General features: G+C 32.3%; 38 protein-coding genes. 21 read left to right on the top strand and 17 right to left on the bottom strand.

The annotated features are described in order from the left end of the window. Positions 1-309 precede the first annotated feature (309 nt). The gene (locus P8K68_RS13600) at positions 310-1,761 is read left to right on the top strand and encodes an IS1182 family transposase (RefSeq protein WP_300252041.1); all 1,452 of its coding nucleotides are present in this window, start codon (positions 310-312) and stop codon (positions 1,759-1,761) included. Between the two features lie 205 nt (positions 1,762-1,966). Here P8K68_RS13600 and P8K68_RS13605 read toward each other — a convergent pair whose 3' ends face one another. From P8K68_RS13605 to tsaD, 7 genes are all read right to left on the bottom strand, one after another. Continuing rightward, positions 1,967-3,148 carry a class I SAM-dependent methyltransferase gene (locus P8K68_RS13605; RefSeq protein WP_300252044.1) on the bottom strand — a complete coding sequence of 394 codons (1,182 nt, stop codon included), beginning with the start codon at positions 3,146-3,148 and terminating at the stop codon, positions 1,967-1,969. Positions 3,149-3,156: 8 nt separating this feature from the next. Further along, positions 3,157-4,245, bottom strand: a complete 1,089-nt coding sequence (locus tag P8K68_RS13610) for an AI-2E family transporter (protein ID WP_300252047.1) — start codon at positions 4,243-4,245, stop codon at positions 3,157-3,159. A gap of 101 nt (positions 4,246-4,346) precedes the next feature. Beyond that, a complete protein-coding gene (locus P8K68_RS13615; RefSeq protein ID WP_300252049.1) occupies positions 4,347-4,847 on the bottom strand; it encodes a TrmH family RNA methyltransferase in 501 nt (166 codons plus the stop codon). A gap of 228 nt (positions 4,848-5,075) precedes the next feature. After that, the gene (locus P8K68_RS13620) at positions 5,076-5,717 is read right to left on the bottom strand and encodes a DUF4159 domain-containing protein (RefSeq protein ID WP_300252052.1); all 642 of its coding nucleotides are present in this window, start codon (positions 5,715-5,717) and stop codon (positions 5,076-5,078) included. Positions 5,718-5,724: 7 nt separating this feature from the next. Then, positions 5,725-6,429, bottom strand: coding sequence for a 16S rRNA (uracil(1498)-N(3))-methyltransferase (locus P8K68_RS13625; protein WP_300252055.1), 705 nt, complete (start codon positions 6,427-6,429; stop codon positions 5,725-5,727). Next, a complete protein-coding gene (locus P8K68_RS13630; RefSeq protein ID WP_300252057.1) occupies positions 6,429-7,067 on the bottom strand; it encodes a peptidylprolyl isomerase in 639 nt (212 codons plus the stop codon). Before P8K68_RS13630 ends, P8K68_RS13625 begins: the two co-directional genes overlap by 1 nt. A gap of 123 nt (positions 7,068-7,190) precedes the next feature. Continuing rightward, positions 7,191-8,213, bottom strand: coding sequence for a tRNA (adenosine(37)-N6)-threonylcarbamoyltransferase complex transferase subunit TsaD (tsaD, locus tag P8K68_RS13635; RefSeq protein WP_300252060.1), 1,023 nt, complete (start codon positions 8,211-8,213; stop codon positions 7,191-7,193). 182 nt (positions 8,214-8,395) lie between these two features. Here tsaD and P8K68_RS13640 point away from each other — a divergent pair, with 182 nt between their 5' ends. From P8K68_RS13640 to P8K68_RS13660, 5 genes are all read left to right on the top strand, one after another. Beyond that, positions 8,396-12,766 carry a translocation/assembly module TamB gene (locus tag P8K68_RS13640; protein WP_300252063.1) on the top strand — a complete coding sequence of 1,457 codons (4,371 nt, stop codon included), beginning with the start codon at positions 8,396-8,398 and terminating at the stop codon, positions 12,764-12,766. Between the two features lie 145 nt (positions 12,767-12,911). Beyond that, complete coding sequence (gene pfkA, locus P8K68_RS13645) at positions 12,912-13,898, top strand: 6-phosphofructokinase (protein WP_300252066.1); 987 nt, start codon at positions 12,912-12,914, stop codon at positions 13,896-13,898. Positions 13,899-13,915: 17 nt separating this feature from the next. Further along, on the top strand, positions 13,916-14,920 hold the full coding sequence (gene gap, locus P8K68_RS13650) for a type I glyceraldehyde-3-phosphate dehydrogenase (RefSeq protein ID WP_300252069.1): 1,005 nt from the start codon (positions 13,916-13,918) through the stop codon (positions 14,918-14,920). 205 nt (positions 14,921-15,125) lie between these two features. Beyond that, positions 15,126-15,986, top strand: coding sequence for an N-acetylglucosamine kinase (locus P8K68_RS13655; RefSeq protein WP_300252072.1), 861 nt, complete (start codon positions 15,126-15,128; stop codon positions 15,984-15,986). A 3-nt stretch (positions 15,987-15,989) separates the two neighbouring features. Further along, positions 15,990-17,213 (top strand): ATP-binding cassette domain-containing protein, encoded by a 1,224-nt coding sequence (locus tag P8K68_RS13660; RefSeq protein ID WP_300252075.1) that lies wholly within the window; start codon positions 15,990-15,992, stop codon positions 17,211-17,213. Positions 17,214-17,260: 47 nt separating this feature from the next. Here P8K68_RS13660 and P8K68_RS13665 read toward each other — a convergent pair whose 3' ends face one another. The 3 genes from P8K68_RS13665 to P8K68_RS13675 all read right to left on the bottom strand — a co-directional run bounded on the left by P8K68_RS13665 (position 17,261) and on the right by P8K68_RS13675 (position 24,298). After that, a complete protein-coding gene (locus tag P8K68_RS13665; protein WP_300252078.1) occupies positions 17,261-18,151 on the bottom strand; it encodes a transglutaminase family protein in 891 nt (296 codons plus the stop codon). 2 nt (positions 18,152-18,153) lie between these two features. Next, entirely contained in the window at positions 18,154-20,715 is a 2,562-nt protein-coding gene (locus P8K68_RS13670) for a circularly permuted type 2 ATP-grasp protein (RefSeq protein WP_300252081.1), read from the bottom strand. A 274-nt stretch (positions 20,716-20,989) separates the two neighbouring features. Further along, positions 20,990-24,298, bottom strand: coding sequence for a transglutaminase family protein (locus P8K68_RS13675; RefSeq protein ID WP_300252084.1), 3,309 nt, complete (start codon positions 24,296-24,298; stop codon positions 20,990-20,992). A gap of 348 nt (positions 24,299-24,646) precedes the next feature. Between P8K68_RS13675 and P8K68_RS13680 the strand changes: the two genes are divergently transcribed. Then, on the top strand, positions 24,647-26,029 hold the full coding sequence (locus P8K68_RS13680; protein ID WP_300252087.1) for a response regulator: 1,383 nt from the start codon (positions 24,647-24,649) through the stop codon (positions 26,027-26,029). Positions 26,030-26,071: 42 nt separating this feature from the next. Here the strand turns inward: P8K68_RS13680 and P8K68_RS13685 are convergent, their stop codons facing one another. Both P8K68_RS13685 and P8K68_RS13690 read right to left on the bottom strand, forming a co-directional pair. Continuing rightward, positions 26,072-26,452 carry a RidA family protein gene (locus tag P8K68_RS13685; protein ID WP_300252090.1) on the bottom strand — a complete coding sequence of 127 codons (381 nt, stop codon included), beginning with the start codon at positions 26,450-26,452 and terminating at the stop codon, positions 26,072-26,074. A gap of 130 nt (positions 26,453-26,582) precedes the next feature. Continuing rightward, positions 26,583-29,357 carry a putative LPS assembly protein LptD gene (locus P8K68_RS13690; protein WP_300252093.1) on the bottom strand — a complete coding sequence of 925 codons (2,775 nt, stop codon included), beginning with the start codon at positions 29,355-29,357 and terminating at the stop codon, positions 26,583-26,585. Positions 29,358-29,532: 175 nt separating this feature from the next. Here P8K68_RS13690 and P8K68_RS13695 point away from each other — a divergent pair, with 175 nt between their 5' ends. From P8K68_RS13695 to P8K68_RS13720, 6 genes are all read left to right on the top strand, one after another. After that, positions 29,533-30,633 carry an N-acetylmuramoyl-L-alanine amidase gene (locus P8K68_RS13695; RefSeq protein ID WP_300252096.1) on the top strand — a complete coding sequence of 367 codons (1,101 nt, stop codon included), beginning with the start codon at positions 29,533-29,535 and terminating at the stop codon, positions 30,631-30,633. A gap of 104 nt (positions 30,634-30,737) precedes the next feature. Next, positions 30,738-31,700 (top strand): MlaD family protein, encoded by a 963-nt coding sequence (locus P8K68_RS13700; RefSeq protein ID WP_300252099.1) that lies wholly within the window; start codon positions 30,738-30,740, stop codon positions 31,698-31,700. Between the two features lie 11 nt (positions 31,701-31,711). Next, positions 31,712-33,025, top strand: coding sequence for a (Fe-S)-binding protein (locus P8K68_RS13705; protein WP_300252102.1), 1,314 nt, complete (start codon positions 31,712-31,714; stop codon positions 33,023-33,025). Between the two features lie 157 nt (positions 33,026-33,182). After that, the gene (locus P8K68_RS13710) at positions 33,183-33,974 is read left to right on the top strand and encodes a (Fe-S)-binding protein (RefSeq protein WP_300252105.1); all 792 of its coding nucleotides are present in this window, start codon (positions 33,183-33,185) and stop codon (positions 33,972-33,974) included. Positions 33,975-34,051: 77 nt separating this feature from the next. Then, positions 34,052-34,255: a hypothetical protein gene (locus tag P8K68_RS13715; protein WP_300252108.1), complete on the top strand. Its 204-nt coding sequence runs from the start codon at positions 34,052-34,054 to the stop codon at positions 34,253-34,255. Between the two features lie 50 nt (positions 34,256-34,305). Next, positions 34,306-34,791 carry an ABC transporter ATPase gene (locus P8K68_RS13720; RefSeq protein ID WP_300252111.1) on the top strand — a complete coding sequence of 162 codons (486 nt, stop codon included), beginning with the start codon at positions 34,306-34,308 and terminating at the stop codon, positions 34,789-34,791. Positions 34,792-34,956: 165 nt separating this feature from the next. Here P8K68_RS13720 and P8K68_RS13725 read toward each other — a convergent pair whose 3' ends face one another. Next, positions 34,957-35,727, bottom strand: a complete 771-nt coding sequence (locus tag P8K68_RS13725) for a prohibitin family protein (protein ID WP_300252114.1) — start codon at positions 35,725-35,727, stop codon at positions 34,957-34,959. 581 nt (positions 35,728-36,308) lie between these two features. Between P8K68_RS13725 and P8K68_RS13730 the strand changes: the two genes are divergently transcribed. Together P8K68_RS13730 and bshA are read left to right on the top strand one after the other, a co-directional pair. Further along, a complete protein-coding gene (locus P8K68_RS13730) occupies positions 36,309-39,227 on the top strand; it encodes a glycoside hydrolase family 3 N-terminal domain-containing protein (protein ID WP_300252117.1) in 2,919 nt (972 codons plus the stop codon). A 122-nt stretch (positions 39,228-39,349) separates the two neighbouring features. After that, positions 39,350-40,486, top strand: coding sequence for an N-acetyl-alpha-D-glucosaminyl L-malate synthase BshA (gene bshA / locus P8K68_RS13735; protein ID WP_300252120.1), 1,137 nt, complete (start codon positions 39,350-39,352; stop codon positions 40,484-40,486). Between the two features lie 157 nt (positions 40,487-40,643). On the opposite strand, the gene P8K68_RS13740 is transcribed toward bshA, so the two are convergent. Beyond that, positions 40,644-41,138, bottom strand: coding sequence for a hypothetical protein (locus P8K68_RS13740; protein ID WP_300252123.1), 495 nt, complete (start codon positions 41,136-41,138; stop codon positions 40,644-40,646). Positions 41,139-41,286: 148 nt separating this feature from the next. Between P8K68_RS13740 and P8K68_RS13745 the strand changes: the two genes are divergently transcribed. Continuing rightward, entirely contained in the window at positions 41,287-44,208 is a 2,922-nt protein-coding gene (locus tag P8K68_RS13745; RefSeq protein WP_300252129.1) for an FAD-binding and (Fe-S)-binding domain-containing protein, read from the top strand. Between the two features lie 2 nt (positions 44,209-44,210). On the opposite strand, the gene P8K68_RS13750 is transcribed toward P8K68_RS13745, so the two are convergent. Then, positions 44,211-45,071 carry a UDP-2,3-diacylglucosamine diphosphatase gene (locus P8K68_RS13750; RefSeq protein WP_300252130.1) on the bottom strand — a complete coding sequence of 287 codons (861 nt, stop codon included), beginning with the start codon at positions 45,069-45,071 and terminating at the stop codon, positions 44,211-44,213. Between the two features lie 188 nt (positions 45,072-45,259). On the opposite strand from P8K68_RS13750, the gene aroC reads away from it, so the two are divergent. Further along, on the top strand, positions 45,260-46,321 hold the full coding sequence (gene aroC, locus P8K68_RS13755; protein WP_300252131.1) for a chorismate synthase: 1,062 nt from the start codon (positions 45,260-45,262) through the stop codon (positions 46,319-46,321). 234 nt (positions 46,322-46,555) lie between these two features. Here the strand turns inward: aroC and P8K68_RS13760 are convergent, their stop codons facing one another. Beyond that, positions 46,556-47,440: a lysophospholipid acyltransferase family protein gene (locus tag P8K68_RS13760; RefSeq protein ID WP_300252132.1), complete on the bottom strand. Its 885-nt coding sequence runs from the start codon at positions 47,438-47,440 to the stop codon at positions 46,556-46,558. An 89-nt stretch (positions 47,441-47,529) separates the two neighbouring features. Here P8K68_RS13760 and P8K68_RS13765 point away from each other — a divergent pair, with 89 nt between their 5' ends. The 4 genes from P8K68_RS13765 to cmk all read left to right on the top strand — a co-directional run bounded on the left by P8K68_RS13765 (position 47,530) and on the right by cmk (position 52,856). Next, positions 47,530-48,180, top strand: a complete 651-nt coding sequence (locus tag P8K68_RS13765) for a rhomboid family intramembrane serine protease (RefSeq protein WP_300252134.1) — start codon at positions 47,530-47,532, stop codon at positions 48,178-48,180. A 181-nt stretch (positions 48,181-48,361) separates the two neighbouring features. Beyond that, a complete protein-coding gene (gene lon / locus P8K68_RS13770) occupies positions 48,362-50,812 on the top strand; it encodes an endopeptidase La (RefSeq protein WP_300252136.1) in 2,451 nt (816 codons plus the stop codon). A gap of 175 nt (positions 50,813-50,987) precedes the next feature. Next, positions 50,988-52,007, top strand: a complete 1,020-nt coding sequence (porQ, locus tag P8K68_RS13775) for a type IX secretion system protein PorQ (protein WP_300252138.1) — start codon at positions 50,988-50,990, stop codon at positions 52,005-52,007. 153 nt (positions 52,008-52,160) lie between these two features. After that, the gene (gene cmk / locus P8K68_RS13780) at positions 52,161-52,856 is read left to right on the top strand and encodes a (d)CMP kinase (protein WP_300252141.1); all 696 of its coding nucleotides are present in this window, start codon (positions 52,161-52,163) and stop codon (positions 52,854-52,856) included. A gap of 73 nt (positions 52,857-52,929) precedes the next feature. On the opposite strand, the gene P8K68_RS13785 is transcribed toward cmk, so the two are convergent. After that, a partial coding sequence (locus P8K68_RS13785) for an integrase core domain-containing protein (protein WP_300252144.1) occupies positions 52,930-53,156 on the bottom strand: 227 nt, incomplete at its 5' end.

The raw sequence follows: 53,156 nt of genomic DNA on the forward strand, positions 1-53,156 counted from the left end.
TCTATCTGATCTAAAATGCTGTTTACTATACGAACAGGATGATTCTCTGGTACAAAATCATCATAACTTGGTGGGAGAAGACTTAATTGAGACTGACTATTCGTCTTCCAAACGATGTTGCTTTTCATACCTTTAAGATACGAAAACCAATACTTTTTTTAAAATCTAAAACAATAAAAAAGAGACTGCCTTTTTAGAGGGCACTGAAAAAGTATCTTAGTTAAATACAGATTGAATTAAGAGGAGTAAAACGTAATGTTTTTGCTCCTTTTTTTGTATCTTATTTAGTGATTAAAAGACATCCATTCTATGTTATTACATCAACAACAAATTCAATTAAGCAGCTATTCTGATCTATACGATTTAATTGTACCCAAAGAAAACCTTCTTCGAAAAATCAATGAATTGATTGATTTTACTTTTATCTATGATGAGTTGGTAACTAAGTATAGTTCGACTACTGGTCGTAGTGCAGAAAGTCCTATTCGGATGTTTAAGTATCTGTTATTAAAAACCATTTATAATATATCGGATGTCGATGTTGTTGAGCGTTCACGTTTTGACATGTCATTTAAATATTTTCTAGACATGGTTCCAGAGCAGGATGTCATTAACCCTAGTTCTTTGACCAAATTTAGAAAATTGCGTTTAAAGGATACGGATTTATTAAATCTGCTTATTGGAAAAACGGTTGCAATAGCTATTGAAAAAGGGATTATTCGTTCTAAATCAATTATAGTTGATGCCACACATTCAGGCTCAAGGTCAAACCCCTTTTGTGCAGTTCAAATTTTAAAAGAACGTTCAAAAATACTACGTAAATCGGTTTATAAGGTAGATCCAAGCTGGACATCACGAATGCCAAAGAAGAATGATCAAGATGATTTAGAAAAAGAAATTGCTTATTGCAAAGCGCTCAAAGAACTTATTGAATCAGACCAAACAATGAGTTTAATACCCACTGTTAAAGAAAAATTAAACCTATTAAAGGAAACCGTAGAAGATACTCGAGATAACCTTGTTTTTTCTAAAGACACCGATGCTAAAACGGGTCACAAATCTGCTGATAGTTCATTCTTTGGATACAAAACACATATTGCAATGACCCAAGAGCGAATTGTTACCGCAGCTACAGTTACCTCAGGAGAAAAAGGGGATGGTCTAGAATTGCCAAAATTGCTAGAAATAAGTCAAGAAAATGGAATTGCAGTAGACACCATTATTGGAGATGCTGCTTATTCAGGAAAAAAGAATCTTAAATTAACTAGTGAACAAAATATAAAAATTGTAGCCAGATTAAACCCTATAATTAGTCAAGGGATTAGGAAGTATGAAGACAAATTTGATTTTAATAAAGATGCCGAAATGTTTGTATGCCCTGCAGGACATATGGCTATACGAAAGGCACGTCAAGGCAAAAAAAATATTGGGAAAAACCAAGTTGACACGTATTATTTTGATGTCGAAAAATGTAAAAAATGTCCTTTAAAAGAAGGATGTTATAAGCCTGGAGCAAAAACTAAAAGTTATTCGGTATGTATAAAATCAGATTTACATAAAGAACAAATGGATTTTCAAGAAACAGACTATTACAAAGAAAAGGCTAAACACCGATATAAAATAGAGGCTAAAAATAGTGAGCTAAAAAATGTACATGGTTATGGGCGTGCAAATGCATATGGAATAAAAAGTATGCAAATGCAAGGCGCTATAGCACTATTTACAGTAAATCTCAAGAGAATTTTAAAATTAGAGGACTAAAAAAAGAAGTAAAACTCAAAACAAAAATAAAAAGCACTTCAAGCATCTAAAGACCTCAAAATTAACGTATTGCCATAGAAAAGATAGACCACGAAAACGCAAAAAACGCTTAAATAATTCAATTTTATTTAAGCGTTTTTTATTTATGTATTGAAAAATCGTCGCTTTTTCAGTGCCCTCCCTTTTTAGACAGTCTCTTTTTTGTTTATTCTATTTTTGAAGTTATTAGTATAATTTTGTTATCCTCTACATTAGTTGTAAAAAACATATAAATATTGCCACCATCCTTTATTTTGAATTTCTTTCTTATTTGCTGAACTGTTTCAGGAAAATTTCGAGTAGCAATATTGGCTTTAGTAAAAGCCATTTTTTTAAGCTCTTTTTTATTATAAAGTATTATTTTTTCTATCTTAAAAACGCGTCCAGGAAATTTAATTAAACCTTCTGAAGTGTATAAATGTGAATGTTTATGAAGTTTAAAAACACCTAATTGTTTAGCAACTTGATTAAATGCTCCAGCTTTTAAAATAGATGCGTTAGGCTCATATAAATAGGTGAGTGGTTTAGCATAATTCGATTCTGTATGTTGTTCTTCATTGATTAAAAAATCAAACTTTGCTATATTGTCATTTTTAATATTTACAGTTTCAATATTTATAGAGCCATTATAATCTTTATCTAAAACCCATAATAATTCTTTTACTTCGTTGTTTATTGCAACGATATGTATGGTTTTCACATGACTCAATTCACTAATTCCAAAAGACAAATCTAATAGCGGAGAGGTTTTAATCATGATGTTTTTAGAGTGTTTAAAAAGCATCTCTAAATGTTGAGGAACATTTGGCAAGCAATCCTTTAAAAAGAAAACCTTCCCTTTACTATCGTGCCGTCTTGAAGGGTCAATATATATCCAATCATAAGTTTGAGATGATTTTTTTAAATAGTTAATACCATCCGTTTGAACAGTTACAATATTTTGAACATTTAACTGAATAAAATTATGCCTTACAATTCCTGAGAGCATTTTATTTATTTCGCAGTGTTTAACTGTTTTAAACCGCTTAGAAAAGTAAAAACAATCCACACCAAAACCACCAGTTAAATCAATAATAGAATGCCCTTCTAATAATTCCGATTTATATTTTGCTGTAGTTTCAGATGATGTTTGCTCTATATTCAGTTTGTTTGGATAATAAATTTTTTCATTAGAAAACCATGTAGATAGTTTTGTTTTACTTCTTTTTTTAGCTTCAATTTGCTCAATAAGAGTTTTGGTATCAACTTCTGAAAATGATGTTCCTTTTAGCAATAAGGCACTAATATTAGTATCTAAATTTAAATTTATAAATTCTTGAATTTCAGTATTTAATATGGCTTTATTCAAAATAAAACTTAAAGACCTTTAGTGAGTTTTTTTACAATCTTATTTTCAGATAAGAATGCCTTTAGAATAACTTTTATTGCAGTATAAGCAGGTACAGCTATGATTAAGCCAATAACACCAAACAAAATACCTGTAATTAGAATAACCAAGAAAATTTCAAGAGGATGAGATTTTACACTTTTTGAGAAAATGATAGGCTGACTTCCAAAATTATCAACCAATTGGCCTATTAAAAAAACAATAAAAACCCAGAATGTTTTTGGTATAATAACATCGCTAAAGGAGTTTCCAAGGTTACTTGTCATGGTTAACGTAAGCATTAAAAACGCCCCAACAAGGGGGCCAACGTATGGAATTAAATTTAAAAGTGCACATAAAAAGGCGATAACTATAGCGTTTTCTACACCAATAATAAGTAATCCTATAGTGTAAATTATAAAAAGAATCAGTATTTGAAATATAAGCCCAACAAAGTATCTAGAGAGTAAATCTTTAATTTTTGTAGAAGATGTTTTCCAACGAGATTCTTTATTGTCTGGGATAAATGTTAAGATGCCATTTTCGAATAACTTGCTATCTTTAAGGAAGAAAAAGGAAATAAATAATACCGAGAATAATCCAACACTAAAACTACCTAATCCGCTAATCACGGAGTTTAAAAAATCTGGTATTAATGCGAAATCTATTTTTGAGAGTAAATTAGATTCTTTTAACGATTGCTCAACATCAATTTGGTGTAAGTCAAAGTAAGTAATAATCTCGCTATATAAATCTTCTATGTTGGTTTGTAATTCTTCAATATTTAACAAAGATAAATTTTGTCCTTGTTTTATAACTAAAGGAATGAATAGACCTACTAAGCCAATAAAAATTCCTAATAGGAGTAACATGGCCACAATAACTGCGATTGTGTTTTTAAATTTCAATTTACGTTCTAAGAATAAAACAATAGGTCTGCCAATTAAAGAAATCACAGCAGCAATGGCTATATAGCTTATAACCGATTGAATTTGATACAAAAATAAAAGTAACAAAGCGGTACCGAATATAATACCAACAGCTTTAATAATACCGTTAGAAATTGTGTTTGAATTCATCTAGTAAATATAATATTATTTGTTGTCATTGCGAACACTGTGAGGTAAACTCACAAATCAGAGTTAAATATGGACAGATTGCTTCGTGCCTCGCAATGAGGTTACAAAAGCTGCTTTGTAATTTCATATAATGCAATGTTGGTGGCTTGAACAACATTCATACTGCTATTTTGACCAAACATATTAATATGAATAACTTGGTCTGATGCATTTAAAATATGTTCTGAAACACCAAAATTCTCGTCACCAATAATGAGTGCGATGGGTTTTTCTTTTGAAAAGTGAGTCTGGTGGATGGGTTGACTTGAATCTGTAATTTCTAATGAAATAACCTGGTAGCCTTTAGTTTTTAATAATTCTACAACTTCTGAAGCAGTATTTTTAATTTCATAATTCACAACTTTCTCAGTAGCTCGAGATGTTTTTGCCATTTTCCGACCAAACTGAATATTTTTACCACAAAGGATGAGTTTTTCAATACCAAAAGCATCAGCAATTCTGAATAAACTTCCAATATTTGGAGCGTTGGTAACGTTATCACAAACTAACGTGATTGGAAATATTTTTGACTGAAAATTTGTATTGTAGTGAGTGAGTTGCAAGTGTTGTTATTTGTTTATGCGTTTGTTGTTTAGTTGTTTTGCCGCGAATTCACGACTGTTTTTTTAATAGAATCCAAAAGTATTCCAGTTAGCAAAATCAATACCATCAAAACTTTTAAAAACACTTTAAATAGACCTTTGAATGTGTTTTCCTCTTTTTGGTTTTCTAAAACCATTCAACTAACATAACCACAAAATCTTTCTTAAAAATTCGTGAATTCGTGGTAGCTAGTTTTCAAAAGCAAATTTAACAATGTTAGCTCCCATTTTAAATGCCTTTTCTCTTATATCAGCAGGATCATTATGTACTTCAGTATCTTCCCAACCATCTCCTAAATCGCTTTCATAAGTAAACAATAGCATTAATCTATCTTCATTAAAAATACCAAATGCTTGTGGGCGTTTAGCATCATGTTCGTGTATTTTCGGCAATCCGTTTGGGAATTTATAAACCGTATTGAAAATAGCGTGACTAGTTGGTAACTCAATTAGGTCTTTATCAGGGAACACCTTTTTTAATTCTTTGGTGATGTATGGTTCCATACCATAATTATCGTCAATATGTAAAAACCCACCTGAAATTAAATAATTACGCAGGTTTTCGGCATCGGTTTCACTAAAAAATACATTTCCATGCCCTGTCATGTGTAATAATGGAAATTGAAAAATATCCGAACTCCCTGTTTCAACCGTCTTTGGCTTAGGGTTTATTTTTGTGTTTATATTATCGTTACAAAACTTAATAAGGTTTGGCAGGGCAGTAGGGTTTCCATACCAATCGCCACCACCTTTATATTTTAAAATGGCCAAATCTTGAGCAAATAAATTAAAAACTAAAAGTGAAAAGATAAAAGTTAAAAATAATTTCATAGTAAAATTACTCATTAGTAAATGCAACGGAATGACACGCAACAATAGCAGCCGTTTCTGTGCGTAATCTGGTTTCTGCCAAAGTTACAGGAATAAAATTATTTTCAAGTGCTTTAGCTATTTCTTTAACAGAAAAATCGCCTTCTGGACCAATTAAAATAGTAATATCGCTATTTGGTTTAATTTGCTCTTTTAAAGATTTTCTATCCGTTTCTTCACAATGAGCAATAAATAATTCAGTTTCAAAGTCTTTATTTATAAAGTCTTGAAAAGACATGGCACTATTAAGTTTAGGCAAATAACAATTTAGCGATTGTTTCATGGCCGACTGCAAAATACGTTCAAAACGTTCTTTTTTTATTACTTTTCGTTCGCTATGATCGCAAATAATAGGGGTAATGCTATCAATACCAATTTCGGTAGCTTTTTCTAAAAACCACTCGTAGCGGTCGTTCATTTTTGTTGGAGCAACAGCTAAATGTAAAGTGTAATTTCGCTTGGTTTGAAGCTTTTTCGACACAATATGAACAGTACATTTATTGATATTTGGTACTGAAATTTCAGCAGTAAATAACATACCCTTTCCATTTGTAATATGTAATGTATCTCCAATACTTTTACGCAAAACTTTCACGATGTGTTTACTTTCTTCTCTTTCAAAAGTAAATTGTGAAGTGTTTTTATTTAAATCTGGACTATAGAAAAGCTGCATTATTCTTTGGCTTCAACAATTTTTAAAACTTCAATTTCTGAAATATCTTTTGGCTCATGTGTTTTTAATACAACGTAATATGCGTTTTCCGAAGGCACATCAACATTAAAAATACTATTCAAGCTATTTTTATTATCAATTAATTGGCTTTCAAGTTCTGTAGATACGTCTTCTTTTAAAAGCCAACCTATATCACCACCTTTATTTGAGTTTTCGTCCTTAGAATAACGTTTTGCTAATAAATCAAAAGGTAAACCATTGTTAAATTGAGCAATTATTTTTGCTCTCATTTCTTCAATTTCATGTATACTGTTTTTTTCTCCATTTAAATAAATGCACGCCGCTCTGTAATATGTTTTTTTACTTTTATTAATGACTTTGTAGAATGTTTTTTCAAATTCACGTTCATTTACCTTTGTGCCACCAACACTCAATTTAAAAAGATCTTTAGCTAAAATCGTTTTATGTTTCTCTTCATTAAAAGTAATTAGTTTATTTTTTTTAGATTTTTTTGATTCTAAATAACTTTTAATTTGCTCTGGTGTTTCAATGGTTTTAAGGGCTTCTTCTGCTGAAGTTTGAGCTGCTAAAAATGAAGAGGTACTTAATACTAATAAAACAAGTAATTTTTTAAACATAAATGTAGGTTTTAAATTCAATTTCAAATTTAAAAGTAATAGTTAATGATACCAATAAAGCAGAAATAAGTTTTTAAGAGGCTATTGTTTATAACTTTATTTTTGAAAAAAAATAGTTGATAATCAAATCTTCAACCTCGCCGAAGCCACTACATCCTGTTCAGCAAAATTACCTTCTAAATATTTTAAATAGCCTACAATAGCAATCATAGCAGCATTATCTGTCGTGAATTCAAATTTTGGGATGTAAGTCGTCCAACCAAACTTTTGTTCACCATTTTTAAGCGCTTGCCGTATTCCAGAATTAGCAGAAACACCACCACCAATAGCAATATGATTAATAGCTCTTTGTTTAGTAGCGAGTTTCAGTTTATCAATCAAAATACCAATAATAGTATATTGAATGGAGGCACAAATATCGTTTAGATTGTCTTCAATAAAATTCGGGTTAGCTTTAACTTCACGTTGAATAAAATAAAGTACAGCCGTTTTAAAACCAGAAAAGCTAAAATTTAAACCGTCTACTTTTGGCTTGGTGAATTTAAATGCATTAGGGTTCCCAAGCGCTGCACGTCTATCAATTTCTGGTCCAGCAGGGTAATTTAAGCCAAGAATTTTTCCGCTCTTATCAAAAGCTTCACCAACAGCATCATCAATAGTTTCGCCTATAACCGTCATATCAAAATAGTTGTCCACTTTAACGATCTGCGTATGTCCTCCAGAAATGGTCATTGCTAAAAAAGGGAAAGGGGGTTTTTCAAATCCATCTTCATCGATAAAATGCGCTAAAATATGACCCTGCATGTGGTTCACATCAATTAAAGGAATGTTTAAACCATAAGCCAAAGATTTAGCAAATGATGTACCCACCAATAAGCTCCCCATGAGTCCAGGACCTCTTGTAAATGCGATACCCTGTAATTGATTTTTAGTAACACCAGCTTTTTCTAGGGCCTGATGAACTACAGGAACAATATTTTGCTGGTGTGCTCTAGAGGCTAGTTCTGGTACAACTCCACCGTATTCTTCATGTATTTTTTGACTAGCAACAACATTGCTTAAAATACGCCCGTTATAAATAATAGACGCAGCGGTATCATCACAAGACGACTCAATTCCAAGAATGTAAATATTTTGTGAAGACATTAATAAATTTTAGGCACAATAATTGTTAATTTTGAAAACGAATAAATATCTCAACAGTTACTTTTATTCGTAAATGCAAAAGTAGTTTATTCTTAATAAAGTTATAACTTTAAGACATCAAAAAATATCTAAAAATACTGTCAAAAATAGCAGGTATTCTGTTATTATTATTCATCATTTTGGTGCTGGTATTTTCTATTCCTTTTGTTCAGACAACAGTTGGAAAACGAGTTACAAAAATGTTGAATGATGATTTTAAAACCAACATCAACATCGATAGGGTGAGTTTGCAATTTAATGGCGATGTAGAAATTAAAAATATTTATATAGAAGATTATAAAAAAGACACCCTTATAAGTATTGCTGAACTAAATACATCAATTTTAAATTTTGGAAATTTATTTCAAGGCAAGCTGGTTTTTGGAGATATCGATATTGAAAACCTCTTATTTCATATTAAAACCTATGAAGGAGCCACTGATACAAATCTTGATATTTTTGTAGATAGATTTGAAGACGATAATCCAAGAACAGGGAAAAGTAGTTTTTTAATGTCATCTAGTGATGTTTCAATTTACAAAAGTGTTTTTATGCTTTCTAATGAAAACAAAGAAACGACCAAAGTACTTCATTTTGAAAATTTAAATATTAACGCCACCAATTTTCTAATACATGGAAGTGATGTAAGTATGCGAATAAATACTCTATCCTTTAAAGACAGTAGAGGGGTAGTTGTTAAAAATCTGATGACTGATTTTGCATATACTTTAACGGATATGACGTTTGCTAACATGCAAATAAAAACGCCTGGGTCTATTTTAAAGGGCGATTTAAAGTTTTCATATCTAAGAGAAGATTTAAAATACTTTACAGATAAGGTTCAAGTACATGCAAGTTTTAAAGATTCCAATGTGTTGTTGGATGAGCTAAATACTTTTTATAATGAGTTTGGAGTAAACCAATCTGCAAAATTTAGTGCAGATTTATCTGGTACATTAAATGATTTACAAACCAGTAATTTAAAGTTAAACACAAACGCTAATACTAGAGTATATGGCCATATTAATTTTAAAAACCTATTTAATAAAGAATCCGATAATTTTTACATGAATGGGAATTTCAGTAATCTATCCTCAACCTATAACGATTTAAAGGGGTTGTTGCCAAATGTTTTAGGCGATGCTATACCATCTTCTTTCGATAGATTAGGTTATTTTACTATTATTGGAAACTCTCAAGTTACGTCTTCAAAAGTAATAGCAGATATTGAAATTGATACCGAGTTAGGTTTTGTTGATTCCAATTTAGAAATCACAAAAATTAACGATATAGATAACGCTGATTATAAAGGAAATATAATTTTTGAACAATTTGATTTTGGTATATTTTTAAACGACCCTAAAGTTGGAAGAGCATCATTAGATGTTAATGTTGATGGAAAAGGGTTCACTACTGAAACAGTAGATACCAAAGTAAAAGGTGAAATTTTTGAATTGGTTTATAATAACTACAACTACAATCGTATTAAAGTTGCAGGTAATATTCAGAATAGAATTTTTGACGGAAACCTTAATGTGAATGACAAAAATCTTCAACTAAACTTTAGCGGTTTAGTAGATTTTTCAGAAACGATTAGGAAATACGATTTTGAAGCCATAGTCGATTATGCGGATTTAAAAGCGCTTAATTTTATAAAGAGAGATAGCATTTCTATTTTTAAGAGTAAGGTAAATATGAACATGAATAGTAGTAGTATTGATGATGCTTTTGGTAAAATAGCGTTTAGCAATTCTATGTATAAAAATGAGAATGATTCTTATTATTTTAACACGTTTGATGTGTCTTCAAGATTCGAAAAAAACATACGTTTTGTAGAATTTAATTCTCCAGATATTATTGAAGGCGAATTAAAAGGCCGTTTCTTTTTAAAAGATTTGAAAAAATTATTTGAAAATTCAATAGGGCATATCTATACAAATTATATACCGCATGATGTTGATATCAATCAGAGTATAGACTTTAACTTTAAAATTTATAATAAAATTGTTGAAGTTATTTATCCTGAAATTGAACTTGCTAAAAATACATTTATTAGAGGTCGAGTTGAAAGTGCGGAAGAGAACTTTAAACTTACTTTTAAATCACCTAAAATTAAATACCTAGAAAACTTTGCAAATAATATTGAATTGCAAGTAGATAACAGCAATCCGTTATTTAATACGTTTGTTGAAATTGATAGTTTAAACACAAAATTTTATGATGTTTCAAAATTCAGTTTAATAAACGTTACTGTAAACGATACGCTTTTTATGCGATCGGAGTTTTCAGGAGGTAAGCGAAATAATGATGCCTATAACTTAAGTTTTTATCATACCATTAATAGCGATAATGAGTCGGTAATAGGTTTCAAACAGTCTGATATTACCATTAAAAAGAACACATGGATGATTAATGAGAATCAAGATCGATTCCATAAAATATCTTTTGATAAAAAACTCACTAAGTTTAATATAGATAAGTTTAAGATTAATCATAATAATGAAGAAATTAAACTTTCTGGTTTTCTTCGAGATTCTACACAAAAGGATTTAAAGCTAAATTTTACTAATGTAGATTTAGCTAAAATCACACCAGATATAGATAGTTTATCACTAGCAGGAAATGTTAATGGTAAATTAGATATATTACAAAAAAACGGAAGTTATCTTCCAAATTCGTCTATTATTATTGATGATTTTAGAGTTAATGATTTTTTACTGGGGTCCTTCGATGCCACAATATCAGGTAATGAGTTTTTAACAGAATATGAAGTAGATGCTACAATTAAAAATGATATTACCACGGCATTTGGAGCAAAGGGAAATATATTTGTTTCTGGCAGAAAATCAACTATAGATGTTACACTAGATTTTAATGCCTTCAACTTATCGCCTTTAAATCCTTTGTTAGATGGTGTTTTATCCAATATTCGAGGAGAAGCAAATGGAGATGTTAAAGTTATTGGAGATCTAAGGAAACCTGATATAAATGGCGATTTAATAATTAAAAATGGAGGTTTAGGTATACCATATCTTAATGTAGATTATGATTTTAATACCAACGCTTCAGTAACTTTAAAAAACCAAAGTTTTATTTTTAATAAGATAAGATTAACAGATACTAAGTACAATTCTATAGGCTTATTAGATGGCTCTTTAAGTCATGTGAATTTTGCAAAATGGAGCTTAGGTTTAAATATTACTACACCGCGTTTATTAATTTTAGATACTGAAGAAGCTGAAGAATCTTTATATTATGGTACAGGTTTTATTGGAGGAAGAGCAAGTATTTTTGGACCTACCGAGCAATTAGTTATTAGTGTAGTTGGAGAAACTAAACGTGGTACCGTATTTAAAATACCTTTAAGCGATGCCGAGTCTTTTGGTGATAATTCATACATTCATTTTATAACTAAGCAAGAAAAAGAAGCAAGAAAGCAAGGCGTAGAAGTTGTTTTTGAGGAAATTAAAGGTCTTGAATTAGACTTTGATTTAGACGTTACTGAAGAAGCAGAAGTAGAACTAATTATAGATAAAAACACTGGACATTCATTAAAAGGACGCGGGCGAGGTGGTTTATTAGTAGAAATAAACACAAATGGCAAGTTTGATATGTGGGGGGATTTTGCTGTTTTTGAAGGCGTTTATAATTTTGCTTATGGCGGATTGGTACAAAAACAGTTTCTAGTTCAGCCAGGGGGTACTATAGCATGGGAAGGAGAACCTGCAAAGCCAATTATTGATATGCTTGCTACTTATAAAACCCAAACTAATCCTTCACCATTACTGGATAACCCCATAAATAGAAGTATTCCTGTAGAAGTTAATATAAGTTTAAGTGGTGATTTAGAGCAGTTAAACCCCATCTTTAGTTTTGAGTTTCCTAATGTAAATTCAACAATAAAATCAGAGCTTCAATACAGACTAGAGTCTCAAGAATACAAGCAGGATCAAGCGTTATATCTCATATCCACAGGATCGTTTTCTAGAGGTATTAATGAAGTTAATTTTTCTGGTACTATTGCCGAACGTCTTAATGGTATTATCAATGGCATTTTTACTTCAGAAGATAGTAAACTTAATGTGGGATTGAATTACGAAGCAGGACAAAACAGACCCGACTATCAAACTGATGATAGATTTGGAGTCACTTTACAAACTCAAATTAGCGATCGTGTTTTAATTAACGGAAAAGTAGGGGTGCCAGTAGGAGGTGCCACTGAAACTGTAATAGCAGGCGATGTAGAAATAGATTTTTTATTAAATGAAGAGGGTACCCTTACGGCAAAAGTATTTAATAGAGAAAATAGTATTAGAAACTTTGGTGAAGCTATAGGCTATACTCAAGGTATAGGACTTTCTTATAATGTAGATTTTGATACCTTTAAAGAACTTATTCAAAAACTATTTAAAAACTCAAAGGAACAACAAGCATCTGCAGCGGAATCTTCAGAGAAAAATAAAGAAAAATCTATCCCAAAATACATATCATTCAAGAAATCTTCAAAAAAATAGGCGCTTTTTTACGCTGTTTTTCACATCATTAACTTTTTTTTATCAACTAAAACGTTATAGTTTTAGAACTCATATTAATTTACTTAAAATGCTATAGATATGTGCATTTTGTTTAGTAATTTTACTTCATTAAATTTGAAAATTAATGTCTCAAAAGATAAAAAAAATAGCAGTTTTAACATCAGGAGGTGATTCTCCAGGAATGAATGCAGCCATTCGTTCAGTAGTTAGAACATGCGCTTATCATACTATAGAATGTGTTGGTGTTTACCGAGGCTATGAGGGTCTAATGGAAGGTGACTTCAAACAATTGGACGCAAGAAGTGTAAGAGGTATTATAAATAAAGGTGGAACCATACTAAAATCAGCTAGATCTAAAGGGTTTAGAACCAAAGAGGGTAGAAAACAAGCACATAAGCGCTTGATGGATGCTGGAGTTGGTGGTTTAGTTGTCATAGGCGGAGATGGTTCTTTTACAGGAGCACTTATATTTAATCAAGAGTTTGGTTTCCCAGTAATGGGTATCCCAGGAACTATTGATAATGATATTTTTGGAACATCGCATACCTTAGGTTTTGATACGGCTTTAAATACCGTTGTAGATGCCATAGATAAAATACGTGATACAGCCAGCTCACACAATAGATTATTTTTTATTGAAGTAATGGGGCGTGATGTTGGTCATATAGCCCTTAATGTGGGTATTGCTGGTGGTGCTGAAGAGATTTTAATTCCTGAAGAAGACTTAGGACTAGATAGATTAGTAGAATCTTTAAATAAAAGTAGAAAATCTGGAAAATCATCAAGTATTGTAGTTGTAGCTGAAGGTGATAAAATAGGTAAAAATATTTTTGAACTTAAAGATTATGTAGATGAAAACATGGAAGATTATGATGTAAGAGTCTCTGTTCTTGGTCATATGCAACGTGGTGGAGCACCTTCATGCTTCGATAGAGTTTTAGCAAGTAGAATGGGCGTAAAAGCTGTAGAATCTATGTTAAATGGACAAACCAATTATATGGTAGGTTTATTAGATAATAAAATGGAACTTACACCATTAGATAATGCGATTAAAGGAAAAACAAAAATAAATTTAGAATTATTGCGTGTCTCAGATATTATGAGCACTTAACATTTATAAACACGATTATGTCAAAATTAAAAATTGGAATTAACGGATTTGGTAGAATAGGTAGAATTGCTTTTAGAGTAGCAGCTTCTCGATCAAATGATATTGAAGTAGTAGGAATTAATGATTTATTAGATGTCGATCATTTAGCTTATTTATTAAAGTTCGATTCTGTTCACGGACAGTTTGATGGAACTATTTCTACTAAAGATGGTAACTTAGTTGTAAACGGAAACACAATCCGCGTAACTGCAGAGCGCAATCCAGAAGATTTGAAATGGGATGCTGTTGGAGCAGACGTTGTTTTAGATTGTACAGGTATCTTCACAAATTTAGAAGGTGCAGGTAAGCACATTACTGCTGGAGCTAAAAAGGTTGCAATTTCTGCACCATCTGCTGATGCACCAATGTTTGTAATGGGAGTAAACCATAAAGATATAACAGCTGCTGATACTATCGTATCTAACGCATCTTGTACTACTAACTGTTTAGCGCCATTAGCTAAAGTAATTAACGATAAATTCGGAATTGCTGAAGGGTTAATGACTACAGTGCACGCTGCAACTGCAACACAATCAACTGTTGATGGTGTTTCTAGAAAAGATTACAGATTAGGAAGAGCGTCTTTAAACAATATTGTGCCGGCTTCAACTGGAGCAGCAAAAGCTGTTGGAAAAGTAATTCCTGAATTAAACGGTAAATTAACAGGTATGGCTTTTAGAATTCCTACTGTTGATGTATCTGTAGTAGATTTAACCTGTCGTTTAGAAAAACCAGCACCTTGGGCTGAAATAAAGAAAGCTTTAAAAGATGCTTCTGAAGGTGAATTAGACGGTGTTTTAGGTTATACTGAAGAAGGTGTAGTTTCTCAAGATTTCGTATCAGAGCCTAAAACAAGTACATTCGATGCTAATGCAAGTATGGCTTTAAATGATGGTTTTGTAAAATTAGTATCTTGGTATGATAATGAGTTTGGTTATTCAACTAAATTAGTTGACTTAGCGCAACATATCGCTTCTATATAATAATTTTTTAATATATTTCCACAGTATTAATCGATTCTGATTAGTGCTGTGGATTTTTTGTTAAACGCTATTTTGATTCGTTTGTAACACGAAATCAAAAAAGTAAGTTGAACAAAATCCTGGTGCATATCGGGATCTATCTTTTTAACGTTTGTATTTAAAATTATTTCGATGCAACGTTAATAACTCTTTTAATTCTAAACTTATGATTTTAATTATTGATAGTGGTTCTACTAAATCAGATTGGTTGGCTGTAGATAATAACGGAAATAAATTAATGGATAAAATCCGAACAAAAGGATTGAACCCAGCTATTTTAAGCGAAAAAAAACTAACAAAAAGAATCTTAAAGAGTAAAGAATTAAAGGCCAATAAGGAAATTGTTACACACGTATTTTTCTATGGCGCAGGCTGTGGTACAGACAATGCGGTATCACTATTAGAAAATGTTCTTGCAAGCATTTTTCCAAATGCACATATAGAAGTTAATGAAGATACTTTGGCAGCTGTTTATGCTACCATAAATCACCCAAAAGAAGCTGCGGTAGTTTGTATTTTAGGTACAGGGTCTAACTGTAGTTATTACGATGGCGAGCAATTACATCAACGCGTTATATCGCTTGGATATTCATTAATGGATGATGCTTCTGGTAATTATTATGGTAAGCAACTCATAAGAGATTATTATTTTAATCACATGCCAGAGAATGTTAGAATAGCCTTTGGAGCTAAATATAACCTGGAAGCCGATTTTATAAAATACAATTTATATAAACAACCTAGTCCAAATGCCTATTTAGCAAACTTTGCAGAATTCATGTTTTTGCATAAAGATTCAGAATACACTATCAATCTTATTAAAGATGGTATAAGATTATTTGCTAAAAATATGATTATGCAGTATAGAGAGGAATTAAAAACGGTTCCTGTACATTTTGCTGGATCAATAGCGTTCTTTTCTCAAAAAGAAATTAAAGAAGTTGGCGAAGAAATGGGCTTTAAAGTCGGGAATTTTGAACGTAGACCTATTGATGGTTTAGTGCCCTTTCATACTAAAAATCTGTAAGTCATGCTTATGCCTAAGCATAAAGCATTCTACATTTCTAATACCGAAAACAAAAAACAACTTCTCAAAAATATTACATCAGGGACGTGGTTTAAAGATCTAAACGCACTAAAAGGAGCTGTGTTTTCAGATTTTACGGTGAATGCCTTTATTGAAGAGGAAATACGTCACGGGCATTTTGATGTACAAACCGCAACAAAGAACAGTCTTAAAAATTCTTCTGAAGGTGAACGCAAACGGGCTTTACTTAATCATATTTTAAAATCTCATCCAGAATATATCGTTTTAGATAATGTTTTTGATTGTTTAGATGTTGCAGCACAATCTAAAATTAAAAAAACCTTATCGCAATTAAGCAAAAACACTCAAATTATACAGATAGCATCTCGAAAACGGGATATTTTGGGTTTTATTGATAGCATCTATGTTTTAGAAGATGGCGCACCCAAATTGTTTGTCGATACTAACGAAATCCTCACTAAAAATTTCACACAAGATTTACCACAACCTTATAAAACGGAAAGGTATAAATTTACTTCGTTAATTAAACTCAATAAGGTTTCTGTGAATTATGGCGAACGTCCCATAATCCAAAATATCACTTGGGAAATAAAACCCAGAGAGTTTTGGCAACTTATTGGTCCTAATGGTTCAGGAAAAAGTACGATACTTTCATTAATTTCTGGCGATAACCCCAAAGGCTATCTGGTCGATATGACCTTATTTGGTATAAAAAAGGGGAGTGGCGAAACCGTTTGGGATATTAAAAAGTATATTGGTTTTTATACCTCCGAAATGTTACGCGGTTTTAAGCGCAGAGATACAATAGAAAGTATGATTATTTCTGGTTTTGTAGATTCTGTAGGACTTTATAAATACCCAACCGATAGACAATTTAGTATTGCACGGGAGTGGTTAGAACTTTTAAATATGCTGCATATTAAAGAAAAAAGTTTTCAGTTTTTATCTAACGGTCATAAACGCTTGGTGCTCATTGCCAGAGCCATGGTAAAACACCCGCCACTACTTATTTTAGACGAACCTACAAACGGACTTGATGATGCAGATGCCAAATTATTCTCAGAATTGGTAAACAAAATAGCCCAAGAAAGCGAAACCGCAATTATTTATGTCTCACACCGTAAAGAGGACTTTATAAAACCTGACTTTGTTTTTGAGCTCACCCCAAACCCAAAGGGCTCTGTAGGTAGACAAGTAAATGTTTAGTAGTATTTATGTCGTTTTTAAATGGATATTTTTATTATATAATTTTCTTAAACCGCGGGCCTAATATCCACAGCAACTTTCATTTTGTTTTTTCCAGAGCTGTAAATAACACCTTTAAGCGGTGGAACATCGTAATAATCGCGACCATAAGCCACGATAATATGCTGGTTTTTTGGGATTTGATTATTTGTTGGGTCAAAATCTACCCAACCAAATGTTGGGATATAAAGTGAGAACCAAGCATGGGAAGCATCGGTACCCACTAATTTTTCTTTTCCTGGAGGCGGAAGAGTTTCAATATAGCCACTTACATACCTTGCTGGTAACCCGACTGAACGCGCACAGGCAATAGCTATTTGTGCAAAATCTTGACAAACGCCTTTTTTCTTAATCATAACTTCGTGTATGGGTGTTGCCACATTAGTTACATGCGGATTAAACTCAAAATCATTAAAAATACGTTGCATCAACTCATAAGCAGCTTCAAAGATAGGCCGATTGGGTTTGAAAGATATTTCGGCGTAAGCTCTAATCTCCGCTGAAATATTTGCTATAAGGATAGATTCCAACATAAATTGTTTGACATCTAAGTTCTCTATGGTTTGAGATTTTAGTGCGACTAAGGCATCCATCAAATTAATAGCTTGTCCGTTAGTAGATTTATAAATATCAGGTACTAAGGTATGGTCTCTAAAAATTTTACTTAATGCGGTTACCTTTAGTTTTTTGTGCTGTTCTTGAATTGAAAATCGGGTTAGGGTGTTTCCGAAAAAATCATACTTTTCAGAAAACTCTGTTGGCTTAGGGCTTATAACTAATTTATAATCGACTACCGTTTGCCCCAACATATTTTTAGGTTTTATGGTAGCGATATTATGGCAGAATGTAACACCAAATTGATACTTATAAATCGTGGTATGTGATACTTGATACAACATTTTTACAACTGTGGGAAATTTTGATTCGTCAATTGATTTTGGGTGTAAGCATGGTTAAAATACGTGTTTGAAATTTCCATAGCCGTTTGATGTAATAGATCGCTAATTTCTGCTAAAGTATCATCGAGATTTTGTCGTATAAGCGCATCCTCATCTAATTTTAAAAGCGTTTCAATATGCAAGCTATTCATCTTAGTATGTGCTTTCATGATTTTTTCTTTACAGGCAGTTATGGTATTTGCACCTTCTGAATATGGCAATCTGCTCACATCCTTTTCAATACGCTTTACTTGGTAGGCTAGCGATTTTGCATAGTCTTTATCTAATAGTATCAATTTTGTAACGTTTTCTATACTTAAATAAGAGCGGTAACTATACCGGTATATATTAAGACTTTCACTGCTGTTTAATAGCGATTCTAAGATTTCATATTGTACTTGCTCATTATAATTAATAACAAGTATGGCACGACATTTTTCAACATGCATCATAGCTTGTTCGGTTTGTAAACCTATAAAATAAAGCAGTAACCCTTGGTTTACCAAAATGCTTTCTTCAATAAGTGCCATAAATGCAATTAGTCGTGTAATAATCCGGTCTAAAAACTTTGAAAGGGCGTTAATAGAAAAATCATCGTTTTCGTTAAATTTTTGCCATTGTTTTTTAATACCATCAAATACACGCCACATGTCTTTAGACCATAAGCTTCTTAAAGAATAATAAGAATTGTTAAAGCTAGCCATGTTTTGAGCTAAACTGCCTAAGCGCTTTTCATCAGTTATCAAAGAAATAATTTCTTTTAAAGGGTTTTTTAAAAGTGCTTCGGAACCTTTACCAACAAAGCCAGGGAATGTGGAGGTAATATTTGTAATAGATTTATATAAAATAGTTAAGCTTTCAGAATCTGATTTTCGCGTACTATATTGGTCTTGATGCATTCTATTAAGAACCATGCGTAAATAACGGGCAGTAACCAAAGCACGACTTAAATACCGTCCTGACCAATATAAGTTTTCTGCTGTATTACTCGATAAATCATTAATATCTGAAACATAATTATTTGATGACGCATCCCAAGAATAATTTCGTAATGGATTTTGAAGCTGATCTGAAACAATCCAAAAATCCTTACTAATTCCACCACGCTGATTTGATACAAACAAGTTTTCACGTTCTGCTGCAACCCTTACTAAGCCACCAGGCATGATACTATAACTGTCTTTTTTAGCAATAGCAAAGGTTCTGCATAATACTTTTCTAGGTTCTAAAGTGCCATTAACAAAATTTGGAGCTGTTGAAAATGAGATTTTTTCTTGCGCTACGAATTGGTAAGGCGCCAATGTGATTTCTTTTTTTAATTTAGCTAATGCTGCATCATCTAAAAATTCGCAAAAGAAAATATTTTCTCTATTGGAGCGATCAATACGTTTTACGACTAAATCTTTAAGATGATTTAATACATAATCAAGCTCTTTTTTTTGACCGCACCACCAAGAGGCTATTTGAGGTAGGATTAAATCTTCTTTGAAAAAATAATTACAAATGGCATTCATGAACGGAATTAACCCCGAATTTTCTAATATGCCACTACCAACAGGGTTTACTATAGCTACTTGCTGCTCTCTAACAACTTCTAATAGTCCTGCAACGCCAAGATATGAATCTTCTCTTAACTCCAAGGGGTCCATAAAAAAGTCATCAACACGTCTTAAAACAACATCAACTTGTTTGAGTTTTTTAAGTGTTTTAAGCCATAGTTTTCCGTTTCTAACCACCAAGTCGCTACCCATAACTAATGGATACCCTAAAAAAGACCCCAAATAGGCGTGTTCAAAATAGGTTTCGTTGTGTGGTCCTGGAGTCAGGATAACTATATTTGGGTTGCTTTTATTTTGAGGCACCGCATCTAGCAGCATTTGTTTTAAGTCGTTAAAAAAACTTAAAGGATGTTTAACATTTATATTTTCGAAAATGGTTGGTACAACCCGGTTAAGGGCATACCTGTTTTCTAAAGCATATCCCATACCGGAAGGGGCTTGGGAACGATCGCTAACCACCCACATACGTCCGTCTGGACCTCGTGCTAAATCTGCAGAATAGATTTGTAAATTTTTAGAGGTGTTGTATTGAATTTGATCACATTGTCTTAAAAAGCCACGATGCGCAAACACTACTTCTTGGGGTACAATGCCATTTTTAAAAAGCTCGCGTTTACCATAAATATCTTTTAGAATTAGGTTTAATAGTTCGGCACGTTGTTTAAGTCCTCTTTCAATGGTGGTTTCCCATTCTGATTCATGAATTACAAATGGTACAATATTTAAATCCCAAGCACGGTTCATGCCATTGGGGTCATTATAAACGTTGTATGTTACACCGTTTTCTTCCATGAGCCAATTCACTTCATCTTGCTTAGCGATAAGGTTGTTATAGCCAATTTTAGAGAAATTATTAAATACCTTTTCCCATTTAGGATTTATAGACATATCTGGTTTTAAAACCTCGTCGTAATCTTTAAATGCAGAAAAATAATTCTGGAATAGTGTATTTGATTTAAATGGCATTTATATTATTCTGTAGTTTTTTTGATAATAAAACAAATTTATAAAACTCTTTTTAAAACAACTCTAAAGCCCACTGAAGGGACAATTGTTAAGGCAAATCACTTCGGCAAATGTGTATGAAAGTTTTTCTTCAATACTGGCTTTTGCGGATGTGTGCGTTAGGGATTGCAGTGGAAAGCCCACAGCGCCCCCGACAGGTGGGTGCGAGGACTTGCAACGGAAAGCCCGACCCTTTTAGGGTAACGCCCAAATTACTATTTACATTTTAAATGCCTTATTTTTTTCTTAAATCTAATGTATTTGGAAACTCAAAATTAGTTGGTATTTCTTTATAATCAAATCTTTTAAAACTTATTTCGTTTTTAATATTGGCATCGTCGTTATCTGCTATGATATCGCCTTGTGTGTGCCCGAAACTCCAGAAACGATTGATGCGTCTAGACTCTGCTTCGAAGCTATTTACAGGATAGGTTTCGTAAGATCGACCTCCTGGATGCGCCACAAAATAGGTGCAACCGCCAATGGAATGCTTGTTCCATGTGTCTACAACATCGAAAACTAAAGGTGCATCTACACCAACTGTGGGATGCAAAGAGGAATATGGGTTCCAGGCTTTATAGCGGATTCCTGCAACATATTCGCCTTTTACTCCCGTGTTTTTTAATGGCACTTTAACGCCATTACAGGTAACCATATAGCGCTCGTTAATAAAGTTTGAGACTTTAAATTGGATACGCTCTACTGAAGAATCGACATACCGAGCGGTTCCGCCACCAGTCATTTCTTCGCCTAAAACATTCCAAGGTTCTATAGCGGCTCTTAATTCTACATGCATATTGTTAATGGTGGTCATGCCATGAAGTGGAAATCTGAACTCGAAAAACGGGTCGAACCAATCTTCTTTAAAGTCGTAACCCGCTTTATTTAATTGGGTTACAATATCTTTAATGTCTTCTCTAACAAAATGTTCTATTAAGAATTTATCGTGTAATGCTGTTCCCCAACGTACTAAATCGTGTTCGTAAGGTGTTTTCCAGAACCAAGCAACTAAAGTCCTTACAAGTAAATTTTGCATTAAACTCATTTGTGGGTGTGGTGGCATATCAAAAGCACGAAGTTCTAGAATACCTAGTCTTCCTGTTGATGAATCTGGAGAATATAATTTGTCGATACAGAATTCTGCACGGTGTGTATTTCCTGTTAAATCGGTTAATAAATGACGGAATAATCTATCGGTTAGCCAAAACGGAACGTCGCCATCTTTTGGGATTTTACTAAATGCAATTTCTAGCTCGTATAGATTTTCCATCCGAGCTTCATCAATCCGAGGCGCTTGACTGGTTGCGCCTATAAAAGCTCCAGAAAACAAATATGATAACCCCGGGTGGTGTTGCCAAAACGTTAATAGACTTCGTAATAAACTGGGTTTGCGTAATAGCGGACTATCTTTTGGTGAAATACCTCCAAGCGTTACATGATTTCCTCCACCAGTACCGGTGTGTTTACCGTCTAGCATGAATTTTTCAGTTCCTAAGCGCGACTGTTTTGCATGTTCGTATAGGTTTAATGTATTTTGAGTAAGATCTTTCCAGTTTTTTGCTGGTTGTACATTTACTTCAATAACACCAGGATCTGGCGTAATTTTCATAGATTCTAAACGGTTATCGTGTGGCGGATCATAGCCTTCAAAAACCACAGGAATATGAAGTGCTTTTGAAGTGGCTTCGATAGATGCTATTAAATCTAAATAGAATTCTGCAGCATCTAAAGGTGGTAAGAATAAATGTAGTTTATTATCTCTTACTTCGGCGCAAAGAGCAGTTCTGATAAAGTAATTGTGTTTTGGTTTAGCAATACCTTTTTTTTGAATCTTATCGAAACGTTTTGAAACCACATTCGCAAAATCTGGAAATTTATCTTGTTTTGTAAAATGGTCGGGTTCAAATTTTGGAAATTCTTCTTGTTCTGGTTTCTCGATAAGTGAATTAAGAGGTAAACGTAACCCGACAGGGGAGTTACCAGGAATTAAGAAAATATGTTGTCGTCTAAATTCCCAAGCGTTACTATACCAAATATGCTCAGAATTATTTAGAGGTAACACATAACCAACAGGTTTTGAAGTACCTTCTTTTAGAATCTCTTTTAATTTTTCTTTTACTAATAAATTGCCGTTTTCTTTTGTGGGGTCTATATCTATTGGCATTTGTCCTTCTTGCCAAAGGAAATAAAAAGCATCTTCGTAGGTAGGTTTAATGTGTTTATCTGAAACACCTAAATACGTTGTAAGGGTTTCTAAGAATTTTTTATCGGCATCTTTTGGTAATTCTGGATTATCAGAAAACAGCGAAAGTAGTTTTTTGTTTTGCCAGATGGGGTGTCCATCTTTCCGCCAGCATATTTCAATGGACCATCTTGGAAGGGGTTCTCCAGGATACCATTTTCCTTGTGCTTGATGCAGTACAGCACCATTTCCATATTCATCATATAATCTTGCAGAAAGCGTTTTTGCTAATTCACGTTTGTGCTCGCCATCGGCATCGGTATTCCATTCTGGCGACTCCATATCGTCAATAGATACAAAGGTAGGTTCTCCTCCCATGGTTAATCTTACGTCGCCTTTTTCTAGTTCATCTTCAACTTTAAAACCCAGGTTATAAATAGCATGCCATTGGTCTTCTGTATAAGGCTTGGTTACTCTTGGAGATTCTAAAATACGTTTTACAGAGTTGTCAAAAAAGAATTCTGTTTCGCACACATCTGTCATTCCAGAAACAGGGGCAGCACTTTCAAATGAAGGTGTACAGGCTAATGGAATATGGCCTTCGCCAGCTAATAGTCCAGATGTCGCATCAAAACCAATCCAACCAGCACCAGGAATATAGACTTCTGCCCAAGCGTGTAAATCTGTAAAATCTTCTGCAGGACCAGACGGACCATCTAATGATTTTTCATCAGACTTTAATTGCACTAAATAGCCAGAAACAAAACGTGCACCATAGCCTAAATGACGCATCACTTGTACAAACAACCAAGCATAATCTCTACATGATCCATTTTTTTGCTCAAGTGTTTGCTCGCAAGATTGCACGCCAGGATCCATTCTAATATTATAGTTTAGATACTCATATATTTTCCTATTAATATCAATTAAAAAATAAATGGTTTTTCTGGGCGTTAAATCTATCGTTTTAATAAAATCCTCAAGTAATTTTCCTTTATCTGTGATTTCTAAATAGGGCAGAAGTTCTTTTTTAGTGGTTTCTAAGTATTCAAACGGATATTCTTCAGCATATTCTTCAACAAAAAAATCAAATGGATTTATAGTTTTTAAATCGGCTATAATTTCAATATCAACAGACAATTCTTTTGTCTTATCAGGAAAAGTTAAACGCGCTAAATAATTCCCAAAAGGGTCTTGCTGCCAATTAAAAAAGTGATTTTCAGGTTTTATTTTAATGGAATAAGACTCAATAGGTGTTCTACTATGAGGAGCAGGACGTAACCTAAATATATGTGGTGATAAAGAAACGGAACGATCATATTTATATACCGTTTTATGAGAAATTATAATTTTTAGCGCCATAGAAGTTCTTTCTTTTTTAGATAACACAATTTAAGTGTTTTCTATTGAGAAGTCACATAAATAGTCTCATAATTAACATACTTAAATTATGATTTTTATATTTTTAATATGTTGAAATTGAGAAAATATAAAATCACTGCTATTTTTATACTTAGAGGCTGAAAAAACATATGTTTTATTCAGGCTTGCGTCTATAGTTTTTCTATTTATGATGGTTACTAAAATGTTTTGACTTAAAGAAGAAGTATTCCTAACATAATAGTTTTGTTAATTCATTTAATTATGGATAAGTTTGTTAAAAGCAACAAGTTTATGAGGGGTTTACCTAAATCTATAAAACATATAAAAATGAAAAAGAAACTATCCTTTTTTATTTTTATATCTATTGCTGTTATATTGATTATCGGTTATGCTTTTTTAGATAAAAAAATATATACCAAAAGTGCAGCTGCTTTCTTATTTATATTAGCTATTGTTCAGGTTTTTGTATTACAGTTTTTTTTAAGAAATCAACTAAGAAATGATGTTATTAAAGCTAATTTGAGGCTAAGAGTTGATGAATTAAAAGAAAGTTTAGATTCTGCTGAAGAGTTGGCTAGTCACAAATCTATATATTTATCTAATATGAGCTACGAAATTCGTACGCCATTAAATACGGTTTTGGGCATGTTAAATATGCTAAAACAAACAGCATTAAATGGTGACCAAACAGCTCAGGTTGAAATTGCTGAGTACTCTTCAAAACACTTATTGCAATTGGTTAATATGATTACCTATAACGCAGAAGCTAATAAGGGGAATTTAGAATTAAATTTAAAAAGTATTGATTTAAAAACGGATTTATCTAAACTTTTTAAGGTTTTAGAATATCAAGCTTGGGAAAAAAGTTTAGAGTTTGAATATAAATTTTTATCAGAAGAAAAGGATAATTTTTTAGTTATTGGGGATACTGCTAAAATTCAACAAGTATTAATTAATTTGGTTAATAATGCTATAAAATTCACCAACGCAGGAAAAATATCAATTATTGTTGACCAATCTGTAGGCATAGATAATGATCAAATAATAACCTTTTACATAAAGGATACAGGAGTAGGCATGAAACCCGAAGAAGTTAAGCAGGTTTTTAATATTCCGGATGGTGTTTACAGCAATTCTATTTTGAAAGACTACCGTGGTGGTGGTATGGGGATTTCCATTTCTCAGAAGTTAGTTGAGTTTATGGGTGGTGAACTCAAGTTAGAAAGCAAAGAAAATGAGGGCTCTACGTTTTATTTTAGCTTACAACTAAAGAAAACTTTTAATTTAAAGGCTGTTCAAGAAATAGAAAAGCCCATTTTATCTGATAAATTTAATGTTTTAGTAGCTGAAGATAATAGGATGAATCAAAAGGTAATTAAGTTTCTTTTAGAGCGTCAAGGAGCCGATTGTACTTTTGCGAAAAATGGTTTAGAAGCTGTTGATTTATATAAAATATTAGATTTTGATATGGTTTTTATGGATATCTATATGCCAAATATGGATGGTTATGAAGCCACAAAATTTATAAAGGAAACGGATAAATATTTAGTTAATAAAACACCAATAATAGGAGTTTCAGCAAGTGCTTTTGAAAAAGATATTGAAAAAGCAAAACATGCAGGCATTGATGATTTTTTAGCAAAACCAATTGAGGTTAAAAAACTAAAAAATCTACTAGTAAAATTTTCAAAAACAAAGACTTCAGCTTAGAGTTTATTTGGCAGTAATACTCAGAACACAACAATTCAACATTTATTTTACTGCAATCATACTAATTTCAACATTAACATTTTTGGGTAATCTGGCTACTTGCACGGTCTCTCTTGCAGGCGCATTGGCATCATCAAAGTAGCTGCCGTATATGTCATTAATTAAAGCAAAATCATCCATATTACTTATGAAAATAGATGATTTTATAACATGATCAAAAGTCATACTTGCAGCTTCTAAAACGGCTTTTAAGTTTTGCATCACTTGTTTTGTTTCAGCTTCTATATGATCTAAAACGAGTGTATTTGTTTCGGGGTTAGTAGCAATTTGCCCAGAGGTATATAATGTGTTACCCGTTAAGATGGCTTGATTATAAGGTCCTATTGGTGCTGGAGCTTTTTTTGTAATTATTACCGTTTTCATAATAATGTCTTTAGTTATTTTATTTCCGAGAAAGCTTAGGATTGAGAATTCACTTTTATAAATATAAAGAATAATAAATAAAGCGAAACGCTCTAAATTAAATTTATATTTAAGCGAGATTACTTAATTTTTATAATTGTATATCTGGTTGTCTACGTTGCTCGTATTTAAGGTCTTTTAAGATACTTGATTTTATACCAATAAAGAAATTCCAAGAACTTCGGTTACTAAAAGGTACCCAAGTGAAATTCATACGCCAACTTAACAAATCCCGCTCAAAACGCAGTTGTGTAAATGTAAATCCTGCATTTTTTAAATCGTAACCTGATGATGCACCTATAGACCATTTGGTGGATAATTCCATATCTCCTGAAAACATTAGGGAGTGAGAGGATATTTCACTTTGCCGTCTAGAATTAGAATAATTTACAGCATAAGCAACCCTTAAATTCCAAGGTATTTTAAAATTATAAAATTCACTAGGGGTTTCATCTTCTTCAGCTTCATTGGTATTTCGTTGTTGATTTGCAAAATCTTCTGAAACACCAAATAAATCGTCTGCTCTTCCGCCACTACGTAAGTTTTCCTCTATATTTTTGTCTTTATCCTTACTATCCCCATTTTTGCTAGATAAAGACCAACTTGCATTCATACTAGCACTAGTTAATCTAAATAGGCTTCCTCCATTGTCAATATTAAACTTATCAATTCTATTATTGTTATTATCTAAAGCATAAGGATCTAAAGTGGCGTTAAAATTAACACTCATTTTATTTTTAAAAAGTTGTGTGCCACCACTCATTCTAATTGGGCTCCATTTTAAAGAATCGCCTGCAAAATTATAAGATGTTGAAAAGTTTAAGTTGTTTAGTAGAATAATCTTTTTTGGCTCAGTTGCAGTGCTATCTCTATCTCTTACTTTGGCTTCAAGATTATTAGAAACAGATATGCCCATAGAGCTAGAAAACGTTTTACTTGGCGAGCCAAAAATACCTCCTTCAAACGGACTATATTCTATAAGCTCCCTTGTTGTTGTGCCATCAGCATCAATAATTTCATCACCTTCATAAGTATTATAATATTGGTCAAAAGCAGGGTTAATATTATAACTTATCGATGGTCTTATTATATGCCGAATAGCCTTAATTTTTTTGTTTTCTCCTTCTTTTTCAAAATTAAACATCCCATAAATCGTTGTACCAATACTTGTACTAAAATTATATGTTCTAAAAGAGTCAAAGCCATTTATATCTTCAGTGATGGTCTCATTCGTAGTGGTATCAAAACGTCTTTCAATAGTTTTAAACGTCCAAACTTCATTTAGATTAGTACTTGCACTGGCACTAAAATATTTAAATAATTTAAAATTGGTTGTTAGCGGAATGGTGTGTTGAAAACCTGCTTTAGCATCATCAAACATTTCTTTTTTAAAGAATAAAGAATCTGTTGTTTGTATCCTGTTTTCTGCCCTCAAGTTATATTGAAAGTTGATATTTTGAATAATTCCCTTTTTTGAACCTGTTTTAGCAGCAAAAGGATACATTCTACTTATACTTCCTTGAAAGGTTGGAAGCGTCATGTTTATACTTTCAGTATTTGTGTTTTGCGAGTGTGTAGCCGTTACGCTATAATTAACTTGCGGTTCCCCCTGAAAAGATTTTGAATAGGAAACCGAAGATGCTAAAGTATTATTTAAAAATGCTCCGGTGTTTACCTGATTAACAGATTGCCTAAAATAAGTACTACTTCCTAAGTTTACAGAGGCAGAAAAACGAGAGCTTGGATTAGCTTTTGAATCTTGACTGTGAGACCATCTAAGGTTATAAATTGTGCTTTTTGAATAATCAGGAAAACCAAGTTCACTATTAATCAAGCTTTCATATCTAAAACCAACGTTACCTCTAAATCTATAACGTTTAGAATAGGTGCTTTCTAAACGCGTACCATAACTTCCGTTGGTAAAATAATCACCTAAAATAGCCAAGTCTATATAATCGCTAATAGCAAAATAATATCCTCCGTTTTGTAAAAAATAACCACGATTGTTTTGTTCTCCAAACGATGGTATAATAACGCCAGAAGTATGTTTTTCACTTTGTGGAAAAAAACCAAACGGTAAACCTAGAGGGGTTGGAACATCATAAATAAAAAGATTAGCCAACCCTGTAACAATTTTTTTACCAGGTACAATTTTCGCTTGTCTTAATTTAATGTAATACTCTGGGTCTTCCAGGTTTTCTGCAGTCGTGTATTTAGCGTTTTTAATAAAATATACAGAATCGTTCTCCTTTTTAGTGGTTTCAGATATTACAGTCCCTTCACCTTGTTCTGTTTTAGAATTGTAGATGAGGGCTTTTTTCGATTTTGTATTAAAGATAATAGAGTCTGGTTCAACAACATTATTACCTTGAGTAAAAACAGGTTTTTGAGTATACCCATTTACGGTATCAGTAATCCCTTTTGCATATACCCTGTTACTGTTATAGTCAATAATAATGCTTCCAGATTCAATTTTCATATCACCATAATCAATCTTAGCCTCATTGTATAAATACAGTTTTTGTTTTTTGTTGCTAAATCGCGTGTAATCTTTTGCGTAATATTTAACTATATTTTCTAAAAGATCTTTTTTAGGTTTTATTGAATCTTGAACAATAGAATCTTGAACAATAGAATCTTGAACTTTTTCTGGAGATGGGATAATAGGTAGTTTTTCTATTTTTGTAACCAAGCTATCGTTAGCGCTTCTGCCAATGGTTTTCCCTTTATTTGGAATATCTTGGGAAAAGCTTAACGTGTTAATAAACACTGTAAAACTTAATGCAAAAAGTATTTTAAAGTTGTTTGTACGCAACGCTTTTAAATGTATTTTTGTAAAAGTATGGCTCGGTTTTTGAAAAGTCAAAATTACATATATTTTTTTGGGATTGATTTAATATTCTATTAAAAGTTTCAAATTAAAATAAACCGTGTTTTTTGATCGTTAAAATCGTATTAACTAACTATTTGTTTATTTAGAAAATAGTGTTCTTGTATTAATTAAAAAATTTTAAAACGATTAAAATAATAGTACCTTTCACATGAAAACGAACCATATTTTACTTTTCGTATCTTTTATAGTCGTAATAACGTTTTCTTCTTTTATTTCTGCTAAAAACCAGTCATCTTCAAATAAATTTGTAGTTGTATTGGATGCTGGACATGGAGGAAAAGATCCGGGAAACATGGGTAATGGTTACAGAGAGAAAAATATAGCATTAGAGGTTGCTCTGCAAGTTGGAGCAGCTTTAGAGAAAAATCCAAATATTGAAGTTGTATACACCCGTAAGAAAGATGTTTTTATAGATTTATTTGTAAGAGGAAAAATAGCCAATAAAGCTAAGGCAGATTTATTTGTTTCTATTCATTGTGATTCTCATACCTCTCAAGCTTATGGAGCTGGAACTTTTGTTTTAGGAACCCATAGAAACCAAACCAATTTTGAAGTTGCAAAAAAGGAAAACTCAGTAATTTTTATGGAGGACGATTATGAGAAGAATTATGCTGGTTTTGATCCAAATTCTCCTGAATCTGTTATGAGTATTCTTTTAAGTCAAGAAGAATACTTAGATCAAAGCATACAGTTAGCATCATTAATTCAAAAAAACTTTACCAGTAAATTACAACGTAAAAACAGAAAAGTAAAACAAGCAGGTTTTATCGTTTTACATCAAACAGTAATGCCAAGTGTTTTGGTTGAACTTGGGTTTTTAACAAATAAAAGAGAAGGTGCTTACTTAAATTCTAAAAAAGGCCAACAGCAAATGGCTACAGCTATAAAAGATGCTATTTTACAATACAAAGGCAGCTTAGAAAATAATGTTAGTGATTATGATACTGTTGATAATAGAGAATCGCAAACGAATGATTCTTCGGAAAATATCACCTTTAAAGTTCAAATAGCAGCAAGTTCTAAAGTACTAGAAACTAAGCCATATAACTTTAAAGGTTTAAATGCTATTTCAAGATTAAAAGAAGGCAGTTTATATAAATACTTTTATGGAAGCACTTTTGATTATGATAAGATAAAAACATTAGAACAAGAAGCTAAAAGAAAAGGGTATAGCTCTAGTTTTGTAGTGGCATTTAAAGATGGGAAAAAGATAGCTTTAATAGATGCTTTAAAAGCAATAACTAACTAAACAAGGCCAATTCATGATTTTTTTGTAAAGTATTATTTTACACTGCTAATTAGAAGGCTTCTTCTTAAATTTATATTAAATTTGTTTATCTAAAGAAATACAGTTTGAAGATATCAAAAGAAGTTAAAACAGGCATATTAGTATTATTAGGTATTATCCTTTTTATTTTTGGTTTCAATTACCTTAAAGGACAAAATCTACTTAGTTCTTCACTTACACTATACACAACTTATAGCAATGTAGAAGGTTTAGTACCTTCTACGCCAGTAACTATTAATGGTCTTAATGTTGGTAAGGTCATCAGTATTGATTTTAAAGGTGATGGTTCTGGAGTATTGCAGGTTGAGCTGTCGGTTGATAGTAATTTTAAATTTTCAAAAAATAGTAAAGCCGAATTATACGAAACTGGGTTAATAGGAGGAAAAGCTATTGCCATTTTGCCTGCTTTTGATGGTGCAGAAAACACCCAAAGAGATGATTTTTTAGAAGGTACAGTTAAACCAGGGTTGACAGCTTTAGTCAATCAACGTTTAACGCCATTGCAAGAAAAAATAGAAGTCATGATGGTTGATGCAGATTCTTTACTAACTAATATCAATGATGTTTTTGATGAAAAAACAAAAGTAAGTTTAAGACAAAGTGTTGCTGGTTTAAACGATGTTATCCAGAATTTTAAAAACACCTCTAATTCGTTAAATAACTTAATGGCTAAAAATGAAGAAAAGTTGAATAGCACTTTAGCTAATGTTGATAATATTTCTTCAAACTTATCAAAAACTACAAATCAGCTTGCTAATGCCAATTTAGAGCAAACTATAAAAAGATTAGAAACCACCATTCAAAATTTTAATAGTATAAGTAGTAGTATTAAAAATGGCGAAGGTTCTATTGGAAAACTTTTAAAAGACGAAGGTCTTTATAACAATCTAGAAGGTGCAAGTCTTCAATTAGAGCAGTTGTTAGAAGATATGAAATTAAACCCCAAACGTTATGTGCATTTTTCTTTATTCGGAAAAAGACCGAAACAATATGATGCAGATGGGAACGAAATTAAAAGTAAAGATTAATCCGTTATAATATGAATTACCTTCCTAACATACTTTTTGCAACCATACTTATTTTAGGTATTGGTTTTTTTGCTAAAAACGTAAAAAAACTTATCCGCAATATTAAACTTGGTCATGATAAAGATGTTACTGATAACAAATCACAACGCTGGAAAAACATGGCTATGATAGCTTTGGGTCAAAGTAAAATGGTGCGTCGTCCAATTTCAGGGTTATTACACGTTGTTGTTTATGTTGGTTTCATTATTATAAATATAGAAGTTCTTGAAATTATAATTGATGGTTTGTTTGGCACGCATAGAATTGGTTTAAAAGTATTACCACAATCCGTTTACGGCTTTTTAATTGGCACTTTCGAGGTTTTAGCCGTACTAGTTTTAATAACGGTTATTGTTTTCTGGATGCGTAGAAATGTTATAAAATTAGCACGCTTCTGGAAAAGTGAAATGACACGTTGGCCTAAAATGGATGGTAATTTAATCCTCTATTTTGAAATTGTATTAATGACCCTGTTCTTGGTTATGAACGCAACAGATTTAGATTTTCAGACCATGAATTCTGGAAATATAATCAGTCAATATATTGCCCCTTGGTTTTCAGGATTATCAGAAGGCACAATACATATTATCGAAAGAGGTGCATGGTGGATTCACATTACAGGCATATTAATATTTTTAAATTACCTATACTTTTCAAAACATTTACACATACTATTAGCCTTTCCAAACACCTATTTTGGGAATTTAAAACCCCAAGGGCAGTTTAATAATTTGGAATCAGTAACCAAAGAAGTTAAAATGATGATGGATCCAAATAGCGATCCATTTGCAGCACCAGCAGAAGGCGCTGAAGATGAAGTTCCTGCTAAGTTTGGAGCCAGCGATGTACAAGATTTAAATTGGGTTCAACTTTTAAACGCCTATACCTGTACAGAATGTGGTCGATGTACTAGCGAATGTCCAGCAAACCAAACCGGTAAAAAACTTTCGCCACGAAAAATAATGATGGATACCCGCGACCGTTTAGAGGAAGTTGGTAAAAATATAGACGCCAATAATGGCGAGTATAAAGACGATGGTAAACAATTGCTAGACAACTATATAACCAAAGAAGAGCTTTGGGCGTGCACTTCATGTAATGCCTGTGTAGAAGCTTGCCCTGTTAGTATAGACCCACTTTCAATCATTATAGAAATGCGCCGTTATTTAGTTATGGAGCAGTCTGCTGCACCAGTAGAATTAAATAATATGATGACCAATATTGAAAACAACGGAGCACCTTGGCCCTATAATCAAATGGACCGTTTAAACTGGAAAAACGAATAAATAAATAATTTGGGCGTTACCCGAAAAGGGTCGGGCTTTCGGCAGTCGCTCTCTTCGAGGAGCTCCAACAATGCCTCAATCCCTAACGCAAAACACAACATAAATTGATCTTCCTGCAAGGTTTTTAAAACCTTAGAGGTCTTAAATATTATAAAAAATGAGCGAATTACTAAAAGTACCAACAATGGCCGAATTTATGGCTCAAGGAAAACAACCCGAAGTTTTATTTTGGGTAGGTTGTGCTGGAAGTTTTGATGATAGAGCAAAAAAAATAACCAAAGCCTTTGTTAAACTATTAAACAAAGCTAATGTGGAATTTGCCGTTTTAGGTACCGAAGAAAGCTGCACAGGCGATCCTGCAAAACGAGCCGGAAATGAATTTCTATTTCAAATGCAAGCTGTAACCAATATAGAGGTGCTAAATGCATACGAAGTAAAAAAAATAGTAACGGCGTGCCCACATTGTTTCAATACCATAAAAAATGAATATCCAGAGTTAGGTGGAAATTATGAGGTTATGCATCATACTTCGTTTTTAAAATCATTACTTGACGAAGGCCGACTAACCATTGAAGGTGGCAAATATAAAGGCAAGCGCATCACATTTCACGACCCTTGTTATTTAGGTCGTGCTAATAATGTTTATGAAGCACCAAGAGAACTAATTCAGAAGTTAGAAGCAGAATTAATCGAAATGAAAAACTGTAAACGTAATGGTTTATGTTGTGGGGCAGGAGGTGCACAAATGTTTAAAGATGCCGAAAAAGGAGATAAAGAAGTTAACATAGAACGTACAGAACAAGCGCTAGATATTAAACCAGAAATTATAGCAGCAGGATGTCCATTCTGTAATACCATGATGACTGATGGTGTAAAAGCTAAAGAAAAAGAAAGTGATGTTCAAGTTATGGATGTTGCAGAATTAATAGCTAATGCCCAAGATTTATAATTTATTATCATTTCTGCAAAGGTAGCAATCTATTATGCAGTTCAAAGTTTGATTAAAAACCATATCATAAAGTTTTAGTGAAAGTTAAAAGAAGCGATAAAAATATTTTAAAAACAGGAGTCATCAGTGGATTATTTTTTGCTATTTGGATGTCTGCTTTTGACTATTTTGACCAAGAACCATTTTCTATATTTAAGTTTTTATTAGGTTTCATATTTTTTGGTGGGGCTATGGCTTACACATTTAGATATCATTACAAATCAAACAATAAAGACTCATAATTTGTTTTTCAAAAATCAAAAATCGTTAATCGTAATTTTTAAATCAATTCATGTTAGTAGACTTTAATACATTACCCGAAGAATCTAGAGTTTGGATACACCAGGCTAATCGTTCGTTTTCAGAAGACGAACTTCAAGAGATTAAATCTAAACTTGATATATTTATTGAAAACTGGACGGCTCATGGTAGCGACTTACAAGCCAGTTATACTATCAAATACAAACGTTTTTTAATCTTAGGATTAAATCAAGATTTGAATAAAGCCACAGGTTGCTCGATAGATGCATCTGTACATTTTATCCAACAACTAGAGAAAGATTACAATGTTGATTTAATGGATAAAATGAATGTATCCTACAAGCAAGGAGAATATGTTGCCTATAAATCACTTTCCGATTTTAGAAAAATGGCAAAAGACAAGGCTGTTTCTAAAAATACCATTGTATTCAATAATCTAGTAAATAATATTGCTGAGTTTAATGAAAACTGGGAAGTTCCTGCAAGCGAAAGCTGGCACAGTCGGTTTATAAAATAGATTATTGCTTTTTTTGTCTGCTATGGAATGTCTGATTTTAGATGAATTATTTTTAAGATTTAAGACTGGTTATTTAAATCTGATATTAAAGCAAAGCCCAAATTTATAAATATAAATTTGGGCTTTATTATAGGTTTGTCTATTTTAAGTTATTTGCTCTAAGTATTATTCATCTATTAATAACGGAGCTTTTCCGTCAGTAATAATAACTTTGCTATTTGGAGACTGAGAAAGTTTATTGAAAGCTTCTATACTTCTTAATTTAATAATTTCAGGGGTTAATCCCTCAGCAACTATCATTTGTGCATCGCGCTCTGCTTTTGCTTCAATTATTTTTCTTTCAGCTTCTAATTTTGCTTGTTGAATGATGAATTCCATTCGCATAGCATCTTGCTCAGCTTGTAGTTTTTGCTCTATAGAACTTGCTAGACCTGTTGGCAATTGAATACTTTTCATCAATACGGCTATAAGTTCAATACCATCTGCTTGCTTTTCCAGATTTATTAACATTTTCTCTTTAATTTTTTCTTCTATTTTCGCTCGCATACCAGAATGCATATCCTTAGCATAGAATTGTGCACATACATCAGATGAAGCAGATCTAAATACACTTGTAATTATAGACTCATAGCCTTGACCTAAATTTTCTAGGATAGAAGGAATTTTTTCTTGCTCTAATCGGTACAATATGGATATTTCGGACCTAACACTTAAACCTTCTTTGGTAGGTAAACTTAATAGAAGTTTAATGTTGTTGGTCTGTGTTGATTCCTTTATAACCCGACTCGTAAGAGGATTATATAATATGGTTCCCTGCGTTGAAATATTTTTAGAAAATTTTCCTAAAGTTTGTTTTACACCCGCCTCACCTGGTCTTACAACAGCGCAACTAGTGGTTATTAATAAAAGGCCTACTGAATAGATTAAATTTTTCATAATTTTTTTATTTATTAATTTTTGAGTTTTGGTTACTATTCCAATTAATCTGTAAACTGTTTAATTTAAATTTCATAGTACCAAAAATCATTTCTTTTTCACTGGTAAAATTAATTCATTTACCTTATATGTTTTTATTTATATTTATAATGAATTGTATAAATATTTTTTATGAATCAAATAAAAGTTTCAGATAAATTTACATTGTATTCTTTATACAGATATTATATTCAAACTGCTGCTGATTATTTTACACCGTTATGAACAGAACCTTTCTACAAACAAATTCAATACTAGTCAATATAGTTTTGGTGTAAGTTATACCGTTATATTCACCAAATGACATTTATGGAAGTTGGTTTGAAAAATATCAATTTAAAATACAATTGCTATAGCTGAAATACAGATGTAAGTGCCAATAAAATCTGAGCAGGTTTTAAATTTGTAATGGATTAAAACTGTTCACAAACTTCTTTATAAATCTATCTTAAAGTCTTTTTATCTTCTTATTAAAAGTATTAATTTGGCATGATTATTAGTATTTAATGTTATAACTAGTAATTCCCCTTAATTAATCTTTTATGCGTCAAATCTATATTACACTAATTATTTTATTATTTGTATTACCTATAGTCGGTCAATCCGCAAAAAATCCATTATTAACACAAGATTCTGAAGCTCAAAAAAAATGGGTAGATAGTATATATACTTCAATGTCTTTAGCTGAAAAAGTGGGGCAGTTATATATGATACAAGTCATGTCTAATCAAGATCAAGCTACTAAAAATACGGTTGTAAAAATTATAAAAGATCATCACATAGGTGGTATTATATATTCTAATGGAGGACCTTTAATACAAGCCAAGTTAAATAATGAGCTACAATCATTTTCTAGATTGCCCTTGCTTATTGGGATGGATGCAGAATGGGGACTAAGTATGCGTTTAGAGGGTACCTACGCATTTCCTTGGAATATGACACTTGGAGCTATTAAAGACAATACATTAGTTGAGCAAACAGGAAGGCACATAGGAGAGCATTGTAAGCGATTGGGGGTGCATTTTAATTTTGCACCAGTAGTAGATATCAATACAAATCCAAAAAACCCAATAATAGGGAATAGGTCTTTTGGGGAAGACAGAGATAATGTTACTGAAAAAGCTTTAGCATTTATGAAAGGCATGCAAGACGCTGGTGTTTTAGCTAACGCTAAACATTTTCCAGGTCATGGCGATACAGATCAAGATTCGCATAAAACCTTACCAACAATAAGTTTTAATGAAAAACGTATTGATTCAGTAGAATTATATCCCTATAAAAAACTGATTACAGAAGGACTTTCCAGTGTTATGGTAGCCCATTTAAATGTACCCAGTTTAGAAGCTCGTGAGGGCTATCCCTCATCATTATCAAAACATATTGTTACTGATATTTTAAAAGAACGATTAGGGTTTAAAGGACTTATTTTTACAGACGCATTAACCATGAAAGGAGTAGCAGATTTTAGCGAAACTGGTGCGATTGATTTGGCCGCATTTAAAGCAGGGAATGATGTTATGCTGATGTCTGAAGATGTTGGAAAAGGCGTTGCAAAAATTATTGCGGCTTATAATAGTGGTGCAATTACCGAAGCGCGATTAGCACATTCCGTTAAAAAAATTCTTCAAGCAAAATATAAAGTTGGATTAAATAACTATGAACCGATTGGGCTTTATAATTTATCAAAGGATTTAAATAGATTAAAAGATGATGTGTTATATGAGGAATTACTTGAAAATGCTATAACGATTGTAAAAAACGAAAAAGAGGTATTACCGCTAAGACGGTTAGAAACTAAAAGTATTGCTTATGTAAAGTTAGGAGATGATTCAGGTTCTGCATTTCTTGATGAATTAAAAAAATATGCTAAAGTCCATCTAATAGCATCAGATAACCTGTTTACATTAATGAGTAAGCTTAAATCTTACAATACCGTTGTTATTGGTTTTCATCGTTCAAATGACGACCCTTGGGAGGGTTATAAATTCACTAATAAAGAGTTAGTATGGCTAGATGAAATTGCACAATCACATACGGTTATTTTAGATGCTTTTGTAAAACCTTATGCACTGTCAAGTTTAAAATCTATAGATAATATTGAGAGTATAGTGGTTAGCTATCAAAACAGTGAAATTGCTCAACGTAAATCTGCCCAACTTATTTTTGGAGCCATTCCCTCAAAAGGAAGTTTGCCTGTTTCCGTAGGAACTTATTTTAAAGTTGGTGATGGGATTCAAAACAATGAACTCAAACGTTTAGGATATACCATACCAGAGCGTGTTGGGATGAGTTCCGAAAAACTGAAAAAATTAGATTCAGTAGCGCAGTATGCTGTTGATGGAAAGATGACACCAGGTATACAGTTATTAGTGGCTAGAAAAGGAAAAGTCATTTATAATAAGAATTTTGGGAAGCACACCTACAAAGGAAAGGAAAAAGTCGGTTTTGATCATATTTACGATGTCGCATCATTAACTAAGATTTTATCAACACTACCACTATTAATGGAACTTGAAGAACAAGGTATCGTATCTTTAAACACAAAATTATCAACCATTTTACCAGAGTATAAAAGTTCAAATAAATCACATATTACTCTAAAAAGTATGTTGTCTCATTATGCCCGTTTAAGACCATGGGAACCGTTTTATTATCATACTTTAGATACTATAACAAAACGACCAAGTAGAAAATATTATAGATATGAAAGAAGTGATAAATTTAATATTGAAGTGTCAGGAAATTTATTTTTAAGATCTGATTATCAAGATTCTATACCAGAAATTATACGGAATTCCGAGTTGCTAGAACGTCAGAGATACCGCTACAGCGATTTCCCTTATTACATTTTAAAGAAATTTATTGAACAACATTACGACAGAACTCTTGACGAATTGGCACAATCCCATTTTTATGAATCGCTAGGTGCAAATTATACCTTGTATAATCCATACTATAAAATAAGTAGTAAAAAGATAGTTCCAACTGAGATTGATGATTATTATCGCTACCAAAAAGTACACGGTTATGTGCACGACATGGGAGCCGCCATGCAAAATGGAGTAGGTGGTCATGCTGGTGTTTTTAGTAACGCAAACGATGTGGCAAAAATTATGCAGATGTACTTGCAAAAAGGCTTTTATGGTGGTAAAAGGTATTTAAAAGCTGAAACTGTTGATAAGTTTAACACCTGTTATTACTGTGATGATAATAACCGAAGAGGTATAGGCTTTGATAAACCGCAATTAGATGAGGAAGGACCAACATGTGGTTGTATATCGATGACAAGTTTTGGGCATTCTGGTTTTACAGGAACGTATGCATGGGCAGATCCTGAAGAAGATATTGTTTATGTATTTTTAGCTAATAGAACCTATCCGCATGCGGGAAAAAATTTATTGTTAAGAGAAAATATTAGAACAGAAATACAACGCTTAATTTACGAAGCGATAGAAGAATAAAAAAGATAGTAGATAAGAGATAAGGGAGGAGAGAAAAGAGATTATTTAAAAATAGAACTTGATATAACAAGTCTTTTTTCTTGTTTCTATTTTCTTTACTCTGAAAATTTAGAATATATTTTATGAAGATAGGTATTGTTTGTTATCCAACTTTTGGAGGTAGTGGTGTGGTAGCTACAGAATTAGGTTTAGAATTGTCTAAACGCGGGCATGAAATACATTTTATTACATACAATCAGCCAGTGCGGTTAGAGTTAATAAGTAATAATGTGCACTACCACGAGGTAAACGTGCCAGAATACCCCTTGTTTCATTATCAACCTTATGAATTGGCGTTATCTAGTAAGTTGGTAGATATGGTTAAGTTACATGGTATAGAGATCTTACATGTACATTACGCCATTCCGCATGCTTATGCAGGTTATATGGCAAAAAAAATGTTGCAAGAAGAAGGTATTTATCTACCTATTGTAACTACTTTACATGGCACAGATATAACCCTTGTTGGTAGCCATCCATTTTATAAACCTGCAGTAACCTTTAGTATTAATAAATCGGATGCGGTAACAACTGTATCTCAAAGCTTGAAAGACGAAACCTTGCGTTTATTCGATATTAAAAATGATATCAGTGTCGTTCCAAACTTTATAGATTTAGAAAAATATAATCATGAATTTACCGATTGCCAACGTGCAATGATGGCAAATGATGATGAGAAAATAATCACGCACATTAGTAATTTAAGACCTGTAAAGCGCGTTCAAGATGTTATTAGTGTATTCTATAACATTCAAAAAGAAATACCTTCAAAATTAATGTTTATAGGTGAAGGTCCTGAAAAAGAAAAAGTAGAATTACGTTGTCAAGAATTAGGCATTTTAAATAAGGTTGTTTTCTTTGGAAGAAGTAATGAAATTGATAAAATATTATGTTTTAGTGATTTGTTTTTACTGCCATCTCAAACGGAAAGCTTTGGTTTAGCAGCTCTGGAAGCTATGGCCTCAGGCGTTCCTGTTATTTCAAGTAATACAGGGGGTTTACCAGAAGTTAATATTCATGGTAAATCGGGATTTTTAAGTAACGTTGGCGATGTAGACCATATGACTAAAAATGCTTTACATATTTTAAGCGACGAAACGCGTTTAAAAACTTTTAAAAACAATGCCCGAAACGAAGCTTTAAAATTTGATATACATGCTATTGTTCCAAAATATGAAGCTATTTATGAAGATACTTTAGCTAAGTGTTTGGTGTTGTAGTTTTTTTTGGAAATGTTCGTTTATGCAAAGATAAGTTTCCGTTTCAATGAAATTTATAGATTGTTAAACGAAGTTGTATTTTTTTCTGACAAAGTCAAATATTGAAAACAAAAAAAACACCAATAAAGGTGCTTTAAATTTTTATGTTTCAAGATATTTAGAACTGATAACGAATACTTAAAGCAATATCAAAATCTAAATCATTGTTGTTGTAAAGATCATCACCAAAACCAATTTCTGGTCTAAAATCTAATGATAAAAGTAATGGGATATCAAAACTGTATTCAATACCTACATCTCCAGCAACAAAAATAAACGTATCGGTAACATCCTTTCCACCTTGCGAATTGTTAAAACTAAAAGAGCCAATACCGCCACCAGCACCAGCATACCAGTTAAAATCACCTTCTAAATTCCAAACCCATTGATATAATCCAGCAAGTTTAAAGCCATCGTAATTACTTCCGTTTCTCCATCCTAAATCTAATTCTAAACGGTTGTTGTCGCCCAAGGCGCGTTGATAAGATATTTCGGCACCAAGGCCATCACTATCTCCTAGCCTTAAACCAATCGCATTTTCCGAAATATCCTGGGCATTTGATGTAAATGCAAAAACGAATACTGCAACTGATAATAAAAATAATTTTTTCATAAATAAAGTTTTTAGTTTGATGTTTTTATATACGTCCTTTCCTGTAAAAAAGACCATTTTTAAATATTCATTACCTTTTGCAAAAATAACGCCAAAAATGTATTTATATTTAACTTCTTAATAGTTTTATAAACTTATTTGTTACTAGATGGTGTTAAGTCCAAATTTAAAGGAGTTAAGGGGAAAATTAGAAGGTGAATTATATTTCGATGATTTAATAAAATCTATATATGCCACAGACGCTTCAGTTTATAGAAAACTGCCGTTGGCAGTGTCATACCCAAAAAATACAGAAGATTTAAAGCAACTCATCAACTTTGCAAGAGCCAATAAAACATCTTTAATTCCAAGAACAGCAGGGACCTCATTAGCTGGACAATGTGTTGGAGATGGTATTTTGGTTGATGTTTCAAAATATTTCACAAAAATTATTGAGTTAAATGAAAAAGCACAAACCGTTACTGTGCAACCCGGTGTTGTTAGAGATGCATTAAATAATTATTTAAAACCTTTTGGGTTGTTTTTTGGACCTAACACATCAACATCAAACCGATGTATGATAGGAGGCATGGTTGGTAATAACTCCTCTGGAACAACATCGATTCAATATGGCGTAACAAGAAACAAGGTTTTAGAATTAGATGTTGTTTTGAGTGATGGAAGTCAAGTCACTTTTGGAGAAATTACTAAAAATGAATTTCATGATAAATTAAAAGAAGATACATTAGAAGGACGTATTTATAAAACGATTTATGAGGAACTAAAATCTGAATCTGTTCAAAAACAAATTATTGAACATTTTCCAAAGCCAGAAATACATAGAAGAAACACAGGGTATGCGATTGATGAATTAATTGCTAACGACGTATTTACAGGAGTAAAAGAAAATTTTAATATGTGTAAGTTGCTTTCAGGAAGTGAAGGAACTTTGGCATTTACAACACAAATTACTTTAGAGTTGGATAAGTTGCCACCGCAAGAATCTATTATGGTAGCAGCGCATTTTGAGAGTATTGAAAATTGCATGAAAGCCGTAGAGCCATTGATGCAACACAATTTGTACACCTGCGAAATGATGGATAAAACCATTTTAGATTGTACAAAACATAATAAAACGCAACAAGAAAACAGACAATTTATAGTAGGCGACCCGAAAGCTATTTTGATGTGTGAAGTTAAAGCAGACTCTCTAGATGACGTTAATTTATTAGCCGAAAATCTTTTAAAAACGATTAAAACATCGGGTTTAAGTTATGCATTTCCAAAACTTGTTGGTAATACTATTAATAAAGCCTTAGAATTACGTAGTGCAGGTTTAGGTCTTTTAGGAAATATTATTGGTGATAAAAAAGGTGTAGCCTGCATAGAAGATACTGCTGTGGCTTTACCAGATTTAGCAAACTATATTTCTGAGTTTACTCAGCTTATGAAAAATTATAAGCAAGATGCTATCTATTATGCACATGCTGGAGCTGGAGAAATTCATTTACGTCCCATTTTAAATTTAAAGAACGGGGAAGATGTTGATTTATTTAGAAAAATAACTACAGATGTTGCACATTTAGTAAAATCATATAAGGGTTCTATGAGTGGTGAACATGGTGATGGTTTGGTACGCTCTGAATTTATTCCATTAATGATTGGCGATGAAAATTATCAGATATTAAAAAAAATTAAAGCGACTTTTGATACGGATAATATATTTAATCCGGGAAAAATAGTTGATGCTTTACCTATGGATAAGGGGTTACGGTATAAAATGGACAGAGCAGAACCTCAAATAGAAACGTTTTTAGATTTTTCTAAATCACAAGGTATTTTAAGAGAAGCTGAAAAATGCAATGGTTCTGGGGATTGCAGAAAACTGCCTGAATTTGGTGGTACTATGTGTCCAAGTTACCGCGCCACTAGAAACGAAAAAGATACCACGCGAGCTAGAGCAAATGCGTTACGGGAATTTTTAACCAACTCAGAGAAGTCAAATAAGTTTAATCACGCAGCATTAAAGGACGTTTTCGATTTATGTTTAAGCTGTAAAGCTTGTGCTAGTGAATGCCCAAGTAGTGTGGATGTGGCAAGTTTAAAAGCAGAATTTCAGTATCAATATCAAAAAGAAAACGGGGTGTCTTTACGAACCAAATTATTTGCTTATAACAACAAATTCAATCAGATTGGAAGTAAGGTGCCTAGACTTATAAATTTTGTGTTTTCGAACGGATTTACATCTGCATTATTGAAAAAATCATTCGGAATTGCAAAAGAAAGAAGCTTGCCATTAATATCAAATAAAAGTTTGTATAAGCAATTTCAATCATTTGATAATAAATTAGTTAACAATAAAATAAATAAAACTGTTTATTTGTTTAATGATGAATTTACAAACCATTTAGACACGTCCATAGGGCTTGATGCTATTCAACTTTTAAACGCATTAAATTATGATGTTAAGTTGATTGATAATGCCGAATCTGGTCGTTCATTTTTGTCAAAAGGATTACTTAAACAAGCCAAAGATTCAGCGAATAAAAATACATCCATTTTTAAAGATAAAATTTCAGAAGATACGCCATTAATAGGACTTGAACCATCTGCGATTTTAACATTTAAAGACGAGTATTTAAAATTAGCAGACGATAAAATTTCCGCGGAAGCGATATCAAAACACACCTTTTTAATAGAAGAATTTATTAAACAAGAAATAGAATTAGGACACATAAAACCAGAGCAATTCACTTTAGAAGCTAAAACTATTAAGTTTCATGGGCATTGTCATCAAAAGGCTATGAGTAACCAACTATCAAGTTTTGCGGTTTTAAATTTGCCGAAAAATTATAAGGTAACGATTATACCAAGTGGCTGTTGCGGAATGGCAGGCAGTTTTGGTTATGAAAAAGAACATTATGAGGTGAGTATGCAAATAGGGGAACAAACTTTATTTCCGGCTATTAGAAAGGCTTCAAACGATATATTAATTGCTGCAAACGGAACAAGTTGCAGGCATCAAATAAAGGATGGCACACAACGTATTGCAAAACATCCAGTTACTATTTTAAAAGATGCGCTTGTTTAGTTTTAAGATTTAGCTTTTTTCTTTTTCTTACTTTGTTTTACAATAGTAATTGCTGCAATAAGGTCTTTTATTTTTTGATCTTCATCTTCTTTGTCAATAACAACAAAAGGTCTCAGTTTATCTTCATTAAAATTATAGATTTTCCAACGTTTAAATTGATATTCAAGAGCGGTAAAATTCTCAACCCAATCACCAGAATTTAAATAGGTAGTAGCGCCGTTTTTATTCTCGAAATATTCCATTTTTGGTTGATGTATATGTCCGCATATCACATAATCATATTCGTTCTCAATAGCAAGTTCAGAAATTACCTTTTCAAAATCGTTTATATATTTTACAGCACCTTTTACACCATTTTTAACTTTTTTAGAAATCGAATAACGCTCCTTACCTCGTTTTTCTAAATACCAATTTACCATTTTATTAAGTAAGGTTAGTAAATTGTAACCGTAACCACCAAGTTTTGCTAACCATTTTGCATTCTGAATCGATATATCAAAAACATCACCATGAAAAAACCATGCTTTTTTTCCATCTAATTCTAAAACAGCTTTGTCAACAATGGATATGTTGCCAATGGTAGTGTTGCTAAATTTTCTAAGCATTTCATCATGATTTCCTGTAATATAAATAACTTCAACACCGTTTGATGCCATGGTCATTATTTTTTTTATAACCTTAAGGTGTGGTCTAGGGAAGTAACGTTTACTAAATTGCCAGATATCAATAATATCACCATTTAGTACAAGTTTTTTTGGATCAATACTGTTTAAATAGGTTAACAAATATTTAGCTTGACAGCCATAAGTACCTAAATGCACATCAGAAATAACCGAAATTTCTATTTTTCTTTTTATTTTCAATTTAGCCTGTTTTAGTTACTTGCAAATAACACATTTTAGTATTATCAAATCATTATCGCATAATTATCTATATATCAGTTTATTGTTAATAAAATGTTACGTGTTTTCTTATAGTATTTATAAAAGCTAAATACGATTTCATTTTCGTATTTATAAGAATAGATTTAACTTAGCCGAAAATTGTAATTATGGCTGGAAATTCCTTCGGAAAACTATTCAATCTAACAACTTATGGAGAATCTCACGGACCTGCTTTAGGCGGCGTAATTGATGGTTGTCCTTCTGGAATTAAATTAGATTTAGATGACATTCAAAACGAATTAAATCGAAGAAAACCAGGGCAATCCGCTATTGTTACACAACGTAAAGAACCAGATACCGTAAAATTTCATTCAGGGATATTTGAAGGGGTAACCACAGGAACTTCCATAGGTTTTGTTATCGAAAACACCAATCAAAAATCTCATGATTACTCGCACATAAAAGATAGTTACAGACCTAGTCATGCTGATTATACGTATGATAAAAAATATGGCGTACGTGATTATCGTGGTGGCGGTCGAAGTTCTGCCCGCGAAACCGCATGTCGTGTTGTAGCTGGAGCCATAGCAAAACAAATGCTAAAAGATATTGAAATTACAGCTTACGTTTCAGGTGTTGGAACCATGAAATTAGACACCCCATATAACGAGATAGACCTTACAAAAGTAGAATCCAATATCGTACGTTGTCCAGATCAAGACATGGCAGCAAAAATGGAAACTTACATAAAGCAAGTACGCGGAAAGGGGGATACCGTTGGTGGTATTGTAAGTTGTATTATCAAGAATGTCCCTGTAGGTTTAGGCGAGCCTGTGTTCGATAAATTACATGCGGAATTAGGAAAAGCCATGTTATCCATAAACGCTGTAAAAGGCTTTGAGTATGGTAGCGGTTTCCACGGAAGTACCATGTACGGAAGCGACCATAATGACTCGTTTAATAATGATGGTACAACAAAAACCAATTTTTCTGGCGGTATCCAAGGTGGAATTAGTAACGGCATGGATATCTATTTTAGCGTCGCTTTTAAACCTGTAGCAACGCTTATTCAGAAGTACGAAACTATCGATAAAGCTGGAAACACAGTAGAAATGCAAGGAAAAGGACGTCACGACCCATGTGTGGTACCTCGTGCAGTGCCTATTGTAGAAGCTATGGCAGCATTGGTTTTAGCCGACTTTCATTTAATAAATAAACTCTATAATTAGTTTTTTTTGAAGCTATTTCCCGCTTTTCACTGTATCTTTCTTGTGCTGAACTTGTTTCAATATCTCATCACGCTTAGTTTTTAAATCTAATTCACAACTAACTTTAACTTTGTTCTAAAGCTCAAAATAAGGATGCCGTTTCAATCGGGGTTAAACCACCAAGAAGGGTAAGTGATTTATTTCGAGTCTAATTATTTTTTTTTTTTTGGAAATTGGAGCTTTTATTTTTTGAGTTTAAACCTGTGGTTTCTTACCTCGATGTTTCCATCGATTATGTGTCCAAAAATAATACTCAGGAGCTTCCAGGATTTGTTCCTCAACTCGCTTTAAATAAAGATCAGTTAGTTCAAAATCAGCAGATGCCTTAGCGTTTCTTACAATGTCAGTAAAGGTTGCTTCATAATATCCGCGTTTTACTTTTTTAACTTTTAAAAAAAGAGTAACCATATCCAGTCGCTTTGCAAGTAATTCAGCACCTACATGAACAGGGACTTCTGTTCCCATAAAACCTTGCCAATGTGTAGCTTTATGGAGTTTTGGAGATTGATCGAAAACAAAACCATTAAGCGTTAATTTGTTGTCTCTTTTAGCTTTTATAAGTATCGGAAAAGTCTCTTTAGTAGTGATTAAATAACTGTTATATTTTGCTCGAATACGCTTAACAAGAGCATCAAAATATTTATTACTAAGTCTTTTGTAAACCGCATAACCTTTGTGTTTTACATGAGTTTGTAATATAAAAACCCATTCCCAACTCGCATAATGTCCCATAAATAAAACAATACTTCTGTTTTCTTTTTCAAGCTTGGTTATTTCTTCAACATTAGTAAACACATAGCGTTTTTGCATTTCAGCTTCAGAAATAGTAATGGATTTTATGGCTTCAAATATCATGTCACATAAATGATGATAAAATCGCTTTCTAATTTTGAGAATCTCTTTTTCTGTACTACTAGGAAGTGCTAACCTTAAATTATTTAAAACTACTTTTTTTCTATAACCGATTATGTAGTAAAGCAATATATAAAAGCAATCAGATAATATATACAGTAATCTAAAAGGTAATATTGATATTATCCATAAAAGTGGATAAACTAGAATATAAACTAGAAATTGCATGAATTAGTTTTAGATTTGTAATGCAAATATATACTATACCAATTACAAACAATAATTAGTATTTATTTAAGTTTAAACACGAATATCACATGAGTAAATTAGATTTAGTAACCATTATAATAATCGCAGCAAACGTGATTATTTCTTATAAAGGTTTTGGCGATTATAGTTTTTTTGATAAATACAAATTTCAAGTTGGTAGTGTACAACGCGGAGAGAAAATAAGACTATTTAGTTGTGGTTTTTTACACGCTGATACGCAACATCTTTTGTTTAATATGTTATCTCTTTACTTTTTTGCAGATGTTGTAATTAGGCTTTTGAGTCCTTTGGAATTCATAATAGTTTATTTTGGAAGCCTTTTATTAGGTAGTTTATTATCGCTTTATTTTCATAAAAACGAATATCATTATAGTGCTGTTGGAGCCAGTGGAGCCGTAAGTGGTATTATTTATTCAGCAATTTTATTACAGCCAGGAATGAATCTATATTTATTTTTTATTCCCATACCAATTCCTGCATATATCTTTGGTATTGGCTATTTATTGTATTCTATTTACGGTATGAAAAATAGGGTAGGTAATATTGGTCATGATGCGCATTTTGGTGGAGCTATTGGAGGGTATTTAATTACTTTAATATTATCTCCTTGGTTGTTTGAAACCAATTTATTGATGATTGTTTTATTGGCTATTCCTATTCTTTTATTGTTTGCTTTGAAGAAAATGGGAAAGGTGTAAATCTTAATACATTATTTTTTGAATCTCGAATCATAAATATGGCATAGCTATTGAATTCATAATGATGTTGTATATAAGTATTTGATTTCAAAATACTCATTTTCAACAAGTTACTATGTTTAATATTAAATTAAAAAAATGATCAATTTTGTTTTAATGACAGATTGACCTAAATATATTTATGAAGAAATCTAAATTTACTACCCTTGACAGTTTGTCACTTCAGGAATTTGATGAAAACTCAGAATTAATTCCGTTAATGACACCAGAGGACGAAGAAGCGATAAATAATGAAGAATTGCCAGAAACATTACCAATCTTATCATTAAGAAATACGGTATTGTTTCCAGGTGTTGTAATACCTATTACAGCAGGTAGAGATGCCTCAATTAAGCTAATAAATGATGCTAACAAAGGCGGAAAAGTTATTGGTGTAGTGGCTCAAAAAGACGAAGCTGTTGAAAAACCATCAGCTAAAGATATTCATGAAACTGGTACAGTTGCTAGAATTTTACGTGTTTTAAAAATGCCAGATGGTAATGTTACAGTAATCATTCAGGGAAAAAAACGTTTCAGAGTAGCAGAAGTACTTACCGAAGTACCTTACATGAATGCTACCATAAGAGACATTCCGGAGGCAAAACCAGCCCAAAAGAATAAGGAGTTTTCAGCTATTATTGATTCTATAAAAGATTTAGCTTTAGAAATTATTAAGGAAAGTCCTAATATTCCAAGTGAGGCTTCTTTCGCAATAAAGAATATTGAAAGTAACTCGTTTTTAGTCAACTTCGTGTCATCAAACATGAACCTTTCAGTAGACGAAAAACAAGAACTTCTAGAAATTAACGATCTTAAAAAACGTGCTTTAGCAACCCTAAAGTATATGAATGTTGAGTTTCAGAAATTAGAACTTAAGAATGATATTCAGTCTAGAGTTCAGATGGATATGAGCCAACAGCAGCGGGAGTACTTCTTACATCAGCAAATGAAAACCATTCAAGAAGAATTGGGTGGCGTGAGTCATGATGAGGAAATTGATGAGATGAAAGCTAAGGCTAGTGAAAAACTTTGGGACGAAGATGTTGCTAAGCATTTTGAAAAGGAAATTGCCAAAATGCAACGCATGAATCCGCAAGTGGCAGAATATTCTATTCAAAGAAATTATTTAGAATTGTTTTTAGATTTACCATGGAATGCGTTTAGTGAAGATAAATTCGACCTTAAGCATGCCATGAAAATTCTAGACCGTGATCATTTTGGTCTAGAAGATGTAAAACGAAGAATTATAGAATATTTAGCCGTTTTAAAATTGCGTAATGACATGAAGTCTCCTATTTTATGTCTGTATGGACCTCCAGGAGTTGGAAAAACATCATTAGGGAAATCTATTGCAGAAGCTTTAGGGAGAGAATATGTTCGTATTTCACTAGGTGGTTTAAGAGACGAGGCTGAAATTCGTGGGCACCGAAAAACGTATATTGGTGCCATGCCAGGGCGTATTATTCAAAGTTTGAAAAAAGCAGGAACATCAAACCCTGTTTTTGTTTTAGATGAAATTGATAAGCTTTCTAATTCGCATCAAGGTGACCCGTCTTCTGCCATGTTGGAAGTACTCGACCCCGAGCAAAACAGTGCGTTTTATGATAATTTTTTAGAAATGGGGTATGATCTTTCTAAAGTCATGTTTATTGCAACGTCTAATAGTTTGTCAACCATTCAGCCTGCTTTACTTGATAGAATGGAAATTATTAATGTAACAGGATACACTATTGAAGAAAAGGTAGAAATTGCAAAACGTCATTTATTACCAAAGCAATTAAAAGAACATGGTTTAACAGATAAACATTTAAAAATAGGAAAACCGCAATTAGAAAAAATTGTTGAAGGTTATACGCGTGAGTCTGGAGTAAGAGGTTTAGAAAAACAAGTAGCAAAAATGGTGCGTTATGCAGCTAAAAATATTGCTATGGAAGAGGATTACAATATTAAAGTATCAAACGAAGATATTATTGAAGTCTTAGGAGGCCCTAAATTAGAACGTGATAAATATGAAAATAATAATGTAGCTGGTGTTGTAACAGGTTTAGCGTGGACACGCGTTGGCGGTGATATTCTTTTTATAGAATCTATTCTTTCAAAAGGGAAAGGCGCTATGACTATTACGGGTAATCTCGGAAAAGTCATGAAGGAGTCTGCTACAATTGCTATGGAATACATTAAATCCAATGCTGATGAATTTGGAATTGATGCTACAATTTTCGATAAGTACAATGTCCATATTCATGTTCCAGAAGGTGCAACTCCAAAAGATGGACCAAGTGCTGGCGTTACCATGTTAACATCATTAGTATCCCTTTTTACGCAAAAGAAAGTTAAGAAAAGTTTAGCGATGACTGGAGAAATTACGCTTCGTGGTAAAGTGTTGCCAGTTGGAGGAATTAAAGAAAAGATATTAGCAGCAAAACGTGCAAGAATTAAAGAAATTTTGTTGTGTGAAGAAAATCGAAGAGATATTGAAGACATTAAACCCGAGTATTTAAAAGGTTTAACATTTCACTATGTAACAGATATGAGTGATGTTATTAAGTTGGCAATTACAAATCAGAAAGTAAAAAACGCAAAAAAAATATAATTGATATTAAGCACAAATCTCTAAAACTCATAAAGTTTTCTTGATTTATGTTTTTGCAAAAAAAATAATTTTAATATAAACCTCAAGACACTTTGTCTTGAGGAATTTTTTTTGATTAAAATAAAAGTTACATGATATCGTTTAAAGATAGATTTACTTACTTTGTGTCGTAAATATGTTAAGAAAAATTATCACTTTTTTTTGTTTAACCATAACTTCTCTCTCATTAGCTCAAGTAGGAGGAGAAACTACATACCGATTTCTTAATTTGATGTCATCACCTCGTCAAGCAGCTTTAGGTGGTAAGGTCTTAACTAATGTAGATTACGATGTTACGCAAGCTATATTTAATCCAGCTACTATAAATGTAGAAATGGATAATCAATTAGCTTTAAATTACACAAGCTATTTGGGTGGTATTAGTTTTGGTACTGCGGCTTATGCTTATACTATAGATAGACGAACTCAAACGTTTCATGCTGGTATTACCTATGTTAATTATGGCTCTTTTGATGGTTATGATGAGGCAGGGAATTCAACAGGTTCTTTTACTGGAAATGAGACAGCACTTTCATTTGGATATGCTACACAAATAGATTACTCTGATTTTTATTTTGGAGGAAATATAAAACTCATAACTTCCAAATTAGAACAATATAATTCGATTGGAGCAGCAGTCGATTTAGGGATTATTTACATTAATGAAGATTTAGATTTTAACGCAGCTTTGGTAGTTAGAAACTTAGGATCACAAATAACTACATATGCAGATCTTAACGAGCGCATCCCTTTTGAAGTCGCTTTTGGAATGTCACAGCGTTTAGAAAATGTACCCATTCGTTGGCATGTAACCCTAGAAAATTTACAGGAATGGCCAATTTCTAGACCAAATCCTGCGCGTGCAATCAGTGATTTATCAGGCAACCAATCTTCAGAAAAAGTAGGCTTTATAGGGCAAGTTATTAGACATACCATTGTTGGAGCTGAATTATTTCCCGACGGAGGTTTTAATATTCGTTTAGGGTATAATTTTAGAAGAGGCGAAGAGTTACGAATCATAGATCAACGTAATTTTTCAGGATTATCTGCGGGTATTTCTATAAAAATGAACAAAATGCGCTTTAGTTATACACATGCTAAATTTACTAGTGCGGCTAATGCAAACTTCTTCGGGTTGCAAATAGATTTACAGTAAGTAAGAGTTCTAATTGTGCTAAATTTTTCAAGTCTTTTAAAGGTTATTTTTTGTTTGTTTAAAATCAAATATATTTATTGATAAACTATAAGTTATATTTTTTCACTTTAGGCATTTTAATTACTTTAGACACTTAAATTTTTAAATATCAACATGAATAAAATAACCATTGCTATAGATGGATTTTCATCAACAGGAAAGAGTACCGTTGCTAAACAACTAGCTAGAGCATTAGGATATGTTTATGTTGATACAGGTGCCATGTATAGAGCGGTTACATTTTACGCAATGCAAAATGGACTTATAAATAAAGATGATTTTAATTCTGAAGCTTTAATTTACCAATTACCTAAAATTAATATCACTTTTAAGTTTAATGAAGCCTTAGGTTTTGCAGAAGTTTATTTAAACGATGTAAATATTGAAAACAAAGTTCGAACACTAGAAGTTTCAAGTTTTGTTAGTAAAGTTGCGGCAGTATCTCAAGTTCGTCAAAAATTAGTAGAACAACAGCAAAAAATGTGTCAAGATAAAGGTGTGGTTATGGATGGTAGAGATATTGGCACTGTTGTATTTCCTGATGCCGAATTGAAATTATTTATGACAGCATCTGCTAAAACTAGAGCAGAACGTCGTTTTCTAGAACTTATAGAACGTGGTGACAAGGTGGATTATGAGGATGTTCTAAAAAATGTTGAAGAACGTGATTTTTTAGATTCAAATAGAGCAGATTCCCCTTTATTAAAAGCCAAAGACGCTATTGAAATTGATAATTCGCATATGACTCTAGATGAGCAATTCAATAAAATTCTGCAATTAGCGAAAATGACTATTGAGGATTGTGAGTAATTTTTACTCATTGCGAACGGAGTTTGGCAATCTGTTTAATTTTAGTTCTAAATAATAAGATTGTAGGCTTCCCTTAATTAGAACTGCTTAAATTTCTAATATTATCAAATTTATTATTTTTAATTCTAATGGAGCTAGCTCCATTAGAATTAATTTCTGCATATTTTACTGGAGGTATTTTTCCTAATGCATCATGAGGTCTAAAATGATTATAATCATCCATCCATATTTGTGTTTGCACTCTAACTTGTTCTATGGTTTCAAAAATATATTTATTTAAAACACCTCTTCTATAGCTTC

This window comes from Algibacter sp. (genome assembly GCF_029245835.1).
In the GTDB taxonomy this organism is placed as follows: Bacteria; Bacteroidota; Bacteroidia; order Flavobacteriales; family Flavobacteriaceae; genus Algibacter_B.

Bases quoted from the DNA above. Each gene is read 5' to 3' on its own strand.
- P8K68_RS13685 (WP_300252090.1), bottom strand. From the start codon at position 26,452: ATGAAAACGGTAATAATTACAAAAAAAGCTCCAGCACCAATAGGACCT.
- P8K68_RS13760 (WP_300252132.1), bottom strand. From the start codon at position 47,440: ATGCAATTTCTAGTTTATATTCTAGTTTATCCACTTTTATGGATAATA.
- P8K68_RS13675 (WP_300252084.1), bottom strand. From the start codon at position 24,298: ATGGCGCTAAAAATTATAATTTCTCATAAAACGGTATATAAATATGAT.
- P8K68_RS13705 (WP_300252102.1), top strand. From the start codon at position 31,712: ATGAATTACCTTCCTAACATACTTTTTGCAACCATACTTATTTTAGGT.
- P8K68_RS13620 (WP_300252052.1), bottom strand. From the start codon at position 5,717: ATGAAATTATTTTTAACTTTTATCTTTTCACTTTTAGTTTTTAATTTA.
- P8K68_RS13710 (WP_300252105.1), top strand. From the start codon at position 33,183: ATGAGCGAATTACTAAAAGTACCAACAATGGCCGAATTTATGGCTCAA.
- aroC (WP_300252131.1), top strand. From the start codon at position 45,260: ATGGCTGGAAATTCCTTCGGAAAACTATTCAATCTAACAACTTATGGA.
- P8K68_RS13680 (WP_300252087.1), top strand. From the start codon at position 24,647: ATGAAAAAGAAACTATCCTTTTTTATTTTTATATCTATTGCTGTTATA.
- P8K68_RS13765 (WP_300252134.1), top strand. From the start codon at position 47,530: ATGAGTAAATTAGATTTAGTAACCATTATAATAATCGCAGCAAACGTG.
- P8K68_RS13720 (WP_300252111.1), top strand. From the start codon at position 34,306: ATGTTAGTAGACTTTAATACATTACCCGAAGAATCTAGAGTTTGGATA.
- tsaD (WP_300252060.1), bottom strand. From the start codon at position 8,213: ATGTCTTCACAAAATATTTACATTCTTGGAATTGAGTCGTCTTGTGAT.
- P8K68_RS13600 (WP_300252041.1), top strand. From the start codon at position 310: ATGTTATTACATCAACAACAAATTCAATTAAGCAGCTATTCTGATCTA.
- lon (WP_300252136.1), top strand. From the start codon at position 48,362: ATGAAGAAATCTAAATTTACTACCCTTGACAGTTTGTCACTTCAGGAA.
- P8K68_RS13695 (WP_300252096.1), top strand. From the start codon at position 29,533: ATGAAAACGAACCATATTTTACTTTTCGTATCTTTTATAGTCGTAATA.
- P8K68_RS13655 (WP_300252072.1), top strand. From the start codon at position 15,126: ATGATTTTAATTATTGATAGTGGTTCTACTAAATCAGATTGGTTGGCT.
- porQ (WP_300252138.1), top strand. From the start codon at position 50,988: ATGTTAAGAAAAATTATCACTTTTTTTTGTTTAACCATAACTTCTCTC.
- pfkA (WP_300252066.1), top strand. From the start codon at position 12,912: ATGTCTCAAAAGATAAAAAAAATAGCAGTTTTAACATCAGGAGGTGAT.
- P8K68_RS13630 (WP_300252057.1), bottom strand. From the start codon at position 7,067: ATGTTTAAAAAATTACTTGTTTTATTAGTATTAAGTACCTCTTCATTT.
- P8K68_RS13730 (WP_300252117.1), top strand. From the start codon at position 36,309: ATGCGTCAAATCTATATTACACTAATTATTTTATTATTTGTATTACCT.
- P8K68_RS13745 (WP_300252129.1), top strand. From the start codon at position 41,287: ATGGTGTTAAGTCCAAATTTAAAGGAGTTAAGGGGAAAATTAGAAGGT.
- P8K68_RS13725 (WP_300252114.1), bottom strand. From the start codon at position 35,727: ATGAAAAATTTAATCTATTCAGTAGGCCTTTTATTAATAACCACTAGT.
- P8K68_RS13610 (WP_300252047.1), bottom strand. From the start codon at position 4,245: ATGAATTCAAACACAATTTCTAACGGTATTATTAAAGCTGTTGGTATT.
- P8K68_RS13670 (WP_300252081.1), bottom strand. From the start codon at position 20,715: ATGCCATTTAAATCAAATACACTATTCCAGAATTATTTTTCTGCATTT.
- P8K68_RS13740 (WP_300252123.1), bottom strand. From the start codon at position 41,138: ATGAAAAAATTATTTTTATTATCAGTTGCAGTATTCGTTTTTGCATTT.
- gap (WP_300252069.1), top strand. From the start codon at position 13,916: ATGTCAAAATTAAAAATTGGAATTAACGGATTTGGTAGAATAGGTAGA.
- bshA (WP_300252120.1), top strand. From the start codon at position 39,350: ATGAAGATAGGTATTGTTTGTTATCCAACTTTTGGAGGTAGTGGTGTG.
- P8K68_RS13665 (WP_300252078.1), bottom strand. From the start codon at position 18,151: ATGTTGTATCAAGTATCACATACCACGATTTATAAGTATCAATTTGGT.
- cmk (WP_300252141.1), top strand. From the start codon at position 52,161: ATGAATAAAATAACCATTGCTATAGATGGATTTTCATCAACAGGAAAG.
- P8K68_RS13625 (WP_300252055.1), bottom strand. From the start codon at position 6,429: ATGCAGCTTTTCTATAGTCCAGATTTAAATAAAAACACTTCACAATTT.
- P8K68_RS13660 (WP_300252075.1), top strand. From the start codon at position 15,990: ATGCTTATGCCTAAGCATAAAGCATTCTACATTTCTAATACCGAAAAC.